38 protein-coding genes, 1 rRNA gene and 1 pseudogene are annotated in these 40,861 nt (G+C 72.2%); 23 read left to right on the plus strand and 17 right to left on the minus strand.

Features of this window, described 5'->3' with window-relative positions; genetic code table 11:
* Positions 1-601 (minus strand): annotated as a pseudogene (locus ACFWW8_RS14210) (hypothetical protein); the annotation flags it as partial.
* 10 nt (positions 602-611) lie between these two features.
* Positions 612-866 carry a MoaD/ThiS family protein gene (locus ACFWW8_RS14215; protein ID WP_386528006.1) on the minus strand — a complete coding sequence of 85 codons (255 nt, stop codon included), beginning with the start codon at positions 864-866 and terminating at the stop codon, positions 612-614.
* 478 nt (positions 867-1,344) lie between these two features.
* Here ACFWW8_RS14215 and ACFWW8_RS14220 point away from each other — a divergent pair, with 478 nt between their 5' ends.
* The 5 genes from ACFWW8_RS14220 (at position 1,345) to ACFWW8_RS14240 (ending at position 6,977) form a co-directional block, all read left to right on the plus strand.
* Positions 1,345-2,205 carry a response regulator transcription factor gene (locus tag ACFWW8_RS14220; protein WP_386528009.1) on the plus strand — a complete coding sequence of 287 codons (861 nt, stop codon included), beginning with the start codon at positions 1,345-1,347 and terminating at the stop codon, positions 2,203-2,205.
* Between the two features lie 24 nt (positions 2,206-2,229).
* A complete protein-coding gene (locus ACFWW8_RS14225; protein WP_386528012.1) occupies positions 2,230-3,252 on the plus strand; it encodes a LacI family DNA-binding transcriptional regulator in 1,023 nt (340 codons plus the stop codon).
* A gap of 277 nt (positions 3,253-3,529) precedes the next feature.
* Positions 3,530-4,747 (plus strand): S1C family serine protease, encoded by a 1,218-nt coding sequence (locus ACFWW8_RS14230; protein ID WP_386528014.1) that lies wholly within the window; start codon positions 3,530-3,532, stop codon positions 4,745-4,747.
* Positions 4,748-4,812: 65 nt separating this feature from the next.
* Positions 4,813-5,547 carry a response regulator transcription factor gene (locus tag ACFWW8_RS14235; protein ID WP_386528016.1) on the plus strand — a complete coding sequence of 245 codons (735 nt, stop codon included), beginning with the start codon at positions 4,813-4,815 and terminating at the stop codon, positions 5,545-5,547.
* Positions 5,544-6,977, plus strand: a complete 1,434-nt coding sequence (locus tag ACFWW8_RS14240; protein ID WP_386528019.1) for a sensor histidine kinase — start codon at positions 5,544-5,546, stop codon at positions 6,975-6,977. The genes ACFWW8_RS14235 and ACFWW8_RS14240 overlap by 4 nt, the downstream gene beginning before the upstream one ends.
* On the opposite strand, the gene ACFWW8_RS14245 is transcribed toward ACFWW8_RS14240, so the two are convergent.
* A complete protein-coding gene (locus ACFWW8_RS14245; RefSeq protein WP_386528022.1) occupies positions 6,957-7,832 on the minus strand; it encodes a phosphatidylinositol-specific phospholipase C in 876 nt (291 codons plus the stop codon). The genes ACFWW8_RS14240 and ACFWW8_RS14245 overlap by 21 nt on opposite strands.
* Positions 7,833-7,890: 58 nt before the next feature.
* Positions 7,891-8,505 carry a TetR/AcrR family transcriptional regulator gene (locus ACFWW8_RS14250; RefSeq protein ID WP_386528024.1) on the minus strand — a complete coding sequence of 205 codons (615 nt, stop codon included), beginning with the start codon at positions 8,503-8,505 and terminating at the stop codon, positions 7,891-7,893.
* Between the two features lie 112 nt (positions 8,506-8,617).
* Between ACFWW8_RS14250 and ACFWW8_RS14255 the strand changes: the two genes are divergently transcribed.
* Positions 8,618-9,403 (plus strand): alpha/beta fold hydrolase, encoded by a 786-nt coding sequence (locus tag ACFWW8_RS14255; RefSeq protein ID WP_386528027.1) that lies wholly within the window; start codon positions 8,618-8,620, stop codon positions 9,401-9,403.
* Between the two features lie 88 nt (positions 9,404-9,491).
* Here the strand turns inward: ACFWW8_RS14255 and ACFWW8_RS14260 are convergent, their stop codons facing one another.
* Positions 9,492-11,309, minus strand: coding sequence for a bifunctional metallophosphatase/5'-nucleotidase (locus ACFWW8_RS14260; RefSeq protein ID WP_386528029.1), 1,818 nt, complete (start codon positions 11,307-11,309; stop codon positions 9,492-9,494).
* 169 nt (positions 11,310-11,478) lie between these two features.
* On the opposite strand from ACFWW8_RS14260, the gene mshD reads away from it, so the two are divergent.
* From mshD to pstB, 7 genes are all read left to right on the plus strand, one after another.
* Positions 11,479-12,408: a mycothiol synthase gene (gene mshD, locus ACFWW8_RS14265; RefSeq protein WP_386528031.1), complete on the plus strand. Its 930-nt coding sequence runs from the start codon at positions 11,479-11,481 to the stop codon at positions 12,406-12,408.
* 389 nt (positions 12,409-12,797) lie between these two features.
* Positions 12,798-15,050, plus strand: a complete 2,253-nt coding sequence (locus tag ACFWW8_RS14270; protein ID WP_386528033.1) for an RNA degradosome polyphosphate kinase — start codon at positions 12,798-12,800, stop codon at positions 15,048-15,050.
* 4 nt (positions 15,051-15,054) lie between these two features.
* Positions 15,055-15,996, plus strand: coding sequence for a CHAD domain-containing protein (locus ACFWW8_RS14275; RefSeq protein WP_386528035.1), 942 nt, complete (start codon positions 15,055-15,057; stop codon positions 15,994-15,996).
* A 247-nt stretch (positions 15,997-16,243) separates the two neighbouring features.
* Positions 16,244-17,380, plus strand: a complete 1,137-nt coding sequence (gene pstS, locus ACFWW8_RS14280) for a phosphate ABC transporter substrate-binding protein PstS (protein ID WP_386528038.1) — start codon at positions 16,244-16,246, stop codon at positions 17,378-17,380.
* 131 nt (positions 17,381-17,511) lie between these two features.
* Positions 17,512-18,501, plus strand: coding sequence for a phosphate ABC transporter permease subunit PstC (gene pstC, locus ACFWW8_RS14285; RefSeq protein WP_386528041.1), 990 nt, complete (start codon positions 17,512-17,514; stop codon positions 18,499-18,501).
* Positions 18,501-19,583: a phosphate ABC transporter permease PstA gene (gene pstA / locus ACFWW8_RS14290; protein ID WP_386528043.1), complete on the plus strand. Its 1,083-nt coding sequence runs from the start codon at positions 18,501-18,503 to the stop codon at positions 19,581-19,583. Before pstC ends, pstA begins: the two co-directional genes overlap by 1 nt.
* Before the next feature lie 30 nt (positions 19,584-19,613).
* Positions 19,614-20,390, plus strand: a complete 777-nt coding sequence (gene pstB, locus ACFWW8_RS14295; RefSeq protein WP_386528046.1) for a phosphate ABC transporter ATP-binding protein PstB — start codon at positions 19,614-19,616, stop codon at positions 20,388-20,390.
* A 164-nt stretch (positions 20,391-20,554) separates the two neighbouring features.
* On the opposite strand, the gene ACFWW8_RS14300 is transcribed toward pstB, so the two are convergent.
* On the minus strand, positions 20,555-21,556 hold the full coding sequence (locus ACFWW8_RS14300; RefSeq protein WP_386528049.1) for an anion permease: 1,002 nt from the start codon (positions 21,554-21,556) through the stop codon (positions 20,555-20,557).
* Between the two features lie 5 nt (positions 21,557-21,561).
* The gene (locus ACFWW8_RS14305) at positions 21,562-22,182 is read right to left on the minus strand and encodes a DUF47 domain-containing protein (RefSeq protein ID WP_267724386.1); all 621 of its coding nucleotides are present in this window, start codon (positions 22,180-22,182) and stop codon (positions 21,562-21,564) included.
* Between the two features lie 195 nt (positions 22,183-22,377).
* On the opposite strand from ACFWW8_RS14305, the gene ACFWW8_RS14310 reads away from it, so the two are divergent.
* Positions 22,378-22,755 carry a metal-sensitive transcriptional regulator gene (locus ACFWW8_RS14310; RefSeq protein WP_386528052.1) on the plus strand — a complete coding sequence of 126 codons (378 nt, stop codon included), beginning with the start codon at positions 22,378-22,380 and terminating at the stop codon, positions 22,753-22,755.
* A 168-nt stretch (positions 22,756-22,923) separates the two neighbouring features.
* Here the strand turns inward: ACFWW8_RS14310 and ACFWW8_RS14315 are convergent, their stop codons facing one another.
* Both ACFWW8_RS14315 and ACFWW8_RS14320 read right to left on the minus strand, forming a co-directional pair.
* The gene (locus ACFWW8_RS14315; protein ID WP_386528054.1) at positions 22,924-23,109 is read right to left on the minus strand and encodes a hypothetical protein; all 186 of its coding nucleotides are present in this window, start codon (positions 23,107-23,109) and stop codon (positions 22,924-22,926) included.
* A gap of 224 nt (positions 23,110-23,333) precedes the next feature.
* Entirely contained in the window at positions 23,334-24,170 is an 837-nt protein-coding gene (locus ACFWW8_RS14320) for a hypothetical protein (protein WP_386528056.1), read from the minus strand.
* Between the two features lie 132 nt (positions 24,171-24,302).
* Between ACFWW8_RS14320 and ACFWW8_RS14325 the strand changes: the two genes are divergently transcribed.
* Both ACFWW8_RS14325 and ACFWW8_RS14330 read left to right on the plus strand, forming a co-directional pair.
* Entirely contained in the window at positions 24,303-24,557 is a 255-nt protein-coding gene (locus ACFWW8_RS14325; RefSeq protein ID WP_386528059.1) for a hypothetical protein, read from the plus strand.
* 102 nt (positions 24,558-24,659) lie between these two features.
* Positions 24,660-24,890, plus strand: coding sequence for a hypothetical protein (locus ACFWW8_RS14330; RefSeq protein ID WP_386528062.1), 231 nt, complete (start codon positions 24,660-24,662; stop codon positions 24,888-24,890).
* A gap of 230 nt (positions 24,891-25,120) precedes the next feature.
* On the opposite strand, the gene ACFWW8_RS14335 is transcribed toward ACFWW8_RS14330, so the two are convergent.
* From ACFWW8_RS14335 to ACFWW8_RS14355, 5 genes are all read right to left on the minus strand, one after another.
* Positions 25,121-25,861 (minus strand): phosphatase PAP2 family protein, encoded by a 741-nt coding sequence (locus ACFWW8_RS14335; protein WP_386528064.1) that lies wholly within the window; start codon positions 25,859-25,861, stop codon positions 25,121-25,123.
* Between the two features lie 192 nt (positions 25,862-26,053).
* A complete protein-coding gene (locus ACFWW8_RS14340) occupies positions 26,054-27,073 on the minus strand; it encodes an NlpC/P60 family protein (RefSeq protein WP_386528133.1) in 1,020 nt (339 codons plus the stop codon).
* A 184-nt stretch (positions 27,074-27,257) separates the two neighbouring features.
* Positions 27,258-27,443 (minus strand): hypothetical protein, encoded by a 186-nt coding sequence (locus ACFWW8_RS14345; protein WP_386528066.1) that lies wholly within the window; start codon positions 27,441-27,443, stop codon positions 27,258-27,260.
* Positions 27,444-27,886: 443 nt separating this feature from the next.
* Positions 27,887-28,693, minus strand: coding sequence for a thioesterase family protein (locus ACFWW8_RS14350; protein WP_386528069.1), 807 nt, complete (start codon positions 28,691-28,693; stop codon positions 27,887-27,889).
* 51 nt (positions 28,694-28,744) lie between these two features.
* Entirely contained in the window at positions 28,745-29,353 is a 609-nt protein-coding gene (locus ACFWW8_RS14355) for a LysE family translocator (RefSeq protein WP_386528072.1), read from the minus strand.
* 427 nt (positions 29,354-29,780) lie between these two features.
* Between ACFWW8_RS14355 and ACFWW8_RS14360 the strand changes: the two genes are divergently transcribed.
* Positions 29,781-30,656 (plus strand): pentapeptide repeat-containing protein, encoded by an 876-nt coding sequence (locus ACFWW8_RS14360; protein WP_386528074.1) that lies wholly within the window; start codon positions 29,781-29,783, stop codon positions 30,654-30,656.
* A 331-nt stretch (positions 30,657-30,987) separates the two neighbouring features.
* Here ACFWW8_RS14360 and ACFWW8_RS14365 read toward each other — a convergent pair whose 3' ends face one another.
* The gene (locus ACFWW8_RS14365; RefSeq protein WP_386528076.1) at positions 30,988-32,142 is read right to left on the minus strand and encodes an alpha/beta fold hydrolase; all 1,155 of its coding nucleotides are present in this window, start codon (positions 32,140-32,142) and stop codon (positions 30,988-30,990) included.
* A 606-nt stretch (positions 32,143-32,748) separates the two neighbouring features.
* On the opposite strand from ACFWW8_RS14365, the gene ACFWW8_RS14370 reads away from it, so the two are divergent.
* From ACFWW8_RS14370 to ACFWW8_RS14395, 6 genes are all read left to right on the plus strand, one after another.
* Positions 32,749-33,057: a hypothetical protein gene (locus ACFWW8_RS14370; RefSeq protein WP_031145169.1), complete on the plus strand. Its 309-nt coding sequence runs from the start codon at positions 32,749-32,751 to the stop codon at positions 33,055-33,057.
* A 102-nt stretch (positions 33,058-33,159) separates the two neighbouring features.
* Positions 33,160-33,987 (plus strand): hypothetical protein, encoded by an 828-nt coding sequence (locus ACFWW8_RS14375; RefSeq protein WP_386528080.1) that lies wholly within the window; start codon positions 33,160-33,162, stop codon positions 33,985-33,987.
* Positions 33,977-35,305 carry a hypothetical protein gene (locus ACFWW8_RS14380; RefSeq protein ID WP_386528083.1) on the plus strand — a complete coding sequence of 443 codons (1,329 nt, stop codon included), beginning with the start codon at positions 33,977-33,979 and terminating at the stop codon, positions 35,303-35,305. The genes ACFWW8_RS14375 and ACFWW8_RS14380 overlap by 11 nt, the downstream gene beginning before the upstream one ends.
* Positions 35,302-36,864, plus strand: a complete 1,563-nt coding sequence (locus ACFWW8_RS14385; protein WP_386528086.1) for an SCO6880 family protein — start codon at positions 35,302-35,304, stop codon at positions 36,862-36,864. The genes ACFWW8_RS14380 and ACFWW8_RS14385 overlap by 4 nt, the downstream gene beginning before the upstream one ends.
* A gap of 19 nt (positions 36,865-36,883) precedes the next feature.
* A complete protein-coding gene (locus tag ACFWW8_RS14390; protein ID WP_386528089.1) occupies positions 36,884-38,299 on the plus strand; it encodes an ATP-binding protein in 1,416 nt (471 codons plus the stop codon).
* Positions 38,300-38,301: 2 nt separating this feature from the next.
* Positions 38,302-39,927, plus strand: a complete 1,626-nt coding sequence (locus tag ACFWW8_RS14395) for a type VI secretion protein (protein WP_386528092.1) — start codon at positions 38,302-38,304, stop codon at positions 39,925-39,927.
* Positions 39,928-39,987: 60 nt separating this feature from the next.
* On the opposite strand, the gene ACFWW8_RS14400 is transcribed toward ACFWW8_RS14395, so the two are convergent.
* Together ACFWW8_RS14400 and rrf are read right to left on the minus strand one after the other, a co-directional pair.
* Complete coding sequence (locus ACFWW8_RS14400; protein WP_386528095.1) at positions 39,988-40,551, minus strand: GNAT family N-acetyltransferase; 564 nt, start codon at positions 40,549-40,551, stop codon at positions 39,988-39,990.
* 92 nt (positions 40,552-40,643) lie between these two features.
* A 5S ribosomal RNA gene (rrf, locus tag ACFWW8_RS14405) occupies positions 40,644-40,760 on the minus strand.
* Positions 40,761-40,861 lie beyond the last annotated feature (101 nt).

Raw genomic sequence — 40,861 nt, forward strand, 5'->3', positions numbered from 1 at the left:
GCTGAGCCGAGTCCCCGTACAACTGCGGCTCGGGCTGCTGCGGGTACGCCTGCGGCTCGGGCTGCCGGGGCTGCTGCCCGTACGACTGCTGAGCCGAGTCCCCGTACAACTGCGGCTCGGGCTGCTGCGGGTACGCCTGCGGAGTCGAGTCCCCGTAGGACTGCGGCTCGGGCTGCTGCCCGTACGCCTGCTGCGGGTAACCCTCCTGAGCCGGCGGCCCGTACGACGGCTGGGGCTGCCGGGCCTGCTGCCGCGGGTCCGCCGGGGCCGGGTACGGCTGCCCGTACGACCCCGCGTCCGGCGCGGCGCCCGCCCCCGGGCCGTCCGGCCACCCCGCGCCCGTGCCGTCGGCGCCCTGGCCGGGGGCCTCGTCGCGGAACCACCCCTCGGGCGCCACCGGCCGGCCGCCGGCCCCGCCCTGCGGCGGGTGCACCGGCTGGTAGCCGGTGTCCCAGGTGTCGGTCTGCCAGGTCTGGGTCCCGTACGGGTCCTGCGGCTGCGGCGGCGCCTGCCGCCCGCCCTGCGCCTCGGCCTCGGCGGCCTGCGCATGGGCCTGCGCCTGGGCGTGCTGCTGTCGCTGCTGTTCTTCGGGCGTGCTCATCGGCTCCCGCTCACCCGCCCGCGAACGGCGGGAGCACCTCGACGGTGCCCCCCTCGGTCAGCGGGACGGAATCGTGCGGGCGCTTGCCCACAGGCTCTTCGTTCACGAGGAAGGAGCAGCGCAGCAGGACCCGGGTCAGCTCCCCGGGGTGGCGTTCCCGCACGGCGTCGAGCGCCTCGGCCAGGGTGCGCGCCGAGTACGGCTCCTCCGCCGTCTTGGCCGCGGACTTGGCCGCCGCCCAGTAGCGGATGGTTCCGGTTGCCACTGCTGCTCCTATCGTCGGCTCTCTACCGTCGGCCTCCATGATGACCCCTCCTACCCCCCGCTCCCACGTGCATCCGCGCGCCCCGCGTGCGCCCGAGGGGGTCGCCGCAGGGCCGTCGATCAGGTGAAACCGGGGCATACACGGGGCAGGGGCGTGGCAGGAACCACAGAATCGGTATCGGTAGAAGCCTCGGCCACGAAAGCACCGGTGGGCTATTCTGCTGCGAAGAGGATCCGGGCAACGTTGCCCCCGGGTCCTTTTGTGCTTTCAGCGCGTTGAACAGAACGAGAACGGTGGTGTCCCTCCGGGCCTCAGGGCGCGGGGCCGGCCGGGACACCGCACACGAGGCACCACGCACACCGCACGACGCACCACGTACGAAGCAGTACCGCGCACGTCCTCGACGGGACCGAGGAGGAACCGACGTGATGGACCAGCGAACCGTGTTCGACCGCCCGACCCGGGCAGGTGATCGGGCATGAGCTCTCTCCTGCTGCTGACCAACGCCCTGCAGCCGTCGACCGAGGTGCTGCCCGCCCTCGGCCTGCTGCTGCACAACGTCAGGGTGGCGCCCGCCGAGGGCCCCGCCCTCGTGGACACCCCCGGGGCCGACGTGATCCTCGTCGACGGCCGCCGCGACCTGCCGCAGGTGAGGTCGCTGTGCCAGCTGCTCCGCTCCACCGGGCCGGGCTGCCCGCTGATCCTCGTCGTCACCGAGGGCGGCCTGGCGGCCGTCACCGCCGACTGGGGCATCGACGACGTACTCCTGGACTCGGCGGGTCCGGCCGAGGTCGAGGCGCGGCTGCGGCTGGCCACCGGCCGCCAGCAGATGGGCTCGGACGACTCCCCGATGGAGATCCGCAACGGCGACCTGTCGGTCGACGAGGCGACGTACTCGGCCAAGCTGAAGGGCCGGGTCCTGGACCTGACCTTCAAGGAGTTCGAGCTGCTGAAGTACCTCGCCCAGCACCCGGGCCGGGTCTTCACCCGCGCCCAGCTGCTCCAGGAGGTCTGGGGCTACGACTACTTCGGCGGCACCCGGACCGTGGACGTCCACGTACGGCGGCTGCGCGCCAAGCTGGGTCCCGAGCACGAGTCGCTGATCGGCACCGTCCGCAACGTCGGCTACCGCTTCGTCACCCCCGAGAAGGTCGAGCGGGCGGCTGCGGAGGCCGCGGCCCAGGCGGCGGCCCAGCTGGCGGCGCAGGCCGCCTCCGCCACCTCGCGGGCGGCTTCGCAGAGCGCGTCCCAGGACTCCACCCAGGACGGCCCGGCCGTCACCCGGACGGCCGAAGACACTGTGAGCATCCACTCCGCAGGACGCCCTGCCCAGAGGTAGGTCACCCCGCGTAGACTGCCGCGCGTGGCCAAGGTGACGCGGGATGACGTAGCGCGACTTGCGGGTACCTCTACCGCCGTCGTGAGCTACGTCATCAACAACGGACCCCGGCCGGTTGCCCCGGCCACGCGCGAGCGTGTCCTCGCCGCGATCAAGGAGCTGGGCTACCGCCCGGACCGGGTCGCCCAGGCGATGGCCTCACGGCGCACCGACCTCATAGGCATGATCGTCCCGGACGCCCGGCAGCCGTTCTTCGCGGAGATGGCGCACGCGGTCGAGCAGGCCGCCGCCGAGCGCGGAAAGATGGTCCTGGTCGGGAACTCCGACTACCGCGACGAGCGCGAGGTCCACTACCTCCGGGCGTTCCTCGGCATGCGCGTCTCGGGCCTGATCCTGGTCAGCCAGGGCATGAGCGAGCGCGCGGCGTCGGAGATCGAGGCCTGGGACGCGCGGATCGTGCTGCTGCACGAGCGTCCCGAGGCGATCGACGACGTCGCCGTCGTCACCGACGACATCGGCGGCGCCCAGCTCGCCACCCGCCACCTGCTGGAACACGGGCACCCGTACGTGGCCTGCCTCGGCGGCGTGGAGAACACCCCCGAAGTGGGCGACCCGGTGGCCGACCACGTCGAGGGCTGGCGCCGGGCCATGCTGGAGTCCGGCCGCTCGGTGGAGGGCCGGCTGTTCCAGGCCCCGTACAACCGCTACGACGCGTACGAGGTGGCCCTGGAGGTCCTCTCCGGGCCGGACCGGCCGCCGGCGATCTTCTGCGCGACGGACGACCAGGCGATCGGCGTCCTGCGGGCCGCCCGGGAGCTGCGGATCGACGTGCCGGGCGAGCTGGCCGTGGCCGGGTTCGACGACGTCAAGGAGGCGGCCCTGACGGATCCGCCGCTGACGACGATCGCCTCGGACCGTCCGGCGATGGCGCGGGCCGCGGTGGACCTGGTGCTGGACGACGGGCTGCGGGTCGCGGGGTCGCGACGGGAGCGGCTTAAGCAGTTCCCTTCGGCGCTGGTGATCCGGCGCTCGTGCGGCTGCCGGTAGCCTCCGGCGGTCGGCGGGGGTGCTCTGCTCCGGCCGGGCTCGGCCGGGCCTCTCCGCCCGGCGCCCTCCGTGCGTTCCTGCCCTGCGGGCCGGCTTCTCGGGGCTCCGCCCCGAACCCCGCGCCTCAGACGCCGGCGGGGCCGGATGTGGGCGCTGCCGGCTCGGACGTGTCGCCTCGGTGCTTGCCGGCGGTCCTTATATCGGGCATACGCGGTTCTGTCGGGCTTCTCAGGCCAGGCTCAGGAACCTTTCATGATCCGCGGACAGAGTCTGAGCCATGACCGACAGCTTCCGCCGCGAAGGCGAGTACCCGCAGGAGAACCGCCCGGCCCAGCACCCGCCCTTCGGCGGGGACGGGCAGCGGGAGCGTGACCGGCCGGCCCACAACGCGCCGGGGGCCTCGTACCCGCCGCCGCCCGCCTATCCGCCCGGCCCGGCCCCCGCACCCGGCTGGCACGAAGCGCACCGGCCCCCGGTCCTCCAGGGCGAGACCGTGCCCCCGGCGACCGCCGCCTGGAGCGGTCCCGCCCATGCGGCGCCCGCGCCGCGTGCCAGGGGGCCGGTCGCGCTGCTGGCCGCCGTGGCGCTCGCAGCGGCCGCCGTCGGCGGCGGCACCGCGGCCGCCGTCCAGCAGTTCACCGGGCACTCGGCCGCCGGCTCCGGGGGCGGGGTCAGCGGCTCCAACGTCTCGCAGTCCGGCATCGGCACGGTCTCCGGCGTCGCCGAGCAGGTCAGCCCCTCCGTGGTCCGCATCGACACCCGCACCGGCTCCGGCCAGGGCACCGGTTCCGGCATCGTGCTCACCGCGGACGGCGAGATCGTCACCAACAACCACGTGATCAGCGGCGCCTCGGAGATCCAGGTGACGATGAGCGACGGCACGAAGTACGCCGCCGGGATCGTCGGCACCGACCCCGACAAGGACCTCGCCCTGATCAAGCTCCAGGGCGCCGGCGGACTCAAGCCGGCCGAGCTCGGCGACTCCGGCGGTCTGAAGGTCGGCGACGAGGTCGTCGCGATCGGCTCCCCCGACCGTCTCACCGGAACCGTCACCAGCGGCATCGTCTCCGCGCTGGAGCGCGAGGTGAACGTGCCGAAGTCGCAGGAGCAGTCCCCGCAGAGTCGGCAGCAGCAGGGCGGCGGCTTCCCGTTCTCCTACGGCGGCCGGCAGTTCAACGGGAACACCGGGTCGCAGACCACCTCGTACAAGGCCATCCAGACGGACGCCTCCCTGAACCCCGGCAACTCCGGCGGCGCCCTCGTCAACATGAAGGGCGAGATCGTGGGCATGCCGTCCGCGATCTACTCCCCCTCCAGCGACAGCTCCGGCGCCGGCAGCGTCGGGCTCGGCTTCGCCATCCCCGTCAACACCATCAAGGCCGACCTCGACTCCCTCCGCAAGGGCGGCCCCGGCGGCGCCGGCTCCGGGACCGGCGAGGACGGAACCGGCTCCGGCAGCGGCGGCGCCGCGACCGTCTTCGGCACCTCCTCCTAGGGCGTGCCCGTGCGAGGCTGGAAGGCGCCGCCGCGCACCGACCGCACACCCCTGGGGGAGCATCCATGAACGCCGCCGAAGGCGACCAGCAGCGCATCCTCGTCGTCGACGACGAGCCGGCCGTGCGCGAGGCCCTGCGCCGCAGTCTCGCCTTCGAGGGGTACGCCGTGGAGACCGCCGTCGACGGGATCGACGCCCTCGACAAGGCGGCCTCGTACGCCCCCGACCTGATCGTCCTGGACATCCAGATGCCCCGGATGGACGGCCTGACCGCGGCCCGCCGGCTGCGCGCCGCGGGCGGCGTGACCCCGGTCCTGATGCTCACCGCCCGGGACACCGTCGGCGACCGCGTCACCGGCCTCGACGCGGGCGCCGACGACTACCTCGTCAAGCCGTTCGAGCTCGACGAGCTCTTCGCCCGGGTCCGGGCCCTGCTGCGCCGCAGCGCGTACGCCGCCCCGCGGACGGGCGGCGCGGAGCACGAGGACGCGCTGGTCTTCGGCGACCTGCGCATGGACCTCGCCACCCGCGAGGTCACCCGGGCCGGACGGCCGGTGGAGCTGACCCGTACCGAGTTCACCCTGCTGGAGATGTTCCTCGCGCACCCGCGCCAGGTCCTGACCCGCGAGCAGATCCTCAAGACCGTCTGGGGCTTCGACTTCGAGCCCAGCTCCAACTCCCTGGACGTGTACGTGATGTACCTGCGCCGCAAGACCGAAGCCGGCGGCGAGCCCCGCCTCGTCCACACCGTGCGCGGGGTGGGCTACGTGCTGCGCGCCGGCGAGAGCGGGCCCGAGTGAGCCCGACGGCCAGGTTCCGCGCGCTGCCGCTGCGCTCCCGGCTGGCGCTGCTGGTCGCGGTCGCGGTGGCGGTCGCCGTGGCCGCCGTGGCGGCGGTGTCCTGGGTGATGGTGCGCGCCCAGCTGCGGGACCAGCTGGACCGCTCGCTGATGGCCACCAACCCGAATCCGCAGGTGGGGCGGGTACTGGACGGGGGGCGCTGCGTGACCCGGCCCGCCGAGTCCCAGCAGGACATCGCCGGGAACCTGAACGCGACGGTCCAGATCGTCACCGCCCAGGGCGGGCACTGCTGGGTGAGCGGGCCGGCGACGCTGCCGGTGACCGCCGTCGACAAGGAGATCGCGGCGGGCAAGCGGCGGGCCACCCTGCAGGACGTGACGACCACCGACGGCGTCGACATGCGCGTCTACACCACGCCCGCGCAAGTGGTGTCCGGCGGGCCCGTGTTCGGCATCTCCATCGCCAAGCCGCTCGCCGACATCGACAAGCCGCTGTCCACCCTGGCCTGGGTGCTGCTGTTCGTGTCCGGCGTCGGCGTGGTCGGCGCGGGCGCGGCCGGGCTGTGGGTGGCCCGTACGGGGCTGCGGCCGGTCGACGAACTGACCGACGCCGTCGAGCACATCGCCCGCACCGAAGACCTGACCGTGCGGATCCCCGACGACGGCGACGACGAGATCGCCCGCCTGTCGCGGTCCTTCAACTCCATGACGGCCGCGCTCGCCTCCTCCCAGACGCGCCAGGCCCAGCTGATCGCGGACGCCGGGCACGAGCTGCGCACCCCGCTCACCTCGCTCCGTACGAACATCGAGCTGCTCGCCCGCAGCGAGGACACCGGGCGGGCCATCCCGCCCGAGGACCGCAGGGAGCTGCTGGCCTCGGTGAAGGCGCAGATGACGGAGCTCGCCGCGCTGATCGGGGACCTCCAGGAGCTGTCCCGGCCGGATGCGGTCCCCCCCGGCCCGCTCGGCGTGGTGGCGCTGCACGAGGTCGCCGGGACCGCGCTGTCCCGGGCCCGGCTGCGCGGCCCCGAGCTGGACTTCAGTGCGGCCCTGGAGCCCTGGTACGTACGGGGCGAGGCGCCCGCGCTGGAGCGGGCGGTGGTCAACGTCCTGGACAACGCGGTGAAGTTCAGCCCGCCGGGCGGCAGGGTCGAGGTGACGCTGCGGGCGGGCGAGCTGACCGTACGGGACCACGGGCCGGGCATCCCGGCCGAGGACCTCCCGCACGTCTTCGAGCGGTTCTGGCGCTCCCCGTCGGCGCGTGCCCTGCCCGGCAGCGGGCTGGGCCTGTCGATCGTGGCCCGTACGGTGCAGCGCGCGGGCGGCACGGCGCAGCTGCGCGCGGCCCGGGACGGCGGCCCGGGCACGGAGGCGGTGCTCCGCATCCCGGGCGCGCCGGCCCCGCCGCCGTCAGTTGTGCCGGATCAGTGAGGCGACCAGGCCGCCCCGGGTGTTGGGGAAGTCCATCGGGACGATGCCGAGGCCGGTGCGGCCGGCCATTTCGCCGCCGTCGACGAAGCCGTGGACCTGGGGGTTCAGGCGGTCGGAGTTCCAGCGGGGCGGCATGTAGGCGGCGGTGCTGGTGTAGTTGACGAAGAGCTTGCCGGGCTGCTGGACGGCGCGGCGGAAGTGGTTCTCGATCTTGCCGCGCTTGGCGAAGGGCTCGGTGTTGTACTCGTCCTGGATGTCGAAGACGTTGCCGTCGCCGTAGCGCAGGCCGGGCAGGCCGCCGTTGTCGGCGAGGAGGACGACCTTGCCGCGGGCCTGGCCGAGGGTGGGCAGGGTGTCGGCGATGCGGAAGAGCGGGCGCCAGCCCCGGTTGTCGAGGTAGTCGTCGAAGATCGCGCGGAAGGTGGCGTCGCTGTCGCCGGAGTGCTCCTGCTTGACCCGCATGAGGACGGTCTCGGAGGGGTGGGCGGCGAGGAAGTTCCAGCAGGCCACCAGGACGTCGCCGAACATCAGGTCCTGGAAGAAGGCCGCGTGGTGGATGGCGAACGATCCGCCCGTGACGCGGCAGCGGACGTCGAGGAAGCGGATGCCGGAGTCGAGCTGCTGCGCGATCGAGGTGTTCTGGCAGGCGACGTAGAGACCGCCCTTGGTGGCGCCGGAGTCGTGGGTGCCGGGGATGGTCATCCGCTGGAGGGGCGTGGCGTCGCCGAGGCCCGCCATCCAGTCCTGGGTGCCGAGCGTCCGGGCGGAGGCGGGTGCCGCCGTCCCCAGTCCCATCGCCGTGCCGGTGCCCGCCGCCAGTGCTCCGACCAGAAATGCCCGCCGGTCCAGTCCCATGTCCGCCCCTTCGCCGACCCAGTGATGGGCGGATTATGGCGTGGACACCTCACGAATACTACCTACCGGTAAGGCCTGATCCGGGCGGCGTACGGGCCTCGCCCTCTTCGTCCAGCAGCCCGGCCAGCCCGCGCAGCCCCGCCGCCAGCTCCCGGCCGGTCGGCGCCTGCTCCGGATCGGTCAGGGCCTGCACCATCACCCCGGTCATCAGCGCGATCTGCACCGATCCGAGGCTCCGGGCGTCGGCCTCGGCCACCTCGGACTCCGGCACCCCCCGCAGCAGCGCGGCCACGTGCGGGCGGGCGGCGCGCTGGCCGGCGGCCAGCGCGGCGAGCAGCTCCGGCGAGGACTGCGCGTGCACGAAGGCCTCGACGTTGGCGATCCACAGCCAGCGCAGCTCGCCGAAGTTGCGCACCTTGCGGTCCCACATGTCGGCGAACCTCTCCTCGGCGCTCTCGCCCTCCCCGGCGAGCCCGCCGACGGCGTCGCTCCACTCGTCGATGGCCGCGAAGAGCACCTGGTTCAGCAGCGCCTCGCGCGAGCCGAAGTGGTAGCCGATCGCCGCCATGCTCACCTGCGAGGCCGCGGCGATGTCGCGCACGGTCGTGCGCAGATAGCCCTTCTCCTCCAGGCAGCGGCGCGCTCCGGCCAGCAGGTCCTCGCGATTTCCCATGGCGGGATCGTAGCCGCGGCCGTTTTTGGGCACACGCCCTAGACGAACGTATTGCGCGCTTGCCCAAATCCTGTCAGGGTGGGGCCAACGAGAGACGGAACGGGGAGAACACATGCGCCACGACCTCACGATCGACGACCGCACCCTGTCCTACCTGGACTTCGGCGGGCCCGGCCGCCCGCTGCTGGCCCTGCACGGCGGCCTGTTCGAGGGCGCCCACTTCACCGGTCTGGCAACCGCCCTCGGCGACGACTGGCGGGTCATCGCCCCCGACCAGCGCGGACACGGCGACTCCGACCGCGCCGACGCCTACGACCGCGCCGGGTACGTCGCCGACGCCGTCGCCCTGCTGGAACACCTCGGCCTCACCGCCGCCCCCGTGGCCGTCCTCGGCTTCTCCCTCGGCGGACTCAACGCCTACCAGCTGGCCGCCGACCGCCCCGACCTGGTCTCCGCGCTCGTCAACGTCGATGCCCCCGTGGAGATCCCGAGCCCCCTCGGACACGGCTTCCTCGGCTTCCTGCCCGACCTCCCGTACACCGCGCAGACCCCCGAGGAGCTCGTCACGGCCTGCGGTCCGTTCGGCGAGGGCGTCGCCCCCTTCCTGCGGCCCCTGCCCGACGGCTCCGGCTGGCGGCTGCCGTTCCACCCGCAGGACACCCTGGCGACCGTGGAGCAGGGGTACGGATCCCACTGGGACACCTGGCTCGCGAGCGACTGCCCGGCCCTGCTCGTCCACGGCCTGCGCAGCACGGCCCTGCCGCAGGCCCAGGCCGACGCGATGGTCGCCCGGCGCCCGGGGACGGCGTACGTCGGCCTCGACACGGAGCACTACGTTCCGTTCCAGGACCCGGAGGGCTTCACCGCGGCGGTCAGGACGTTCCTCGCCGGGCTCTGAGCCCCTCCCCGCCCGGGAACGCCGGAGGGGCGGCGGGCCGTCGGGCCCACCGCCCCTCGGGGCGCACTGCGCGGGGTACTGCGGGGGACTACTTGACGACCGTGATCCGGTTCGCCGCCGGCGGGGCGATCGGAGAGGCCGCGGAGGAGTTGTTCGTCAGGTAGGCGTTGAAGCAGTCCAGGTCGGACGCGCCCACCAGCTTGTTCTTGTGCTCCTTCAGGACGGTGAACCCGTCACCGCCGCCCGCGAGGAACTCGTTCATCGCGACGCGGTAGGTCCTGGCCGGGTCGATCGGCGCGCCGTTCAGCTTCACCGAGTCCACGACGATGCGGTCCGCACCGGCCTTCGTCGTGTCCAGGGTGTACGTGAAGCCCTTCGACACCTGCAGGATCTTCGGGCTCAGGCCGTTGACCGGGCCGCTGACCTGCTGCTGGAGCGTCGTGATCAGCTGGGCGCCGGTCAGGTCCACGACGTTCATCATGTTCGTGAACGGCTGGACCGTGAAGGACTCGCCGTAGGTGACGACGCCGTCGCCCTCCCCGCCCGAGGCCTTGTAGGCGAGGTCCGAACGGATGCCGCCCGGGTTCATGAGCGCCAGCTGCGCGCCGCCCTTGTCGGCCGGGGCCAGCGCCTCCAGCTGCGCGTCGGCGATCAGGTCGCCCAGCGGCTTCTCGAACTCCGGCGAGCCGCGGCCCGGGATGTCCGCCGAGATGAAGCCCTGCGGACGGTTGGCGACCGGGGCCGCCAGCTCGTTCCAGCGCTGGATCAGCTCGGTCATGTCCGCGGCCTTGGGCTGCTCGCGGGTGACGACCTTGTTGACCGGCTTCGGCGAGCTGACCGGCGTACGGACGATGTCCTTGGTCTGCCGGTCGTACGTCAGCGTGGTGTCCGTGTACAGGCGGCCGATGGAGGCGGCCGAGGTGACCGCACGCGGGTTGCCCGCCGGGTCGGGGATGTTGCACGCGTACGCCTGGTGCGTGTGGCCGGTCACCAGCGCGTCGACCTTCGGGTCCACGTTCTTGGCGATGTCGACGATCGCACCGGAGATGCCGGCGCCCGCGCCCGGGGCGTCGCAGTCGTAGTTGTACGCGCCGTTCGCGGGCAGACCGCCCTCGTGGATCAGCGCGACGATCGACTTCACGCCCTGCTTGTTCAGCTCGGCCGCGTACTTGTTGATCGACTCGATCTCGTCGCCGAACTTCAGGCCCTTGACGCCCTCGGCGGTCACGATGTCCGGAGTGCCCTCCAGGGTGACGCCGATGAAGCCGATCTTCACGTCCCCCTTCTTCCAGACGAAGGTGGGCGACATCAGCGGACGCTTCGTCTTCGCGTCCGTCACGTTCGCCGCGAGGTACGGGAACTCGGCGCCGGTGAAGGTCTTGCCGTACTCGTAACAGCCCTCGACGGGGTGGCAGCCGCCGTACGCCATGCGGCGCAGCTCGGTCTTGCCCTCGTCGAACTCGTGGTTGCCGACGCCGGACACGTCGAGGTCGAGCTTGTTCAGCGCCTCGATGCTCGGCTCGTCGTGGAAGAGCCCGGACAGCATCGGGCTGCCGCCGATCATGTCACCGGCGGCGGCGGTGACCGAGTACTCGTGGCCCTTGCGGGCTTCGCGCAGGCTGGTCGCGAGGTATTCGACCCCGCCCGCGGGTATGGCTTTGGTGGTGCCGTCGGCCTGACGTTCGGTCACGGTGCCGGAGGAGCCCTGCGGGGGCTCCAGGGTGCCGTGGAAATCGTTGAACGAGAGCATCTGCACATCGACGGTCCGGCTCTTGGCCGCACCGCCACCACTCGCGGCACCGGCCGGCAGTGCGGCGGCGACCATCACCCCGGCCCCGGCCGTGACGGCGAGGGCGGTGAGGGTCAACCGGCGGGAGCGGCGGAGCCGTTGTGGCGTCGCTGACATTTGTTCCCCTTTGTGGACAGCGAGACAGCTTGGGAGGTCCGCCGAAGCCTATGGTCAACGCGCGTAGCGCGACAGGGGGGTACGGGTATCGAGGTGGTTACGCGCAGAAGACGGACCGGCGCCCGGGCCGCGCTCCACCGCCGGGCCCCCGCGGTCGTAGGCTCGTGCCATGACTGACGCAGCAGCGGCCCTGGAGCCGGGACGGCAGATTGAGACCCTCGACGAACTGACGGAGGACCAGGCCGGCGCCGTACTCGCCCTGATCGAGGACGCGGCGCGCACGGACGGCACCACCGCCGTCTCCGAACAGGGCCGGCTCCAGCTGCGCGGCGGCCCGCGCGAAGGCATCCGGCACTTCCTGCTCACCGCCGACGGCCGGCTCGCCGGGTACGGGCAGCTGGAGGACACCGACCCGGTCGAAGCCCCGGCCGCCGAACTCCTCGTCCACCCCGCGCTGCGCGGACGCGGGCACGGGCGGGCCCTGGGCTCGGCCCTGCTCGCCGGCTCCGGCAAGCGGCTGCGGGTGTGGGCGCACGGCGGCAAGTCCGCCGCCCGGCACCTCGCGCAGGTCCTCGGCCTGACCCTGTTCCGCGAACTGCGCCAGCTGCGCCGCCCCCTCGGCGCCGACGCGGCCCCGCTGCCCGGGGCGGCGCTGCCGGCCGGGGTGACCGTACGCACCTTCGTCCCCGGCGCGGACGACGCGGCCTGGCTCGCCGTGAACGCGGCCGCCTTCGCCCATCACCCCGAGCAGGGCTCGCTGACGCAGCGCGACCTGAACGACCGGATCGCCCAGCCGTGGTTCGACCCCGAGGGCTTCTTCCTCGCGGAGCGCGACGGGGAGCTCGTCGGATTCCACTGGACGAAGGTCCACGCGGCGGACCGGCTCGGCGAGGTGTACGTGGTCGGCGTCCGCCCCGGCGCCCAGGGCGGCGGCCTCGGCAAGGCCCTCACGGCGATCGGCCTGCGCCACCTGGCGGACCGGGGCCTGCCCACGGCGATGCTGTACGTGGACGCCGACAACCCGGCGGCCCTCGCCGTGTACGAGGGCCTCGGCTTCACCACCCACGAGGTGGACCTCATGTACCGCACCGAAAGCTGACCACCCGCCCCGGGGCCCGCTCCTCATTCCAGCCCCGCCGGCCTTTGAGGCGCGGGGTCCGGGGCGGAGCCCCGGCAACGGCGCCGCACGGCGCCCCCGGCACCGCGCCGGGCCCGGGCTCCCGTGCCCCGAGCCCCGCCCGGGAACCGGCCCGGGACCCCGCCCGCGACCCCGCCCGGGGCCCGGCCCGAGCCCCGCCCGGGACCCGGTACGGGACCCCGCCCAGCCCCGCGCAAGCGACTCGTGCGCCAGCCGGACCCGGGAAGCCACACGCCATTCACCGGGCATTCAGACACGCTTGCGACCCTCCCGGCATGCAGCCCCGACTCCGACTGACGGCCGACACGTCCGACGCGCCTGTCCTGCCGCTTGCACGGAAGAATGGAGTCATGAGCCACCAGTCCAGCGCGGGCCCCACCGAGGTCCCCGCCCAGCACCCGTCTCCCACGTCCCCTGCCTCGGTCACGGGCGCGCACGCGCGGATAGGTTCGATCTCCGCTCACCGCCCGCACGTCGATCTCGAACCCGATCTCGACGCCGACCTGGACGCCTACGAGGACAAGGACGACGGTGAGCTGCCACCGGGCCGCTTCCTCGACCGGGAGCGCAGCTGGCTGGCCTTCAACGAGCGGGTGCTGGAGCTCGCCGAGGATCCGACGACGCCCTTGCTGGAGCGCGCGAACTTCCTGGCGATCTTCGCCAGCAACCTCGACGAGTTCTTCATGGTCCGCGTCGCCGGCCTCAAGCGCCGCATCGCGACCGGCGTCGCCACCCGTTCGGCCTCAGGCCTGCAGCCCCGTGAGGTCCTCGACCTCATCTGGACCCGCTCGCGCGAGCTCATGGCCCGCCACGCGGCCTGCTTCCAGCAGGACATCTGCCCGGCCCTGGCCGAGGAGGGCGTCCACCTCATCCGCTGGCCGGACCTCACGGAGAAGGAGCAGGCCCGCCTCTTCACGCTGTTCCGGAACCAGATCTTCCCGGTGCTGACCCCGCTGGCCGTGGACCCCGCGCACCCCTTCCCGTACATCTCCGGCCTGTCCCTCAACCTGGCCGTCGTCGTGCGCAACCCGGTCAGCGGCCACCGCCACTTCGCCCGGGTCAAGGTCCCTCCGCTCCTCTCCCGCTTCCTGGAGGCCTCCCCGCAGCGCTACGTCCCGCTGGAGGACGTCATCGCCGCGCACCTGGAGGAGCTGTTCCCCGGCATGGAGGTGCTCGCGCACCACATGTTCCGCGTGACCCGCAACGAGGACCTGGAGGTGGAGGAGGACGACGCGGAGAACCTCCTCCAGGCCCTGGAGAAGGAGCTCATGCGGCGCCGCTTCGGGCCGCCCGTCCGCCTGGAGGTCGAGGAGTCCATCGACCCGGGCGTCCTGGACCTCCTCGTGCAGGAGCTGAAGGTCAACTCCTCCGAGGTCTACCCGCTGCCCGGCCCGCTCGACCTGACCTCCCTCTTCGGGATCGCCTCGCTGGACCGGCCGGAGCTGAAGTACCCGAAGTTCGTCGGCGGCACCCACCGGGACCTCGCCGAGGTCGAGTCCGCCTCCGCCCCCGACATCTTCGCGGCGCTGCGCGAGCGGGACGTGCTGCTGCACCACCCGTACGACTCCTTCTCCACCTCGGTGCAGGCCTTCCTGGAGCAGGCCGCCGCCGACCCGGACGTGCTCGCGATCAAGCAGACGCTGTACCGCACCTCCGGCGACTCCCCGATCGTGGACGCCCTGATCGACGCCGCCGAGGCCGGCAAGCAGGTCCTCGTGCTCGTCGAGATCAAGGCCCGCTTCGACGAGCGGGCCAACATCAAGTGGGCGCGCAAGCTGGAGGAGTCCGGCTGCCACGTCGTGTACGGGCTCGTCGGCCTGAAGACGCACTGCAAGCTGTCGCTCGTCGTCCGCCAGGAGGGCGACCAGCTGCGCCGCTACTCCCACGTCGGCACCGGCAACTACCACCCCAAGACCGCCCGGCTCTACGAGGACCTCGGCCTGCTCACCGCGGACCCGCAGGTCGGCGCGGACCTCTCCGACCTCTTCAACCGGCTGTCCGGCTACTCGCGCCGCGAGACCTACCGCCGGCTGATGGTCGCCCCGCGCTCGCTGCGCGACGGCCTGATCGCGCGGATCGACAAGGAGGCCGCCCACCACCTGGCCGGCCGTCCGGCGTACGTGCGCCTGAAGATGAACTCCATCGTCGACGAGGCCCTCATCGACTCCCTCTACCGGGCTGCCCAGGCGGGCGTGCCGGTCGACATCTGGGTCCGCGGCATCTGCGCGGTGCGGCCCGGAGTCCCCGGGCTCTCGGAGAACATCCGGGTCCGCTCGATCCTCGGCCGCTTCCTGGAGCACTCCCGGGTCTTCGCCTTCGGCAACGGCGGCGAGCCCGAGGTGTGGATCGGAAGCGCCGACATGATGCACCGCAACCTCGACCGCCGCATCGAGGCACTGGTCAGGGTCGCCGACCCGGCCCACCGCGCGGCACTGGACCGGATGCTGGAGACCGGCATGTCCGACGCCACCTCCTCCTGGCACCTGGGCCCGGACGGCGAATGGACCCGGCACAGCACGGACTCCGAGGGCCAGCCGCTGCGGCACGTACAGGAGATGCTCATAGACGCCCGGAGGCGCCGGCGTGGCTCAGCCAAACCATGACCCGATGGCGGGCGCGGGTGACGTGCTCGCCGCGTTCCTGCGCTCCCAGGCCACCGCCTTCCTGCGCGGACTGCGCCTGCACGACGAGAGCCCGGCGAGCGGCGCCGATTCCGCCGGCCGCTTCGAGGCGGCGCGCGGCCTCCGGGGAGCAGCGCGCCGCATCAGCGGCTCCCTGGCGACCTTCCGGGTGGTGACCGAGTCCGCGTGGGCGGACGGGCTGCGCACGGAGCTGGTGTGGCTGTCCTCGACCCTGGCGCACGAGCACGCGTACGCCGCCCGGCTGACCCGGCTGATGGACGCCCTGCACCGGCTCTCGGGCTCCCCCGAGGTCCCCGCCCCGCGCGGCACCTCGGCCGGAGCGCTCACGGTCGGCTCCGCGCGCGCCGGCGCACTCCTGGAGCGGCAGCTGACCCTCGCCCGTACGCGCGCCCACTCGGCCACGCTCCAGGCGCTCGGCTCCGCCCGCTTCCACGCGGTGGCGGACGCGGTGGCCGTTCTGGCCTCGGACGTCCCGCTGGACCCCGTCGCGGCCCGGGGACGGGTCGAGGAGGTCCTGCTCCCGCTCGCGGCGGTGGCCGAAACCCGCCTGTCGGCGGCGGTCGCGGCGCTGCCCCCGGTCGACGGCGGTCATCCGTACGACGCGGACCACGACGGGCTCTGGCACGAGGTCCGCCGACTGCTCCGGATCCACCGGTACGCCCGTGAGGCGCTCGGCGAGGACGTGGCCCGGGCGGTCGCCGCGGGCGAGGCCCTGGACCGCCACCGCGACGCCGCCGAGGCCGCCGCCGCCTCGGCCACGGCGGCCCGCACCCCGCGCATCGCCCCGGCCACGGCGTACGCCCTGGGGGTGCTGCACGCGGACCAGCGGCACGCGGCGGGAGAGGCCCGCGCGGCCTTCCGGCACGTCTGGCTGCCGGAGCCTGCGATCGCGCCGCACCCGAGATAACGGGCGGATAACGGATACTTACGCCGGGGTGCGGTCCGGCCCGGACGCACCGGGTCGTCCGCCACGGTTCACCGTCCGTTCACTCGCACCGGTCGGCCACTTCACCTGTCCGGCCTAATTTCGGTGGTGCACGGTGCGAACGGCCCCAGGTCGGGCGGTCCGGCCGGGCACACCGACGTAGCAGTCCTCTTCGCACGCCGCCCCGACACAGAAAGCGGCCGGCGGCTTCTGGAAGGAACACCCGAAAGTGAAGCTTCAGCGCAAGAACCGGCTTCGTGCCTCCGCCCTCGGGGCGCTCGTCGTGTCCGGCGCCCTGGTCCTCACGGCGTGCGGCTCGGACGACAACACGAAGAACGCCGGCGGGACGGCGAAGCCCTCCCAGGCCGCCGCGGGTGACATCAAGTGCGACGGGGCCAAGGGCAAGCTCCTGGCCTCCGGCTCGTCCGCGCAGAAGAACGCGGTCGACCTGTGGGTGAAGAACTACATGGCCGCCTGCTCGGGCGTCGAGGTGAACTACAAGTCCTCCTCCTCCGGCGAGGGCATCGTCGCCTTCAACCAGGGCACCGTCGGTTTCGCCGGCTCCGACTCCGCGCTGAAGCCGGAGCAGATCGAGGAGTCCAAGAAGATCTGCACCGGCGGCCAGGGCATCGACCTGCCGATGGTCGGCGGCCCCATCGCCCTCGGCTTCAACGTCGCGGGCGTCGACAAGCTGAACCTCGACGCCGCCACGGTCGCCAACATCTTCAACGACAAGATCAAGAAGTGGGACGACGAGGCGATCAAGAAGCTGAACCCCGGCGTCACGCTTCCCCCCACCGCCATCCAGCACTTCCACCGCTCCGAGGACTCGGGCACCACCGAGAACCTCACCAAGTACCTCAAGGCCGCCGCGCCCGACGCCTGGCCGCACGAGGCCGCGAAGAAGTGGGCCGCCCCGGGCGGCCTCGGCGCCTCCGGCTCCTCCGGCGTCGCCACCCAGGTCAAGCAGGTCGACGGCGCGATCGGCTACTTCGAGCTCTCCTACGCCAGCTCGCAGAGCATCAAGACGGTCGACCTGAACACGGGCGCCGCCGCCCCCGTTCCGGCCACCGGCGAGAACGCCTCCAAGGCCATCGCCGCCGCCAAGATCTCCGGCACCGGCTCCGACCTGGCGCTGAAGCTCGACTACACCACCAAGGCCGAGGGCGCGTACCCGATCGTCCTGGTGACGTACGAGGTCGTCTGCGACAAGGGCAACAAGGCCGAGACCCTGCCCACGGTCAAGTCCTTCCTGAACTACACCGCCTCGGACGCCGGCCAGAAGGTCCTCCTGGAGAACGGCTACGCGCCGATCCCCACCGAGATCAACGCCAAGGTCCGCGAAGTCATCGCCTCGCTCTCCTGATCAAGACCCCGAGGCCGGTCCGCTCCCCCCGTCCGGGACGGCGGACCGGCCCCGGGACCCCTCCCCTCCACCCGGGGGAATCCGGTGCACCGCCGCCAGGGGGCCTCGCCCTCCCACAGACCGGAAAGACCATGGCTTCCACCACACCCACCCAGCTGGACACGGCTCCGCCTGTCTCCACGAGCAAGAGGTCCACCGGCCGCGCCGGTGACAAGATCTTCGCGGGACTCTCCAAGGGTTCCGGCATCCTGCTCCTGGTGATCATGGCGTCGATCGCCGCCTTCCTCACCTACCGCGCGGTCCTCGCCCTGTCGAAGAACGAGGGCAACTTCCTCACCACCTTCGACTGGAACGCGTCCGCCGACCCGCCCGTCTTCGGCATCGCCGTCCTGCTCTTCGGCACCGTCGTCAGCTCGATCATCGCGATGGTCATCGCGGTTCCGATCGCCGTCGGCATCGCCCTCTTCATCTCGCACTACGCGCCGCGCAAGCTGGCCGCACCCCTCGCCTACGTGGTCGACCTGCTGGCCGCCGTGCCGTCGATCATCTACGGCATCTGGGGCGCCCTCTTCCTCGTCCCGCAGCTGAACGGCCTGAACCTCTGGCTGGACGAGTACCTGGGCTGGACGTACCTCTTCGAGCGGACGCAGATCAGCGTCGCCCGCTCCCTGTTCACCGTCGGCATCCTGCTCGCGATCATGATCCTGCCGATCGTGACCAGCGTCAGCCGCGAGGTCTTCCTCCAGGTCCCGCGCATGAACGAGGAGGCCGCCCTGGCCCTCGGCGCGACCCGCTGGGAGGTCATCCGGATGTCGGTGCTGCCCTTCGGCCGCTCCGGCGTCATCTCCGCCTCGATGCTCGGCCTCGGCCGCGCGCTCGGCGAGACCATGGCCGTGGCGACCGTCCTCTCCCCGAGCTTCCTGATCTCGTTCCACGTCCTGGACCCGGGCGGCGGCACCTTCGCGCAGAACATCGCCGCGAAGTTCGACGAGGCCAACGAGTTCGGCCGCGACGCCCTGATCGCCTCCGGCCTGGTCCTCTTCCTGCTCACCCTGCTCGTCAACGGCGCGGCGCGCCTGATCATCGCCCGTCGCAAGGAATTCTCGGGGGCGAACGCCTGATGAGCCACGCACTCCAGGACCAGCGGCCCGTCCGGGCCCCGAAGTCCGTCGCCCCCAGCAGCCTCACCCGGGGCGGCCTGCCCCGCTGGGCCCCGGCCGGCATCGCCGTCCTCGCGGTCGCCCTCGGCTGCGGCACCGGCCTCGTCCTCGGCCTCAACAGCAAGATCCAGTGGGGCCTGATCGCCGCCCTGCTGTTCGTCGCGATCACGTACACCGCCAGCGCGGTCGTCGAGAACCGCCGCCAGGCCAAGGACCGCGTCGCGACCTCCCTCGTGTGGGTCTGCTTCGTGCTCGCCGTCATTCCGCTGCTCTCCCTGATGTGGACCACCATCAGCCGCGGCGTCAAGGTGCTCGACGCAGACTTCCTCGGCCACTCCATGAACGGCGTGACCAGCTTCGAAGAGGGCGGCGGCGTGTACCACGCCCTCCTCGGCACCCTGGAGCAGGTCGCCCTCGCGACGCTGATCGCCGCGCCGATCGGCCTGCTGACCGCCGTCTACCTGGTCGAGTACGGCCGGGGCGGACTGGCCAAGGCCGTCACCTTCTTCGTCGACGTCATGACGGGCATCCCCTCGATCGTCGCGGGCCTGTTCATCCTGACGACCTGGAACCTGATGCTCGGCTTCGGCCCCTCCGGCTTCGCCGGCGCGATGGCCCTGTCGATCCTGATGATGCCGGTCGTGGTGCGCTCCACCGAAGAGATGCTCAAGCTCGTCCCGAACGAGCTCCGCGAGGCGGCCCTCGCCCTCGGCGTACCGAAGTGGCGCATGATCCTCAAGGTCGTGCTCCCCACGGCCATCGGCGGCATCGCCACCGGTGTGATGCTGGCCGTCGCCCGCATCGCCGGCGAGACCGCGCCGATCATGCTGCTGGTCTTCGGCACCCAGCTGATCAACAACAACCCCTTCGAAGGTGCCCAGTCCTCGCTCCCGCTGTACATCTGGGAGCAGTACAAGGTCGGCAGTGAAGCCTCCTACGACCGGGCATGGGCCGCAGCGCTCGTCCTGATCGCCTTCGTCATGATCCTGAACCTGGTGGCTCGCGGCATAGCCCGCTGGAAGGCCCCGAAGACCGGTCGCTGACGCGACTCTCCGAAAGCGAAGTGACCCCTCATGGCCAAGCGAATCGACGTCAGCGGCCTCTCCGCCTTCTACGGCGGCCACAAGGCCATCGACGACATCTCGATGACCGTGGAACCCCGCTCGGTTACCGCCTTCATCGGCCCCTCCGGCTGCGGCAAGTCCACCTTCCTGCGCACCCTCAACCGCATGCACGAGGTCACCCCCGGCGGCCGCGTCGAGGGCAAGGTCCTCCTGGACGACGAGAACCTGTACGGACCCGGCGTCGACCCGGTCGCGGTCCGCCGCACCGTCGGCATGGTCTTCCAGCGCCCGAACCCCTTCCCCACCATGTCGATCTTCGACAACGTGGCGGCGGGCCTGCGGCTGAACGGCAACTTCAAGAAGTCCGAGCTGTCCGACGTCGTCGAGAAGTCCCTCAAGGGCGCCAACCTCTGGAACGAGGTCAAGGACCGCCTGAACAAGCCCGGCTCCGGCCTCTCCGGCGGTCAGCAGCAGCGCCTGTGCATCGCCCGCGCCATCGCGGTCGAGCCCCAGGTCCTGCTGATGGACGAGCCCTGCTCGGCGCTCGACCCGATCTCCACCCTCGCCATCGAGGACCTGATCGGCGAGCTCAAGGAGCGCTTCACGATCGTCATCGTGACGCACAACATGCAGCAGGCGGCCCGCGTCTCGGACCGCACCGCGTTCTTCAACCTCTCGGCGGTCGGCCAGCCCGGAAAGCTCATCGAGCTCGACGACACCGACCGCATCTTCTCCAACCCGTCCGTGCAGGCGACCGAGGACTACATCTCGGGCCGCTTCGGCTAGACCGGGTTGGGCGTGAACGTCCTGCGGTGCTGCATGGCGGTGCCACCGCAAGGCGAAAGAAAAAGGGCCGGCTCCCCCTGGGTGGGGGGAGCCGGCCCACTTTCGTGGATCGGGCGCTCCGACCGGGCGTCCTGTCGGACGCTACGGGCGTCCTGTCGGACGGCCTAGGAGACGAAGGCCAGGTTCACGATCCAGAAGCTGACCGCGGCGACCAGGGCCGCCGCCGGCATGGTGATGAACCAGCCGAGGATGATGTTCTTCGCGACGCCCCAGCGGACCGCGTTGATCCGCTTGGTCGCGCCGACACCCATGATCGCCGAGGTGATGACGTGGGTGGTGGAGATCGGCGCGTGGAAGAGGAACGCCGAGCCGAACATGATCGAGGCGCCGGTGGTCTCCGCCGCGAAGCCCTGCGGCGGGTCCAGCTCGATGATCTTGCGTCCGAGGGTGCGCATGATGCGCCAGCCGCCGGCGTACGTGCCCAGCGAGAGCATCACGGCACACGCGATCTTGACCCAGATCGGGATCGCGTCGCCGGCTGCCTGCACATCGGCGATGACCAGGGCCATCATCACGATGCCCATGGTCTTCTGCGCGTCCTGGAGGCCGTGGCCCAGCGCCATGCCGGCCGCGGAGACGGTCTGCGCGATACGGAAGCCGCGCTTGGCCTTGTGCGGGTTGGCCCGGCGGAACATCCACAGGATGGCCACCATCACCAGGTAGCCCACGATCAGGCCGACCACCGGTGAGATGAACATCGGGATGACGACCTTGTCGACCACGCCGGACCAGATGACCTCGGTGCCGCCCGCGAGGGCCGCACCGACCATCCCGCCGAACAGCGCGTGCGAGGAGGACGAGGGAAGGCCGAAGTACCAGGTGATCAGGTTCCACACGATCGCGCCGACCAGCGCCGCGAACAGGATCCACATGCCCCGGTTCCCGTGGGGCGTCTCGATCAGGCCCTCGCTGACCGTCTTGGCGACCCCGCTGCCCATGAAGGCACCGGCGAGGTTCATCACGGCCGCCATCGCGAGTGCGGCCCGCGGGGTCAGCGCGCGGGTCGAGACCGAGGTGGCGATCGCGTTCGCGGAGTCGTGGAAACCGTTGGTGTACGTGAAGCCGAGCGCGACACCGATGGTCACGATCAGGGCAAAGGTGTCCACGAGGTTCAGGACTCCTTGACCGCGATGGTCTCCACCGTGTTCGCAACGTGCTCGAACGCGTCGGCCGCCTCTTCGAGCACGTCGACGATCTGCTTGAGCTTCAGCACCTCCATGGCGTCGTACTTGCCGTTGAAGAGCTGGGCGAGCAGCTTGCGGTGGATCTGGTCGGCCTGGTTCTCGAGGCGGTTGACCTCGATCCAGTACTCGGTCAGGTTGTCCATCGTCCGCAGGTGCGGCATGGCCTCGGCGGTGAGCTCCGCCGCGCGCGCCAGTACCTCGATCTGCTGCTCGACACCCTTGGGCAGTTCCTCCACGTTGTAGAGGACCACCAGGTCGACCGCCTCCTCCATGAAGTCCATGATGTCGTCGAGGCACGAGGCGAGGTTGTAGATGTCCTCGCGGTCGAACGGCGTGATGAAGGAGGAGTTCAGCTGGTGGAAGATCGCGTGGGTGGCATCGTCCCCCGCGTGCTCCGCAGCCCGCATCCGCTCCGCGATCTCGACCCGGGCGGATGAGTCCGCTCCGAGCAGTTCCATCAGGAGCTTCGAGCCCGTGACGATGTTGTCCGCGGATGCGGCGAACATGTCGTAGAAGCTCGTCTCCCTGGGGGTCAGACGAAATCGCACGTGAGGTCCTCGGGGTGCATTGGATTCGGTCAGGCTGATGCTAGGCGCATCCCCCGGCCACGGCTAACCGGCCGTTCCCCAGTGTCCTCCATCGGGCAGAGTGAGGACCACGGGCCCCTGTTTCCGCGACGGGAGCCCGCTACCTTATACCCATGAGGGGTATGCACCCCTCAGGTCAGGACCACGGGAGGACGCATGACGACCATCGAGACGGAGGGCCCGGGAGCCGAATCCGGCACCCCCGGATCCGGCACCGCCGCTCCCGCCGCCCCGCCGCACGAAGGCGGCGCCGTCCACGGCTACCACCACCAGAAGGACGAGCACCTCAAGCGGCTGCGCCGGATCGAGGGCCAGATCCGCGGCCTCCAGCGCCTCGTCGACGAGGACGTCTACTGCATCGACATACTCACCCAGGTCTCCGCGAGCACGAAGGCCCTGCAGTCCTTCGCCCTCCAGCTGCTGGAGGAGCACCTGCGGCACTGCGTCGCCGACGCGGCGGTCAAGGGCGGCGCGGAGATCGACGCCAAGGTCGAGGAAGCCACGAAGGCCATCGCCCGCCTCCTCCGCACCTGACCGCCGCGTGAGGCGCGGCGCGGAGCCACCTCCAGCCCCACCGGCGTTCGAGGCGCGGGGTCCGGGGCGGAGCCCCGGGTGGCCCGGGCGCAGCCCGTGGCCGCTCGCGCGCCGGCGCCGCGCGGCTCCGGGCGAACGGGGGCGGGCAGCGGGGGCCCAACCGGCCGACTAGAGTCCGATCCCCATCAGCACCTCGTCGATGCGGTCCTGACTCAGCCGCTCCTCGACGGCTGCCGACGCCGCAATGATCAGCTCACCGCACAGTTCGATTTCGGCGAGCGCCACATGGTCCTGCACCGTCTTACAGCCTGCGGGAGTCACGCACGTCACCCCGATCTTCCGCCATACGGACATCGACCATCAGTCACAACTCACAACGCACCACCACGACGCACCACCACAACACACGGCCTACCGCTCACGACGCGTCGCCCGTCGTTCACCGGCACCCGCCCCGACCCGCCGGGCGGCCGCCCTCCCAGCCTAGGGAGACCCCGCCTCCCCCCGCATGACACGGATGGACCATTTCCGGATACCCGGCATGGTCCGATCGCGCCGCCACGACCCCGCCCACCCGGCTATTCGGCGATCTTCCCGGCGTAAATGTCCCCGCTCGGGGGCAATACGACGGTCACCGGCGTTCCGAACCCGTACAGGAGCGTCGTCGACGAGACATCGATCACGCCATTGTTGACGTACGTGAACCGGTGGCGGACCTTCCGCAACCGCCCCTCGGCGTCCAGGTACGCGTCGAACGGCACCGCGTCCTTGCTGAACCCTTTCGCCGCCGCCTCCAGCGCCCCCCGCACCCCCGCCGACGCGCTCCCGGCCGCCCGCGCGATGTCCGTGGTCCCCCGGTAGTGCCGCACCCTGGTGCCCGCCACCTCGGTCTCCCCGACGTACGTCACCTCCCGTGCGCCCCGCAGCAGCTCCGCCGCGACCAGCGGATCGGTGGCTCCGCCGGTCACCAGGTTCCCGTCGGCGAGGGTGGTCGTGTCGACCCGTACCCACTTGTCGGCCGGCACGCCCGCGCCCCGGTTCTTCATGTAGAGCGCGCCCGGCACCAGCAGCTCGGTGATCGGCCGGTGGTCCGCCTTGCCCTTCACGTCGGCCGGGAGCATGACCAGCAGCCGGCCCATCCGGTTCTTGAAGTCGACCCCGCCCTCGCCGCGGATCGTGACCCGGGTGCCGCCGGTGGCCATCTCCATGGCCGTACGGGCCCGGGCGCTGCCGGACCTCGTCAGCACGTCGGCCGCTCCGCGGACCACGGCCCCCGGGTCCGCGGGGGGCGCGTCGTCACTGCCGCGGGCGGGGCCCCCGCACCCGCCCGTCACCACGACGGCCAGCGAGACGCCGACCGCGAGCAGCGCCTCACCCGCGCGTCCGCGCCGCCGCCTGTGCTGGTGCACCACCATCGCCTGCCAACCCCCAACGCATGACCGCTGCTTGCCCGAGGCCCCCACCCGCTCCGGTTAACGAGGTCCGGGGTTTCCCGTCACGGCCCGCTCGTGTCCCCGGCCCGTGCCCACCGCGGGTACCGTGGAGGCGTGGAACCGCACACCGAAGCGACCCCGGTCCCTCCGCTTGCCTCCGTACCCCTCCCCCGGACCCGGCCGGCGCCCCCGGCGGCCGCCGGGCCGCCGCAGCACCCCCGGTCGCCGGATCCGGCCGACGGGCACACCACCTCCACCACCGAACGCGGCTCGTTCTGCCTGGCCGTGTGCACCTGCGGCTGGACCGGCCCGGCCCGCCGCTCCCGCGATCTGGCCCGCAAGGACGCCACCCGCCACACGGCCGGGTAGGCCCGTCGGCGCACGGCCGGGCACCGTGCCCCGCCCCCGGGCGTGTCGCCCGTTCGGACGGCCCGGCTGGCCGGTGCGGGCCGGACCGTATGCCCTTGACTCATGCCAGGTCCCGCAGCCCGCCTCGCGGCCCTCCTCTGGGCCCTGCTCCTCGCCTCCGCGCCCGCCGCCACGGCCTGGGCGCGGCCCGTGGGCTCGGCGGACGGCCCCGGGGACGTGGCCCTGGCGGTCGGGCTCACCACCGCCGCGGCGGTGGCCACCGGGCTGTGGCTGCGCTCCCGCTACCGCCGCGACGAGGACGCCTCCGGTCGCGGTGAGAACGGCGACCCGTGAGGCCCCGGCCGCGGCCCGCGGCGGTGCGCGTCTGCTTCGGGGCGGCCGCGCTGTGCCTGGTGGTGGCCGCGCTGCTGACCGCGTGGGACACGTTCGCCCACGCGTGAACCCGTGCCCGGACCCGTACCGATGCCCGTACCCGTACCGATGCCCGTGCCCGGACCGGTGCCCGTGCCCGGACCCGTACGAGCACAGCGGCGGCCCGGGCGGCGCCCGGCGTCACGTACCGCTCAGGCGGCGAGGTCGCTCTCGTGCGGGCGCTGCCCCGCCGGCGGGGTCTGGGCCTGCGTCAGGTCCACCGCCAGCGGCACCGCCCGCAGCTTGGACCGTACGAGCCACCCGACGCGCGCGGAGCGGTTCACCGCCCCCACCACCGGGGTCAGCAGCGCCAGCGCCGGCGGCGCGAGCACCAGGACGACGGCGGTGCCGAGCGCGAACCCGCCGATGACGTCGGTCGGGTAGTGGACTCCCGTGTACACGCGGCAGAATCCCTCCACGAGGGCGAGTCCGATCCCGACGAGCCCGATCCTGCGGTGGGCCACGAACAGCCCGACGCCCAGGGCCATGGCGAGGGTGGCGTGGTCGCTGACGAAGGAGAAGTCCGTCCTGGCCAGTCCCGGCGCGAGTCCCGTCCCGGGGCCGGGGTCGAGGACCTGCAGACCCTCGTGCTGCCGGAACGGCCGCGGCCGCCCGACGAATTCACGCAGGGGCGCGTTCACGAGGAGCGCCAGCCCGGCCGCCAGTGGAGCCCACACGAGCGCGGCGAGCGACTCGGCGGCCGTGGCCTCGTCCTGCCGGCGCGCGCCGCGCCAGCACCACAGGACCAGGAGCACCAGGGCCAGCGGAATCCCGTACTCGCCGGCCAGGCTCACCGCCCGGTCGCACCAGCCCGGGGCCTGCCGGGCCAGGGAGTTGATCTGGTACAGCAGGCTGACATCCACATTCGGCCCACCGGTCGTGAGTCCAGTCATGGCGACGCGGCCCCTTGCTGTTGCGGCGGGTTCCCCTGTGGGCGCGCCCCTGTGCGCACCCGTTCGCCCCCCGGTTGATCAGCCCCCGTGCCCATGGAACGCCCGTTCTGACGACTGCGTTCCACTCTCCACCGAATGATCACCCCAACGTTATCGAAGAGTGACTCATCGTCGCAGCTCAGGGCCTGGACTTCACGGAGAGTTGCCAGGTGCGCCGCTCGCCGCGGCGCGCTCCGGCAGGGCCTGCGCACCATCCTTCGTCACGCGCGTCGCACCGAAGTAGTCGGGGGTGTCGATCTTGTCGAAGCGGATCACGGCGCCGGTGAAGGGGGCGTTGATCATGTAGCCGCCGCCCACGTAGAGCCCGACGTGGCGGATCTCCCGGGAATTCGTCAGATCATCAGAGAAGAACACCAGGTCTCCCGGCAGGAGTTCGGCCCGCGAGGGGTGCGGACCGGCGTTGTACTGGTCGTTCGCCACGCGCGGCAGCTCGATCCCCACCGTCTCGTACGCGGCCTTCGTCAGCCCCGAACAGTCGAACCGGCCGTCCTGGTCAGGCGTCCCGTTGCCCCCCCACAGGTACGGCGTACCGAGCTGCTTCTGCGCGAAGTAGATCGCGCCCGCGGCCTGTTGGGACGGCGCGACCCGGCCGACGGGACGGGCGAAGCTCTTGGCGAGGGTCGTGATCGTCTTCACGTAGCCCTGCGTCTCGCGGTACGGGGGGACCCCGCCGTACTTGATCACCGCGTACGCACCCGCGTTGTAGGCCGCGAGCATGTTCGACGTCGCGTCACCCGGCACCCGCGCCACGTCCTTGGCGAGTTCGCAGTCGTACGAGGCCGCCGAGGGGATCGCGTCACTCGGGTCCCAGATGTCGCGGTCCCCGTCCCCGTCCCCGTCGATGCCGTGGCCCGCCCAGGTGCCCGGAATGAACTGCGCGATGCCGCGCGCGTCCGCCGGGCTCACCGCGCTCGGGTTCCAGCCGCTCTCGGAGTAGAGCTGCGCGGCGAGCAGCGCCGGGTTGATGGCGGGGCAGAGGTTGCCCCACTTCTCCACCAGCGCCTGGTACTTCCCCGGCACGGCACCCTTGACCAGCCCCACCGCACGACCGCCCGGGCCCGCCCCCGCGAGGCCGGCCGCGGCCGAATACGTGCCCACGACGAGCAGCACGACGAAGCTCAGGCAGAGCCCCAACCCGATCCCACTCGCCATCCAGAATTTGCGCACCCGTCAACCCTCCCCCATCGCTGCCGCTTTCCGACGTGATTTGACCGTGTCGCCTATCGGACTAGCCCACTTGGAACCATGCGCGCAACCACGTGCCCGGCACGGCGCCCGCGCCCGGGCGGCCGCTGCCGGGCGCCCGCTGTCGGGCGCGGTGCCCGGCTGCCGGTGGTCACCGGGCCACGTGGAATCCCGGGTAGGAAATGGCCTCGTACGCCTCCGCCTTCTTCGCCTTCTTCGCCTGCTCGGCCGTCTCCGCCTTCCCCGCCCCATCCTCGACGCGAGAGAAGACCACCGTCCAGCCCCCCCGGTCCCCGGTCAGCGAACCGGCCCCCGGAAAGCTGTCCGGGTGGGTCAACTCCCCGTAGTCACCTGAGTCCCAGCTGCGGTACCGGTCCACGGGAGCGCTCGGGAACCCCGCCGGGCCCACGCCGGCGGGCGGTTGGCACGCGGCGGCCGCACGGCCACCCTGACCGGATACGGCCCCGGCCGCCCGGCCCCGCCGCCCACACCCTGGCCGATCCCGCGGCCGAGCCGCCCGGGCGGGGCGCCGACGCGGCGGCCCCGTAGCCCGGCCCCTCCGCCGGCGCCAGCGCCGGCCCGGCCACGTACGCGGCGGCCGGCCAGTACGGCTCCTCTTCCGGCGGCGCATCGATCAGGCTCACGGTGTACACCGACCGCACGCCCCGAACCGTCTCCACCTCGCGCCGGAACCTGGGCCAGTGCCTCCGGATCGGCGGATCCCTCTGCCCGAGCCTGCCATTCGTACGATCTTCCGTTCATAGCCAGGGGTGTTGAGGACTACCGCGGCGCGACGAACAGGCTCTGCGCGCTCCGCCCGATCGGCCCCTTCTCGTCGTGCAGCCGCGCGTCCGCGAGCCCGATCCCCGCCGCATCCACGCTCGTACGGGCCTCCACGCACGCCCACTCGCCCACCGGGTGCCGGTGCAGGTGGACCGTGAGGTCCCCGTTGACGAAGACGTACCGCGCGAAGTCCAGCTCCGCGCTGATGCCGTTGCCCGAGTCGGCGGCGATCAGCACCCGGTCCAGCGGCCTGACGGCCTCCCCCGCGACGAGCGGCACCCGCATCCTCATCCAGCAGGTGCCCGGACCCCGTTCGACGAACGTGCCCTCGGTGAACCGGGTCTCCATCGCCGAGTGGTAGCCCGTCTCCCACGGCACGGGGAAGAACGGCGTCACCCCCGCCTCCCCCGGCGGCGGCAGCTCCGGCCCCGGCGCGACGGCCGGCACCGACTCCGGCGCCACCCTGATCCGCAGCGCCCGCGCCAGCATCACCGGCTGCGCCGCGCCCGCCGGGACCAGCGCGGCCTCCACCACCTCCGTGCTCCGGCCCGCCCGCAGCACGCTCGTGGTCACCTCCAGCGCACCGATCGGCACCGGCCGCAGGATCTCGTACGTGATCCGGGCGATCCGCATGTCCTCCCGGGCACCCGGCCGCTCCTCGACGACCCGCCCCAGCAGCGCCGCGGGCGGCCCCGCGTGCTGCGCGCCCGGATCCCACGGCCCGCGCGTGTACTCCGCGGCCAGGAACCGCCCCGCGTCGATCCGCTCGAAGAACCCCTCGGCAGCACTCGCGCCAGCACTCATGCCGCGCACGCTACCGAGAGGTAACTCCGGGCACCAGCCCCGCGCCCGGGCTCAGCGGGCGAACCCCAGGCCCACCCCCAACCCCACCAGCACCGAGCCGATCGCCCGGTTCAACGCCTTCTGCGCCCTCAGCATCCGGTCGCGCAGCCGCGAGTCCGAGAAGAACAGCGCCACCGCCCCGAACCAGCCCAGGTGCGCCAGCGACATGAACAGCCCGTAGCCCGTCTGCTGCCACACGGGCGTGCCCGGACCGACCACCTGCGTGAACGTCGACACGACGAACAGCGTGGTCTTCGGGTTGAGCACGTTGGTCAGGAACCCGGACCGCAGCGCCCCGGCCCGGGTCAGCCCGGACGTCGACTCCAGGTCGACGGTCAGCTCGGCGGGCGCCCGGAAGGTCCGGATCCCGATCCACACCAGATAGGCCGCCCCCGCCAGCTTGATCGCGGTGAACAGCGCGGTGGAGGAGGCGATCAGCAGACCGACCCCGAGCATCGTGTACGAGACGTGCACCAGCACACCGGCCGCCACCCCGGCGGCCGCGAACAGGCCCGTGGGCCGCCCGTAGAGGTAGCTGTTGCGGACCACCATGGCGAAATCCGCCCCGGGACTGATCACCGCGAGCAGGGTGATGACGGCGACTGCGATCACTTCTGTCATACGGGGATGCTGACCGTCCCCCCTCCGACGATCAACCCCCGTCCGGCCCCCGGATGCGTGCCGAGTGCCCCCAGAGCCCCCGCAGCCGTCACGATTCCCCCCTCTCCCTGCTCACCCTCCGCCCGTTCCGGCCCGCGGCCGACATCGCGCTGCTCCGCTCCCGGACGGCGCTGTCCCGCGACGGGCAGCCCGTCGGCCACACCTCACTGGCGGGCACCCGCCTCGGCGGATCCCGATCACCCCCGCGGTCCGCGGCCGGGGACTCGGCGCCGCGATGGTGTCCCTGGGCGTCGAGCAGCCTTCGGCGAGCCGGACGGCGTGCGGAGCTCGGCTTCCGGACCGAGCGGGTGGACGAGGACGTCGTGGAGGTGGGCGGCGTCCGCCGGCCGGCGCACGAGATGCGGCTCGCCCGGCCCGAGAGGTGACAATGGACGACGTGCCGATACCACCCGCTCCGCGCTCCGCCGACCTGCCCGAGGTGCCCGCCCTGCCCGAGCCTCGGGCGCTGCCGCTCCTGCAGGCCGACTGCGGGAACTGCTTCGCCCTCTGCTGCGTCGCCCTCCCCTTCGCGAAATCCAGCGACTTCGCCGCGAACAAGCCCGCGGGCACCCCCTGCAAGAACCTCGGCCAGGACTTCCGCTGCGGCATCCACTCCCGGCTGCGCGACTCGGGGTACCGCGGCTGCACCGTCTTCGACTGCTTCGGCGCGGGCCAGCAGGTCTCCCAGGTCACCTTCGGGGGCCGCGACTGGCGCGCCCACCCCGGCACCGCCCGTCAGATGTACGAGGTCTTCCCCGTCATGCGGCAGCTCCACGAGCTGCTGTCCTACGTCGCCGAGGCGCTGGCCCTCCCGGCCGCCGCCCCGGTCCACCCCGGCCTGCGCGGCGCCCTCGCCGAGACCGAGCGGTGGACCCGCGCCGACGCCGACGCCCTCACGGACCTGGACGTGGGCGCCCTGCGCCAGGAGGTCAACGCGCTGCTCCTGAAGACCAGCGAGCTCGTACGGGCGAAGGTGCCGGGCCGGACGAAGAACCACCGCGGCGCCGACCTGGTGGGCGCCCGGCTCTCCGGCACGAACCTGCGCGGCGCGAACCTCCGCGGCGCCTGCCTGATCGCCGCCGACCTCAGCCGCGCCGACCTCCGCTCGGCGGACCTGATCGGCGCCGACCTCCGCGACGCGGACCTCCGGGACGCCGACCTCCGCGACGCGCTCTTCCTCACCCAGCTCCAACTGAACGCGGCCCGCGGCAACCCCGCCACCCGCCTCCCCCACCCCCTCACCCACCCCACCCACTGGACCTAACCCGCCGACCCCTTCCGTCCCCACACCCCCCAGCACGCCAAGCCCCCGCCGAGAACCAGGACCGCCCCCTCCGCCCCCGTGCCCACTCGTGCCGCGAACCGTCCGTCCCCACCCGCCGGAGCCCCCTCCAGCCCCGCCGGCCCCCTCCGACCCCGCTGGCCCCCTCCAGCCCCGCCGGCGTTTGAGGCGCGGGGCCCGGGGCGGAGCCCCGCAGCCCCGCCGCACCCTCCCACCACCCCGGGCACAACCGCCCACCCCAACCGGACCCGGACACCGGCACCGGCACCGGCACCGGCACCGCCCAACGCCGCCCACCCCCGGACGGGACACGTCACACCCGCGCCAAGAACCCCCGCACGGCAGTGACGAACCCCTCCGGATCGCCCGCATGCACCGCGTGCCCGGTCGGCAGTTCCACCAGCCGCACCCCCGCCCTCCGCACGGTCATCTCCCGCGCGTGCTCCGCCGACAGCACCCCGCTCCGGTCCCCCCGCACCAGCAACGTCGGCCGCCGGACCGCCAACCAGTCCCCCCAGTGGTCGCCGTTCAGCCCCCGCTGCGACTCCACCACGTCCGCCACCTCGGGTCCGGTCCCCCACCCGTCCGGGTATTCCCGCACGTACCCGTCCAGGTACGGCGCCGCGCTCCCCACCGCCACCAGGAACCCGGCCCGCGTACGGGCCCGCCGCGGCCAGTCCCGCGCGTACGACAGGTCGTCGTCGACCAACGCCCCGATGTCCTCGACCACCACCGCCCGTACGAGGTCCGGCCGCCGCGCCGCGAGGCGGTACGCCGTGACGCCGCCCAGCGCGTGCCCCAGCACCACCGCCGGCCCCAGCCCCAGGTGCTCCAGTACGGCCGCGGCGTCCGCCACGTACCCCTCCCCCGCATAGTCCCCGGCGCGGTCCGACTCCCCGTGCCCCCGCTGGTCGAGGGTGATCACCCGCCACGCCGGACCCACCTCACGGGCCAGCCGCCCGAAAGTCCGCCGGTCCTGGAAGTGCCCGTGCAGCGCGAGCAACGGAGCGCCGTCCCCGCCGAAGTCCGTATAGGCGAGCCGACGGCCGTCCGCCGTCTCGACCACCCCCGGCAGCGGGCCCAGCTTGTCGATGACCCGTCGCCGCAGCAGCTGGTACTCCTCCCAGCGCCTCGGCAGCCGCCCCCCGGGCCGCTTCCCCATCGGCCGCCCAGGCGTCACCGTCTGCCCGCGCCGGAACTGGTCCCGGGTCAGGTCGACGGCTATCCCCCCGGGCAGCACGTTCCAGCAGTGGTACCCCTGCTGCTCCCCGCCGTGCCAGACCTCGCCGACCACCAGCTCGCCGCCGACCACGTCCTGAACGAGCAGGGCCGTGATGTCACAGTGCCCCCAGGCCGGATTGTCGGCCGTCCACGGGGCACGCTCCACGTCGTCGGGCGAGCAGGTCTCGGCCGACCATCCCGCCCGGATGGCCGCCTCGATATCGGCAAGGGTCCACGGAGTCGTCATGTCCCCAGCCTGCCGGACCCCACTGACAACGCCCGGGTACCGGCAACGGGAGGATTCCCCGCTCCGTGCACGCCGACCCGAACGGCTCGCACGGGCGTCCACCGGACACGTATGCGCCCCTCGCGCACCCGCACGCCCCCCGACCGCCGGCGCACCGGCGACCCCCGCCCGGCCGCCGGCGCCCCGCCGACCCCGATGACTCTGCGTAGCCACCCCACCCTCAGACCCGCTACGCACGACGCCACGCGAGCAATCCCGCGTAACGATCGAATGACTGACGGAATATCGGACACATGTCAGCGGGTCGGCCCAGCGACACGCGCCCCCACTGCGCCGAACGGCGGCCCCACGGCCCGCCCCCCGTACGCCGAGACGACAATCATTGCCCGACGTCACCCACCGTGATACACAGAGTGACCATACGTTCTTCCGCATCCACCCCGTCCCCGCCCAGGTCAGAGCGCGCGGGCGGTGCGGGGGCCGGGAGATCGGGTAAAGAGAGCCACCAAGTCGACGACGGCGCCGGTTTCATCAGCGAAGATAGTGCGTGACCCATGCCGTCGGGCACGGGCTACCGGAACTACCCATACAGGGGCGGTGAGTTGCATGATCCTGGCAGCCGAAAAAGGCGACATCACCACCATCATCGGCGGAATCGCCCCGAACTGGGGCCCCTTCGGCAGCCTCGGCAACGAGGCGAAGATCATGATCGAGGTGGTCATGGCCGTCGCGATCCTCCTCTGCCTCGGCATCGCCATCTGGGGCGCGGCCAAGCAGCGCATCGGCGCGACCGCCCTCCGTGACACGTTCAGCGCGGAACAGGGCAAGGGCCTGATCGTGGCCGGCCTCACGGGCGTCTTCATCATCGGCTCCCTCGGCACCCTCTTCACGATCGTCTACGGAATGGCCGTCTAGCCGGGCCGCGCCGCCGCGGCCGTACCTGATGAGGACTCACCACACCGCACCTACGCGGGAACCAGCGCTACCGTCGTACGACGCGGAGGGGGCCGACACGGAATGAGCAACGACGACCAGTACGGCGGCGGCTACGGCGAGGTCGGCGGCACGGGCCAGACCCGCACCCGTCTCCCCGACTCCCCGACGGACGCGTACGGCCCCACCCGCCGCACCCCCCGCGCCTCCCGCAGCCTGATCACGGTGGTCGGCGTGGTGGTCCTCCTCATCGCGGCCATCGCGTTCGCGAACCAGTCCCCGGACACCCCCACCACCAACCAGTCACAACGCGGCCCGTCGAGCTCATCGACGTCCCCGACCGGCAACCGACCGGTAGACGGCAAGAACGGCGGCGTGCCCTCGGGTTTCGCCCAGAACGAGCAGGGTGCGCAGTCTGCCGCGTCGAACTTTGCAGTGGCCCTCGGCTCTGACGGCATGTTCAACACCGCCCGCCGGCACGGCATCGTGGACGCCGTATCAGACGAGAGCACACGGGCCACGCTGCAGTCGGGCTTCGACACGGACTACTCCGCGGCCCTCCTGTCCCAGATCGGACTGACCAAGGACGGTCTCGCCCCTGCCGGTGCGACGTTCGTGAGCCGCACCGTACCGGTCGGCGCGAAGGTACGGAAGTTCGCGAGCGACAACGCGTCCATCGATGTCTGGTGCCTGGGAATGTTCGGCCTGACCGGAGAGAAGTCCACCCGTCCGGTCACCAACAGCTGGTTCACGATCTCGATGACACTCAAGTGGAGCGGGTCGGACTGGAAGGTGCTGGAGACGACCCAGAAGGACGGCCCCACTCCCGTGACCGGCGACAACCCCGTCTCCAACTCGGATGAGATCGCCGGTGCAGTCAACGAGTTCGGAGGGTTCACCTATGCCCGGTAGCCCCCGCACCCCGCTGCGGCGGGTCGCTGCCTCCGTCGTCGCCGTCCAGGTGGCGGCTTGGTGGTACGCCACACGCGCGGTCGCCGCGCCGACCCCCACGCCGACCCCCGCACCGAGTACGAGCAACGACCCCTGCTCCCTCATCGCGGGACCCGCCAGGCAGTACTGCGAACGCGGCTCCACCGGCGGCGCCCCCTCCCCCGGGCTCGCCCCCACCGATCCCGCCGACGCCCTCAACCCCCTGGCCTCCCTCGCCAAGGGCTGCGCCGACGCCGCCGCCTGGATCGTCACCAAGCTCAGCGAAGCCGTCAAGGGCACCGCCGAAGTCGACTTCACCAACGACGCCTTCCTCAAGCAGTACGCCGTCGTCTTCGCCGCCTCCACCATCCTCACCCTCGTCCTCTGGCTCTTCGCCGTCGCCAAGCGCGCCATCCGCGGCGTCCCCCTCACCACCGCCATCTCCGAAGCCATCGGCTTCCTCTGGCTCACCGTCCTCGCCTCCGCCTTCACCCCCCTCGTCCTCTACACGATCGTCTCCGCCACCGACGGCGTCACCGAGGTCATCGCCTCCGCCACCGGCGGCCAGACCGACGTCTTCTTCGGCTCCTTCACCGAAGCCCTCAAGAAGGGCGACGACATCGGCGGCGGCCCGATCATGCTGATCGTCGTCGCCCTCATCACCGTCCTCGCCGCCGGCGTGCTCTACCTGGAGCTGTTCATCCGCGCCGCACTCCTCTACGTCGGCGCCCTCCTCGGCGTCGTCGTCTACGCGGGACTCGTCGACCGCAACCTCTGGGGCCACGTCCGCCGCTGGGCCGGCATCATGATCGCCGTCATCCTCGTGAAGCCGGTCATCGTCATCGTCCTCGGTCTCGCCGGCGCCCTGGCAGGCGAGAAGGGCCCCGACGCCTTCTCCGCCGTCGTCACCGGCCTCGCCATCATCCTGCTGGCGATCTTCGCCTCCGCGATGATCTACCGCTTCGTCCCCGGCTTCGGCGACGAGATCGCCTCCGCCCGCTCCAACCGCAGCAAGGCCACCGACGGCGCCCAGGCCGCCGCCGTCATCAGCTCCCCGGCCTCCCTCGTCTCGCAGGGCATCAAAACCCACAGCAGCCGCGGCGCCCACCGCGGCGGCGACGGCGGAGGCGGCTCCCCGAGCGCGCCCCGCCCCGCCAACCCCATGTCCGGAGGCGTGGCCGCCCACAGCAGCCGCGGCTCGGGCGGCGGAGCAGGCGGCGGATCTGTCCCCTCCGCCGCACCCCCGCCCCGCACGAGCACGAGTTCGAGCACGAGGAACACAGGAGGTGACGGGCGTTGACGACCCAGTCCCACCAGATGCACCCGGTCGCGCCCCGCCGCACGTATCTCATCGGCCGGGCCCGGCCGAACGCGATCGTCGGAAAGAACCGCGAGACCGGCGAGATCGCCCTGATCATCGCGGGGGCGTTCCTCGGCATGATGAGCGGACTGCTCGTCCCCGACCTCACCCTGCGCATCGTCAGCCTCGCCGGCTTCCCCATGATCGCGCTCGCCGCCGTGTACGTCCCGTACAAGGGCCGCACCTTCTACCGCTGGTTCGAGATCGGCCGCAGCTACAAGCGCATCCTGCGCCGCGGCACCGCCTACCGCTCCGGCGCCATGGAAGCCGGCTTCCGCGGCGCCGACGGCCGCGAGGTCGAGGTCGGCCCGCCCCCCGGCATCGGCCGCATCAACTGGCTCGCCGCCCCCTTCGGCCCCGACGAGATCGCCGTACTCCTCCACGCCGACCGCAGGACCGTCACCGCCGCCATCGAGATCGAGGGCCCCGGCGTCGGCCTGCGCGACAGCGAGGACCAGGAAGCCCTCGTCGACCGCTTCGGCACCCTCCTCAAGCACGTGGCCAACGGCGACGGCTTCGTCACCCGCCTCCAGATGCTCGCCCGTACGCTCCCCGCCGACCCGGACGCACACGCCAAGGACGTCGCCCAGCGCGGCGACACCCAGGCCCCCGGCTGGCTCCGCGACTCCTACGAGCAGCTCCAGTCGATGGTCTCCACCTCCTCCGAGCAGCACCGCGCGTACCTCGTCGCCTGCATGCACTACACGCGCGAACTCTCCGCCGAGGCCCACACCATCGCCCGCGCCTCGACCCCCCACAAGGGCCGCAAGCTCGACCGCGACGCCGGCCTCGCCATCGTCATGGCCCGCGAGCTCACCGACATCTGCGCCCGCCTCGCCGAAGCCGACATCCGCGTCCGCCAGCCGCTGGGCCAGGGCCGGCTCTCCTCCCTCGTGCACTCCATGTACGACCCGGACCACCCCATCGACCACATCCAGGCCATGACCAAGCGCAACGCCTGGCCCGCAGAGCTCGACGCGGTGGAACCCACCTACCTCCAGGCCAAGACCCGCGAGTCCTCCACCCGCGCCCCCTGGTGCCACGCCACCGCCTGGGTGAAGGAATGGCCGATGACGCCCGTCGGCGTCAACTTCCTGGCCCCCCTCCTCGTCCACACCCCCGACGTCATCCGCACGGTCGCCGTCACCATGGACCTGGAACCCACCGAGATCGCCATCGAGCGGATGCTCACCGAGAAGACCAATGACGAGGCCGACGCCTCCCGCGCCGCCAAGATGAACCGCACCGTCGACCCCCGCGACATCGCCGCCCACGGACGGCTCGACCAGAGGGGTGAAGATCTCGCCAGCGGTGCGGCAGGAGTCAACCTGGTCGGGTACATCACGGTGTCCTCGCGTTCACCGGAAGCCCTCGCCCGCGACAAGCGCACCATCCGCGCCTCAGCCGGCAAGTCCTACCTGAAGCTCGAGTGGTGCGACCGCGAACACCACCGCGCCTTCGTCAACACCCTGCCGTTCGCCACCGGCATCCGACGCTAGCCGGAAGGAAGTGCCGCCCATGCGCGATCCCATGTCCGCCCTGACGGAGGCCTTCACCAGCTTCCTCTTCGGCAAGGTCGAAACCACGCGCCTGCCCGTCCGCACCTCCACCGGGCAGGCGCAAGCCGTCTACCTGCCCACCGCCGCCCCCGGCCTCGGCGACTCCGGCGTCATCATCGGCCGCGAGGTCTACAGCGGCAAGGGATACATCTACGACCCCTTCCAGCTGTACGGCCAGCAGCTCCCCGCCCCCCACTGGCTGGTCCTCGGCGAGTCCGGCAACGGCAAGTCCGCCCTGGAGAAGACGTACGTCCTGCGCCAGCTCCGCTTCAAGGACCGCCAGGTCGTCGTCCTCGACGCCCAGGGCGAAGACGGCGTCGGCGAATGGAACCTGATCGCCCAGCAGCTGGGAATAACCCCCATCCGCCTGGATCCGATCGCCGCGAACGACGACGGCATCCGCCTCAACCCGCTCGACCCGGCGATCACCACGACCGGGCAGCTCGCCCTGCTCCGCACCATCATCGAAGTCGCCATGGGCCACGGCCTCGACGAGCGCGCCGGCTTCGCCCTGAAGGTCGCCCACGCCTACGTCGTCGACACCATCCGCGACCGCCAGCCCGTCCTCACCGACATCGTCGAACAGCTCCGCCACCCGGAGCCCGAATCGGCCCTTGCGATGAACGTCGACATAGACGATGTCCGGGCCTGGGGCCTCGACGTCGCCCTCGTCATCGACCGCCTCGTGGACGGCGACCTGCGCGGCATGTTCGACGGCCCCACCACCGTCGGCATCGACCTCGACGCACCCCTCATCGTCTTCGACCTGTCCCACATCGACCGCAACTCCATCGCCATGCCCATCCTGATGGCGATCGTCGGTGTCTGGCTGGAGCACACCTGGATCCGGCCCGACCGCAAGAAGCGCATCTTCCTCGTCGAAGAGGCCTGGCACATCATCAACAGCCCTTTCGTCGCCCAGCTCTTCCAGCGCCTCCTGAAGTTCGGCCGCCGCCTCGGCCTGTCCTTCGTCGCCGTCGTCCACCACCTCTCCGACGTCGTCGACGGCGCGGCCGCCCGCGAAGCCGCGGCCATCCTCAAGATGGCCTCCACCAGAACCATCTACGCCCAGAAGGCCGACGAGGCCCGCGCCACCGGCCTCGTCCTCGGCCTGCCCCGCTGGGCCGTCGAGATCATCCCCACCCTGACCCCCGGCATCGCGGTCTGGGACGTCAACGGCAACGTCCAGGTGGTCAAACACCTCATCACCGAAGCCGAACGCCCCCTCGTCTACACCGACCGCGCCATGACCGAGGCCTCCGCCCCCGCCCCCCTCCACGACGACATGCTCGCCGCCGAACTGGAGGCGGAGGAACGGGCCCTGTCCATCGAGCGCCGCCGCGGCGGCCCGGGCGCCGCGACCACGGTGGCCTGACCATGCCCGACGCACGACGTACGGACGCCCCCGCCCGCGGCGGCATCCCCGACGGCCTGCTCCTCGGCCTCCTGGGCTTCCTCCTCGGCCTGTCCGTCCTCGTTTGGACCGCCACCGGCCTGGCCGCCCTCTTCGCCCGGGGCGCCTGGCCGGACAGCGTCACCTTCACCCGGACCCCGGACGCCATCCGCGCCCTGATAGCGGAGCCCCACGACATCGCCGGCGCCTGGCCGGACACCACCGCCGGAGCCCTCCCGGGCTGGGGCCTGTTCTGGGGGCTGTTCGTCAGCCAGCTCCTGGTGATGTTCGTTCTGGCCGTCTTCGCCATCGGCGTCATCGCCCGCACCAAGTCCCGCCGCGCCCTCGCCCGCCAGGCCGCCCGCGAACGCGAGGCGGTGGCGCACGACCCCGGCCGGGCAGCGACCACCCCGGAAACCGCCGCGGAGACCAAGGCCGCCGCATACGCCCCCGTACCGCCGGCCCCCGCCCCGGAACGCACCCCGGCGCCCGCCCCGCAGGCTCCGCCCCACATCCCCGCACCGCTGCACGCGCCCGTGACCGCCGCCGCACCGCTCGCCGCGGCTCCGGCCGGCCCCGTACGGCCCCCGGCCCCCGACCGCACCGGCCCCCCGGCGGACGAGGCCTACCGCTACGGGTTCGGCTACGCCCCCGCCGCCCCGGCGCCCCTCACCGCCCCGGCGCCCCTCACCACCCCGCCGCGCCGACTGGTCTACGCCGGCCCCGCCGAGCGCCACCACCTCGCCGCCCATGCCCTCGCCGCCGCGGAGGGTGCCGCCCTCGTCGTCACCTCGTCCCCCGCCCTCTGGGCCGAGACCAAGGACGCCCGCGCCAAACTCGGCCCGGTCCTCCTCTACGACCCCTCGCACCTCTGCGACACCCCGGCCCGCATGCACTGGAACCCGGCCGAGGGCTGCGCCGACCGCGACACCGCCGCCGCCCGCGCGACCGCCCTGCTGGCCCCCGTCCGCCCCCAGGCCCGGATGGACGCCGCGGTCGCCGACACCGCCGAAACGCTCCTGCGAAGCTGGCTCCAGGCGGCGGCCCTCGACAACCGCCCCTTCAAGCACCTGCACCGTTGGACCCAGGGCACCAACGCCCAGGAACCCGTACGCGTCCTGCGCACCCACCCCGGCGCCGCGGCCGGCGCCGCCGGAGAGCTCGAAAGCGCCCTCACCGCACACCCCGAACGCCGGGAACTCGCCCAGCACCTGACGGCCCGCGCCCTGTCCTGCCTGGCTTCCATCCACATCCGCGAGGCCTGTACCCCGAACCGAACCGATTCCCTCACCCTGGCATCGTTCCTCGGCGAAGGGGGCAGCCTCTACGTGATGGGCGAGCCGCTGGAAGACCCCCGTACCCACCCGGGTGCGATGCCCTTGCTGACCGCACTCGCCGCGCACGTGGTCGAGCACGGCCGCCGCATGGCCGCACGGTCATCCCGCGGTCGGCTCGACCCACCAGTCACCCTGATCCTGGAGGACGTGGCGGCCGTGGCCCCCGTCCCCCAGCTCCCGGACCTGCTCACGGACGACGCCCTCCCCCTGCTCGCCCTCTGCCGCAGCCGCGAACAGGCCCGCTCCCGCTGGCCCCAGGCCGACCTGCCCTAGAGGGTCGCCACCCTCACTCCTGCCGCGCGATATCCGGCACGCACGCGCGCCGTGTCATTCTCAGCCCCCGGCCGGCCGGGGGAACACGTACTCCCGCTCCCTCGCCGACGCATCCCCCGGCACCGGCACCACCAGCCCGCTCGCCCGGAACCCGATCCGCCGGTAGAACGCCTCGGCCCGCGCGTTCTCCTCGTGCACGAAGAGCCGTACGCACTCCAGTGCCGGCTCCCGCAGCGACCAGGCCCAGCCCAGCGCGGCCCCGAACAGCGCCTCCCCCAGCCCGGCCCCCCGCTGTCCGTTCCGCAGGAACACCCCCACGACGTGCCCCTGAGCCCGCTCCACCGGCCGCTCGAAGAAGTCCACGGTCCCGCCCTCCTCGACGAGCACGGTCACCGACCCCACCCAGCTCCCGCCGGGGGCCTCGGCAACGAACTGCCGCGCGGGCCGACCGTGGGAAACCCCCTCCGCCCGCTCCCGCCAGACCGCGTCCGGCCTCGCCCGTGCCTGCTCCACGGTCTCCAGGAAAGCGATCGGCGCCGCGGGATCCCGGAGCGCGTCGAGCCGCAGCTCCTTGACCCTCTGCCATTCGTCACCGCGGACCGCCCGTATCACGTACCCGTCCATGTCCATGATCCTAACGAGCGTCCCCAACCCGAACCGGTCCGGAACGCAGAAAAGCCCCGCACCATAAGGTGCGGGGCTTTCCCACAATAATTGTTCGGCGGCGTCCTACTCTCCCACAGGGTCCCCCCTGCAGTACCATCGGCGCTGAAAGGCTTAGCTTCCGGGTTCGGAATGTAACCGGGCGTTTCCCTAACGCTATGACCACCGAAACACTATGAAATTTGAACGCTGGCCGACAACACAGCTGTTCGTTATTTCAGAACTAACACAGTGGACGCGAGCAACTGAGGACAAGCCCTCGGCCTATTAG

The organism is Streptomyces sp. NPDC058701, from assembly GCF_042715295.1.
Taxonomy (GTDB): domain Bacteria; phylum Actinomycetota; class Actinomycetes; order Streptomycetales; family Streptomycetaceae; genus Streptomyces.

Excerpts from the sequence above, each read along its gene's own strand:
- ACFWW8_RS14235 (WP_386528016.1), top strand. The coding sequence starts at position 4,813 with ATGAACGCCGCCGAAGGCGACCAGCAGCGCATCCTCGTCGTCGACGAC.
- pstC (WP_386528041.1), top strand. The coding sequence starts at position 17,512 with ATGGCTTCCACCACACCCACCCAGCTGGACACGGCTCCGCCTGTCTCC.
- ACFWW8_RS14275 (WP_386528035.1), top strand. The coding sequence starts at position 15,055 with ATGGCGGGCGCGGGTGACGTGCTCGCCGCGTTCCTGCGCTCCCAGGCC.
- ACFWW8_RS14365 (WP_386528076.1), bottom strand. The coding sequence starts at position 32,142 with ATGACGACTCCGTGGACCCTTGCCGATATCGAGGCGGCCATCCGGGCG.
- ACFWW8_RS14335 (WP_386528064.1), bottom strand. The coding sequence starts at position 25,861 with ATGACTGGACTCACGACCGGTGGGCCGAATGTGGATGTCAGCCTGCTG.
- ACFWW8_RS14245 (WP_386528022.1), bottom strand. The coding sequence starts at position 7,832 with ATGGGACTGGACCGGCGGGCATTTCTGGTCGGAGCACTGGCGGCGGGC.
- ACFWW8_RS14360 (WP_386528074.1), top strand. The coding sequence starts at position 29,781 with ATGGACGACGTGCCGATACCACCCGCTCCGCGCTCCGCCGACCTGCCC.
- ACFWW8_RS14230 (WP_386528014.1), top strand. The coding sequence starts at position 3,530 with ATGACCGACAGCTTCCGCCGCGAAGGCGAGTACCCGCAGGAGAACCGC.
- ACFWW8_RS14330 (WP_386528062.1), top strand. The coding sequence starts at position 24,660 with ATGCCAGGTCCCGCAGCCCGCCTCGCGGCCCTCCTCTGGGCCCTGCTC.
- ACFWW8_RS14250 (WP_386528024.1), bottom strand. The coding sequence starts at position 8,505 with ATGGGAAATCGCGAGGACCTGCTGGCCGGAGCGCGCCGCTGCCTGGAG.
- ACFWW8_RS14390 (WP_386528089.1), top strand. The coding sequence starts at position 36,884 with ATGCGCGATCCCATGTCCGCCCTGACGGAGGCCTTCACCAGCTTCCTC.
- mshD (WP_386528031.1), top strand. The coding sequence starts at position 11,479 with ATGACTGACGCAGCAGCGGCCCTGGAGCCGGGACGGCAGATTGAGACC.
- ACFWW8_RS14315 (WP_386528054.1), bottom strand. The coding sequence starts at position 23,109 with ATGTCCGTATGGCGGAAGATCGGGGTGACGTGCGTGACTCCCGCAGGC.
- ACFWW8_RS14395 (WP_386528092.1), top strand. The coding sequence starts at position 38,302 with ATGCCCGACGCACGACGTACGGACGCCCCCGCCCGCGGCGGCATCCCC.
- ACFWW8_RS14355 (WP_386528072.1), bottom strand. The coding sequence starts at position 29,353 with ATGACAGAAGTGATCGCAGTCGCCGTCATCACCCTGCTCGCGGTGATC.
- ACFWW8_RS14340 (WP_386528133.1), bottom strand. The coding sequence starts at position 27,073 with ATGGCGAGTGGGATCGGGTTGGGGCTCTGCCTGAGCTTCGTCGTGCTG.
- ACFWW8_RS14380 (WP_386528083.1), top strand. The coding sequence starts at position 33,977 with ATGCCCGGTAGCCCCCGCACCCCGCTGCGGCGGGTCGCTGCCTCCGTC.
- pstA (WP_386528043.1), top strand. The coding sequence starts at position 18,501 with ATGAGCCACGCACTCCAGGACCAGCGGCCCGTCCGGGCCCCGAAGTCC.
- ACFWW8_RS14220 (WP_386528009.1), top strand. The coding sequence starts at position 1,345 with ATGAGCTCTCTCCTGCTGCTGACCAACGCCCTGCAGCCGTCGACCGAG.
- pstB (WP_386528046.1), top strand. The coding sequence starts at position 19,614 with ATGGCCAAGCGAATCGACGTCAGCGGCCTCTCCGCCTTCTACGGCGGC.
- ACFWW8_RS14260 (WP_386528029.1), bottom strand. The coding sequence starts at position 11,309 with ATGTCAGCGACGCCACAACGGCTCCGCCGCTCCCGCCGGTTGACCCTC.
- ACFWW8_RS14400 (WP_386528095.1), bottom strand. The coding sequence starts at position 40,551 with ATGGACGGGTACGTGATACGGGCGGTCCGCGGTGACGAATGGCAGAGG.
- ACFWW8_RS14270 (WP_386528033.1), top strand. The coding sequence starts at position 12,798 with ATGAGCCACCAGTCCAGCGCGGGCCCCACCGAGGTCCCCGCCCAGCAC.
- ACFWW8_RS14350 (WP_386528069.1), bottom strand. The coding sequence starts at position 28,693 with ATGAGTGCTGGCGCGAGTGCTGCCGAGGGGTTCTTCGAGCGGATCGAC.
- ACFWW8_RS14320 (WP_386528056.1), bottom strand. The coding sequence starts at position 24,170 with ATGGTGGTGCACCAGCACAGGCGGCGGCGCGGACGCGCGGGTGAGGCG.
- ACFWW8_RS14255 (WP_386528027.1), top strand. The coding sequence starts at position 8,618 with ATGCGCCACGACCTCACGATCGACGACCGCACCCTGTCCTACCTGGAC.
- ACFWW8_RS14375 (WP_386528080.1), top strand. The coding sequence starts at position 33,160 with ATGAGCAACGACGACCAGTACGGCGGCGGCTACGGCGAGGTCGGCGGC.
- ACFWW8_RS14370 (WP_031145169.1), top strand. The coding sequence starts at position 32,749 with ATGATCCTGGCAGCCGAAAAAGGCGACATCACCACCATCATCGGCGGA.
- ACFWW8_RS14310 (WP_386528052.1), top strand. The coding sequence starts at position 22,378 with ATGACGACCATCGAGACGGAGGGCCCGGGAGCCGAATCCGGCACCCCC.